52 protein-coding genes and 1 tRNA gene (1 of these 53 running past the window's edge) are annotated in these 57,671 nt (G+C 48.6%); 29 read left to right on the top strand and 24 right to left on the bottom strand.

The annotated features are described in order from the left end of the window. The 6 genes from clpX to tatC form a co-directional block, all read right to left on the bottom strand. Positions 1-694: the 5' portion of an ATP-dependent Clp protease ATP-binding subunit ClpX gene (gene clpX, locus N2K84_RS12955; RefSeq protein WP_282592247.1), read on the bottom strand. Its footprint begins 521 nt before the window's first position; only the first 694 of its 1,215 coding nucleotides appear in the window; its start codon is at positions 692-694; its stop codon lies off the left edge, out of view. A gap of 24 nt (positions 695-718) precedes the next feature. Next, on the bottom strand, positions 719-1,390 hold the full coding sequence (gene clpP / locus N2K84_RS12950) for an ATP-dependent Clp endopeptidase proteolytic subunit ClpP (protein ID WP_282592246.1): 672 nt from the start codon (positions 1,388-1,390) through the stop codon (positions 719-721). Positions 1,391-1,519: 129 nt separating this feature from the next. Beyond that, entirely contained in the window at positions 1,520-2,875 is a 1,356-nt protein-coding gene (gene tig / locus N2K84_RS12945; protein WP_282592245.1) for a trigger factor, read from the bottom strand. Positions 2,876-3,021: 146 nt separating this feature from the next. Continuing rightward, positions 3,022-3,103, bottom strand: a tRNA-Leu gene (locus N2K84_RS12940). A gap of 86 nt (positions 3,104-3,189) precedes the next feature. Beyond that, on the bottom strand, positions 3,190-3,912 hold the full coding sequence (gene lptB / locus N2K84_RS12935; RefSeq protein ID WP_345894138.1) for an LPS export ABC transporter ATP-binding protein: 723 nt from the start codon (positions 3,910-3,912) through the stop codon (positions 3,190-3,192). Positions 3,913-3,923: 11 nt separating this feature from the next. Then, positions 3,924-4,775 carry a twin-arginine translocase subunit TatC gene (gene tatC / locus N2K84_RS12930; protein ID WP_282592244.1) on the bottom strand — a complete coding sequence of 284 codons (852 nt, stop codon included), beginning with the start codon at positions 4,773-4,775 and terminating at the stop codon, positions 3,924-3,926. A gap of 228 nt (positions 4,776-5,003) precedes the next feature. On the opposite strand from tatC, the gene recQ reads away from it, so the two are divergent. Further along, a complete protein-coding gene (gene recQ, locus N2K84_RS12925; protein WP_282592243.1) occupies positions 5,004-7,187 on the top strand; it encodes a DNA helicase RecQ in 2,184 nt (727 codons plus the stop codon). A 54-nt stretch (positions 7,188-7,241) separates the two neighbouring features. On the opposite strand, the gene N2K84_RS12920 is transcribed toward recQ, so the two are convergent. After that, a complete protein-coding gene (locus N2K84_RS12920; RefSeq protein WP_282592242.1) occupies positions 7,242-8,453 on the bottom strand; it encodes a pyridoxal phosphate-dependent aminotransferase in 1,212 nt (403 codons plus the stop codon). A gap of 256 nt (positions 8,454-8,709) precedes the next feature. Between N2K84_RS12920 and ald the strand changes: the two genes are divergently transcribed. Further along, positions 8,710-9,822: an alanine dehydrogenase gene (gene ald / locus N2K84_RS12915; protein WP_282592241.1), complete on the top strand. Its 1,113-nt coding sequence runs from the start codon at positions 8,710-8,712 to the stop codon at positions 9,820-9,822. A gap of 70 nt (positions 9,823-9,892) precedes the next feature. Here ald and N2K84_RS12910 read toward each other — a convergent pair whose 3' ends face one another. From N2K84_RS12910 to N2K84_RS12900, 3 genes are all read right to left on the bottom strand, one after another. Further along, positions 9,893-10,285, bottom strand: a complete 393-nt coding sequence (locus N2K84_RS12910; protein WP_282592240.1) for a HEAT repeat domain-containing protein — start codon at positions 10,283-10,285, stop codon at positions 9,893-9,895. Positions 10,286-10,377: 92 nt separating this feature from the next. After that, the gene (locus N2K84_RS12905; protein WP_282592239.1) at positions 10,378-11,523 is read right to left on the bottom strand and encodes an alpha/beta hydrolase; all 1,146 of its coding nucleotides are present in this window, start codon (positions 11,521-11,523) and stop codon (positions 10,378-10,380) included. A 151-nt stretch (positions 11,524-11,674) separates the two neighbouring features. Next, positions 11,675-12,928: an ABC transporter permease gene (locus tag N2K84_RS12900; RefSeq protein WP_282592238.1), complete on the bottom strand. Its 1,254-nt coding sequence runs from the start codon at positions 12,926-12,928 to the stop codon at positions 11,675-11,677. 220 nt (positions 12,929-13,148) lie between these two features. On the opposite strand from N2K84_RS12900, the gene purH reads away from it, so the two are divergent. From purH to N2K84_RS12865, 7 genes are all read left to right on the top strand, one after another. Further along, complete coding sequence (purH, locus tag N2K84_RS12895) at positions 13,149-14,741, top strand: bifunctional phosphoribosylaminoimidazolecarboxamide formyltransferase/IMP cyclohydrolase (protein ID WP_282592237.1); 1,593 nt, start codon at positions 13,149-13,151, stop codon at positions 14,739-14,741. Between the two features lie 49 nt (positions 14,742-14,790). Further along, on the top strand, positions 14,791-15,813 hold the full coding sequence (locus N2K84_RS12890; protein ID WP_282592236.1) for a rod shape-determining protein: 1,023 nt from the start codon (positions 14,791-14,793) through the stop codon (positions 15,811-15,813). 32 nt (positions 15,814-15,845) lie between these two features. Further along, positions 15,846-16,673, top strand: a complete 828-nt coding sequence (mreC, locus tag N2K84_RS12885; protein ID WP_282592235.1) for a rod shape-determining protein MreC — start codon at positions 15,846-15,848, stop codon at positions 16,671-16,673. Next, entirely contained in the window at positions 16,666-17,172 is a 507-nt protein-coding gene (mreD, locus tag N2K84_RS12880) for a rod shape-determining protein MreD (RefSeq protein WP_282592234.1), read from the top strand. The genes mreC and mreD overlap by 8 nt, the downstream gene beginning before the upstream one ends. 5 nt (positions 17,173-17,177) lie before the next feature. Next, positions 17,178-19,004 carry a penicillin-binding protein 2 gene (gene mrdA, locus N2K84_RS12875; RefSeq protein ID WP_282592233.1) on the top strand — a complete coding sequence of 609 codons (1,827 nt, stop codon included), beginning with the start codon at positions 17,178-17,180 and terminating at the stop codon, positions 19,002-19,004. Position 19,005: 1 nt separating this feature from the next. After that, positions 19,006-20,433, top strand: a complete 1,428-nt coding sequence (gene rodA, locus N2K84_RS12870; protein ID WP_282592232.1) for a rod shape-determining protein RodA — start codon at positions 19,006-19,008, stop codon at positions 20,431-20,433. Positions 20,434-20,526: 93 nt separating this feature from the next. Continuing rightward, a complete protein-coding gene (locus N2K84_RS12865; protein ID WP_282592231.1) occupies positions 20,527-21,933 on the top strand; it encodes a KamA family radical SAM protein in 1,407 nt (468 codons plus the stop codon). Here N2K84_RS12865 and N2K84_RS12860 read toward each other — a convergent pair. Beyond that, the gene (locus tag N2K84_RS12860; protein ID WP_282592230.1) at positions 21,899-22,528 is read right to left on the bottom strand and encodes an acyl carrier protein phosphodiesterase; all 630 of its coding nucleotides are present in this window, start codon (positions 22,526-22,528) and stop codon (positions 21,899-21,901) included. The genes N2K84_RS12865 and N2K84_RS12860 overlap by 35 nt on opposite strands. 89 nt (positions 22,529-22,617) lie before the next feature. Beyond that, on the bottom strand, positions 22,618-23,517 hold the full coding sequence (locus tag N2K84_RS12855; RefSeq protein ID WP_282592229.1) for a DMT family transporter: 900 nt from the start codon (positions 23,515-23,517) through the stop codon (positions 22,618-22,620). Between the two features lie 175 nt (positions 23,518-23,692). On the opposite strand from N2K84_RS12855, the gene N2K84_RS12850 reads away from it, so the two are divergent. The 11 genes from N2K84_RS12850 (at position 23,693) to N2K84_RS12800 (ending at position 33,881) form a co-directional block, all read left to right on the top strand. Beyond that, positions 23,693-24,484, top strand: coding sequence for a transporter (locus N2K84_RS12850; RefSeq protein WP_282592228.1), 792 nt, complete (start codon positions 23,693-23,695; stop codon positions 24,482-24,484). Positions 24,485-24,596: 112 nt separating this feature from the next. After that, on the top strand, positions 24,597-25,394 hold the full coding sequence (gene zupT / locus N2K84_RS12845; RefSeq protein ID WP_282592227.1) for a zinc transporter ZupT: 798 nt from the start codon (positions 24,597-24,599) through the stop codon (positions 25,392-25,394). Positions 25,395-25,639: 245 nt separating this feature from the next. Next, the gene (locus N2K84_RS12840; RefSeq protein WP_282592226.1) at positions 25,640-26,392 is read left to right on the top strand and encodes a peptidase associated/transthyretin-like domain-containing protein; all 753 of its coding nucleotides are present in this window, start codon (positions 25,640-25,642) and stop codon (positions 26,390-26,392) included. 68 nt (positions 26,393-26,460) lie between these two features. Then, positions 26,461-27,282, top strand: a complete 822-nt coding sequence (locus N2K84_RS12835) for a pseudouridine synthase (protein WP_282592225.1) — start codon at positions 26,461-26,463, stop codon at positions 27,280-27,282. Positions 27,283-27,408: 126 nt separating this feature from the next. Next, entirely contained in the window at positions 27,409-27,897 is a 489-nt protein-coding gene (locus tag N2K84_RS12830; RefSeq protein ID WP_282592224.1) for an RNA polymerase sigma factor, read from the top strand. Between the two features lies 1 nt (position 27,898). Next, the gene (locus N2K84_RS12825) at positions 27,899-28,576 is read left to right on the top strand and encodes a hypothetical protein (protein ID WP_282592223.1); all 678 of its coding nucleotides are present in this window, start codon (positions 27,899-27,901) and stop codon (positions 28,574-28,576) included. 316 nt (positions 28,577-28,892) lie between these two features. Next, positions 28,893-29,573 carry a 4Fe-4S dicluster domain-containing protein gene (locus N2K84_RS12820; RefSeq protein ID WP_282592222.1) on the top strand — a complete coding sequence of 227 codons (681 nt, stop codon included), beginning with the start codon at positions 28,893-28,895 and terminating at the stop codon, positions 29,571-29,573. Positions 29,574-29,583: 10 nt separating this feature from the next. Next, complete coding sequence (locus tag N2K84_RS12815) at positions 29,584-30,666, top strand: heterodisulfide reductase-related iron-sulfur binding cluster (RefSeq protein WP_282592221.1); 1,083 nt, start codon at positions 29,584-29,586, stop codon at positions 30,664-30,666. 12 nt (positions 30,667-30,678) lie between these two features. Next, the gene (locus N2K84_RS12810; RefSeq protein WP_282592220.1) at positions 30,679-31,710 is read left to right on the top strand and encodes an FAD-dependent oxidoreductase; all 1,032 of its coding nucleotides are present in this window, start codon (positions 30,679-30,681) and stop codon (positions 31,708-31,710) included. After that, positions 31,707-32,051, top strand: a complete 345-nt coding sequence (locus N2K84_RS12805; RefSeq protein ID WP_282592219.1) for a 4Fe-4S dicluster domain-containing protein — start codon at positions 31,707-31,709, stop codon at positions 32,049-32,051. Before N2K84_RS12810 ends, N2K84_RS12805 begins: the two co-directional genes overlap by 4 nt. Positions 32,052-32,054: 3 nt before the next feature. Continuing rightward, positions 32,055-33,881, top strand: a complete 1,827-nt coding sequence (locus N2K84_RS12800; RefSeq protein ID WP_282592218.1) for a (Fe-S)-binding protein — start codon at positions 32,055-32,057, stop codon at positions 33,879-33,881. Positions 33,882-33,913: 32 nt separating this feature from the next. Here the strand turns inward: N2K84_RS12800 and N2K84_RS12795 are convergent, their stop codons facing one another. Continuing rightward, entirely contained in the window at positions 33,914-34,549 is a 636-nt protein-coding gene (locus N2K84_RS12795) for a YiiX/YebB-like N1pC/P60 family cysteine hydrolase (RefSeq protein WP_282592217.1), read from the bottom strand. Positions 34,550-34,560: 11 nt separating this feature from the next. Continuing rightward, positions 34,561-34,977 carry an alternative ribosome rescue aminoacyl-tRNA hydrolase ArfB gene (gene arfB / locus N2K84_RS12790; RefSeq protein ID WP_282592216.1) on the bottom strand — a complete coding sequence of 139 codons (417 nt, stop codon included), beginning with the start codon at positions 34,975-34,977 and terminating at the stop codon, positions 34,561-34,563. Positions 34,978-35,480: 503 nt separating this feature from the next. Between arfB and N2K84_RS12785 the strand changes: the two genes are divergently transcribed. Continuing rightward, positions 35,481-36,248 carry a TIGR00266 family protein gene (locus N2K84_RS12785; protein ID WP_282592215.1) on the top strand — a complete coding sequence of 256 codons (768 nt, stop codon included), beginning with the start codon at positions 35,481-35,483 and terminating at the stop codon, positions 36,246-36,248. Positions 36,249-36,328: 80 nt separating this feature from the next. Here N2K84_RS12785 and der read toward each other — a convergent pair whose 3' ends face one another. The 3 genes from der to N2K84_RS12770 form a co-directional block, all read right to left on the bottom strand. Continuing rightward, a complete protein-coding gene (gene der, locus N2K84_RS12780) occupies positions 36,329-37,639 on the bottom strand; it encodes a ribosome biogenesis GTPase Der (RefSeq protein ID WP_282592214.1) in 1,311 nt (436 codons plus the stop codon). A 141-nt stretch (positions 37,640-37,780) separates the two neighbouring features. Further along, positions 37,781-38,737, bottom strand: a complete 957-nt coding sequence (gene era / locus N2K84_RS12775; protein WP_282592213.1) for a GTPase Era — start codon at positions 38,735-38,737, stop codon at positions 37,781-37,783. Positions 38,738-38,774: 37 nt separating this feature from the next. Next, positions 38,775-39,530, bottom strand: a complete 756-nt coding sequence (locus N2K84_RS12770; RefSeq protein ID WP_282592212.1) for a LytR/AlgR family response regulator transcription factor — start codon at positions 39,528-39,530, stop codon at positions 38,775-38,777. A 103-nt stretch (positions 39,531-39,633) separates the two neighbouring features. On the opposite strand from N2K84_RS12770, the gene tsaB reads away from it, so the two are divergent. The 3 genes from tsaB (at position 39,634) to efp (ending at position 41,831) form a co-directional block, all read left to right on the top strand. Further along, entirely contained in the window at positions 39,634-40,404 is a 771-nt protein-coding gene (gene tsaB, locus N2K84_RS12765) for a tRNA (adenosine(37)-N6)-threonylcarbamoyltransferase complex dimerization subunit type 1 TsaB (protein WP_282592211.1), read from the top strand. Positions 40,405-40,417: 13 nt separating this feature from the next. Continuing rightward, positions 40,418-41,152, top strand: a complete 735-nt coding sequence (locus N2K84_RS12760) for a DUF3108 domain-containing protein (protein ID WP_282592210.1) — start codon at positions 40,418-40,420, stop codon at positions 41,150-41,152. Between the two features lie 109 nt (positions 41,153-41,261). Further along, positions 41,262-41,831 (top strand): elongation factor P, encoded by a 570-nt coding sequence (gene efp, locus N2K84_RS12755; RefSeq protein ID WP_282592209.1) that lies wholly within the window; start codon positions 41,262-41,264, stop codon positions 41,829-41,831. A 104-nt stretch (positions 41,832-41,935) separates the two neighbouring features. Here the strand turns inward: efp and N2K84_RS12750 are convergent, their stop codons facing one another. From N2K84_RS12750 to N2K84_RS12735, 4 genes are all read right to left on the bottom strand, one after another. After that, entirely contained in the window at positions 41,936-43,390 is a 1,455-nt protein-coding gene (locus N2K84_RS12750; protein ID WP_282592208.1) for an O-antigen ligase family protein, read from the bottom strand. 2 nt (positions 43,391-43,392) lie between these two features. Beyond that, positions 43,393-44,352: a GumC domain-containing protein gene (locus tag N2K84_RS12745; RefSeq protein ID WP_282592207.1), complete on the bottom strand. Its 960-nt coding sequence runs from the start codon at positions 44,350-44,352 to the stop codon at positions 43,393-43,395. Positions 44,353-44,424: 72 nt separating this feature from the next. Next, on the bottom strand, positions 44,425-45,717 hold the full coding sequence (tyrS, locus tag N2K84_RS12740) for a tyrosine--tRNA ligase (protein WP_282592206.1): 1,293 nt from the start codon (positions 45,715-45,717) through the stop codon (positions 44,425-44,427). A gap of 122 nt (positions 45,718-45,839) precedes the next feature. Then, positions 45,840-46,379, bottom strand: a complete 540-nt coding sequence (locus N2K84_RS12735) for a CvpA family protein (RefSeq protein WP_282592205.1) — start codon at positions 46,377-46,379, stop codon at positions 45,840-45,842. Positions 46,380-46,954: 575 nt separating this feature from the next. Between N2K84_RS12735 and N2K84_RS12730 the strand changes: the two genes are divergently transcribed. Both N2K84_RS12730 and N2K84_RS12725 read left to right on the top strand, forming a co-directional pair. Continuing rightward, a complete protein-coding gene (locus N2K84_RS12730; protein WP_282592204.1) occupies positions 46,955-48,472 on the top strand; it encodes a GH3 auxin-responsive promoter family protein in 1,518 nt (505 codons plus the stop codon). 64 nt (positions 48,473-48,536) lie between these two features. Next, the gene (locus N2K84_RS12725; RefSeq protein WP_282592203.1) at positions 48,537-49,151 is read left to right on the top strand and encodes a deoxynucleoside kinase; all 615 of its coding nucleotides are present in this window, start codon (positions 48,537-48,539) and stop codon (positions 49,149-49,151) included. Here the strand turns inward: N2K84_RS12725 and N2K84_RS12720 are convergent. Then, complete coding sequence (locus N2K84_RS12720) at positions 49,148-50,146, bottom strand: adenosine kinase (protein ID WP_282592202.1); 999 nt, start codon at positions 50,144-50,146, stop codon at positions 49,148-49,150. The genes N2K84_RS12725 and N2K84_RS12720 overlap by 4 nt on opposite strands. A 20-nt stretch (positions 50,147-50,166) precedes the next feature. Between N2K84_RS12720 and N2K84_RS12715 the strand changes: the two genes are divergently transcribed. Then, the gene (locus N2K84_RS12715; RefSeq protein ID WP_282592201.1) at positions 50,167-50,421 is read left to right on the top strand and encodes a hypothetical protein; all 255 of its coding nucleotides are present in this window, start codon (positions 50,167-50,169) and stop codon (positions 50,419-50,421) included. A gap of 225 nt (positions 50,422-50,646) precedes the next feature. Here N2K84_RS12715 and N2K84_RS12710 read toward each other — a convergent pair whose 3' ends face one another. Further along, positions 50,647-51,963 carry a TldD/PmbA family protein gene (locus N2K84_RS12710; RefSeq protein ID WP_282592200.1) on the bottom strand — a complete coding sequence of 439 codons (1,317 nt, stop codon included), beginning with the start codon at positions 51,961-51,963 and terminating at the stop codon, positions 50,647-50,649. Positions 51,964-51,992: 29 nt separating this feature from the next. Further along, positions 51,993-53,558 (bottom strand): TldD/PmbA family protein, encoded by a 1,566-nt coding sequence (locus N2K84_RS12705; protein WP_282592199.1) that lies wholly within the window; start codon positions 53,556-53,558, stop codon positions 51,993-51,995. A 421-nt stretch (positions 53,559-53,979) separates the two neighbouring features. Here N2K84_RS12705 and N2K84_RS12700 point away from each other — a divergent pair, with 421 nt between their 5' ends. Next, the gene (locus N2K84_RS12700; protein WP_282592198.1) at positions 53,980-54,990 is read left to right on the top strand and encodes a glutamine synthetase beta-grasp domain-containing protein; all 1,011 of its coding nucleotides are present in this window, start codon (positions 53,980-53,982) and stop codon (positions 54,988-54,990) included. A gap of 222 nt (positions 54,991-55,212) precedes the next feature. Beyond that, positions 55,213-56,331, top strand: coding sequence for a pyridoxal phosphate-dependent aminotransferase (locus N2K84_RS12695; protein WP_282592197.1), 1,119 nt, complete (start codon positions 55,213-55,215; stop codon positions 56,329-56,331). The last annotated feature ends 1,340 nt before the right edge of the window (positions 56,332-57,671 follow it).

Raw genomic sequence — 57,671 nt, 5'->3', positions numbered from 1 at the left:
TCTTGGTATTGACGGCAATCATTTTTTGCTCGGGGTGCTTGCGTCCGCCTTGCGGCGGAACGTTTACAACCGAACCTTCGAGCAACTTGAGTAGCCCTTGCTGCACCCCTTCTCCAGACACGTCGCGTGTAATGGAAGGATTGTCGCCTTTACGGGCTATCTTATCAATCTCGTCGATAAATACAATACCCCGCTCTGCAGCTTCCACGTTATAATCGGCAGCTTGGAGCAGACGTGTCAACAAGCTTTCTACGTCCTCGCCCACGTAACCGGCTTCGGTCAGTACGGTAGCATCCACAATGGTGAACGGAACGTGCAGCATCCGGGCAATGGTTTTGGCCAGCAGGGTTTTCCCCGTACCGGTTTGTCCCACCAGGATGATGTTTGATTTTTCGATCTCAGTTTCATCGGTTTGGACTTTTTGGTTCAACCGTTTATAGTGATTGTAAACAGCCACCGACAGGATTTTTTTTGCCTGTTCCTGGCCGATAACATACTGATCCAAAAACTCTTTTATCTCCCTGGGTTTCATTAGCTTGACCCCGGAAAGGTCAAATTCGGTATCTTTCTTGAATTCTTCTTCTACAATCGCATACGCCTGTTCGATGCAGCGGTCGCAAATGTGTCCTTCCATCCCGGCAATCAGCAGGTTGACATCTTTCTTTTCCCGTCCGCAAAAAGAACATTTATCCATGGTATATCTTTCCTTTGACAATGCTTAACTCCTCACTAAAATTTCATCGATCATTCCATAATCCCTGGCTTCTTCCGAAGTCATCCAGTAGTCGCGATCGGCATCATGCTCTACTTGCTCATACGTTTTTCCGGCATGTTTGGCGATGATGTCGTACAATTCTTTTTTCAATTTTAAAATCTCGCGGGCCGTGATTTCAATATCAGAAGCCTGGCCTTGAGCGCCCCCCATTGGCTGGTGGATCATCACCCGCGAATGTTTCAGGGCCGAACGTTTGCCATGAGCGCCGGCGGTAAGCAAAACAGCTCCCATGGAGGCAGCCATACCGGTACAAATGGTGGCAATATCGGGCGAAATATATTGCATCGTGTCGTAGATGCCTAGTCCGGCATGAACCGATCCGCCCGGTGTATTGAAATAGATCTGAATATCTTTGTTCGGATCAGTTGATTCGAGAAACAACAATTGCGCCTGAATGATATTGGCGATGTAATCGTCGATCGGTGTGCCCAGAAAAATAATCCGGTCCATCATCAATCGCGAAAACACGTCCATCGACGCCACATTCAACTGTCTTTCTTCAATAATGTACGGGGTCAGGCTGTTGGTAAACAACGACTCGTACCGGTGCATGTTTAAACTACTGATTCCGATATGCCTGGTGGCATATTTGTTGAATTCTCTATGATCATTCATATTGTTGTCCTCCGTTAAAAAAAGAAACTTTGTAAAATCCGGTTGAAACCTGCGAATTGCTGAAACAAATTGCGGGACAGTCCGATTTTTACAAAGTTAAAAAAATATGTGTTGCCAGTTGCTTGAAAATTAATTTTCAAGCAATTTGTTAAATTCCTCCTGGCTGATTTCCTTTTCGTCCAGTGTCACTTTTGATTTAATGACTTCCAGAATTTTATCTTCCTGTACTTTAGTAAACAACCTCCGTTTTTCTTCTTCGTTTTGAAGGATATGGCCGGCATAGTTTTCCAGGTGCTCATCGGGTACGTTGAACATGCCGTACTGGCTGAATTGCATGGCTGCCACTTTCTTGGCCAGTTGCTTCACATCCTCATCGTTCACCTCAATTCCGTTATCTTTCACCAGTACTGATTTAATCAACTGCCAGCGAAGGTCTTTCATGAAATTGTCGAAATCGGCTTCGATTTGCTCATCGGTCAGTTCTTCATTGGTAGCTTTCAGCCAGCGCTTAAGGAACTCGACAGGCAGTTCCATGTCAACTTTTTCAACCAGCGAGTCGCGGCTGTCAATGGCAAATTTGTAATCGCTTGAATAATTGAAGTTTTCAGCCAGTTCAGCTTTCAGCTTATTACGGAATTCTTCTTCGGTTTTAATATCAGTGTCTTCGCCAAATGCCTTTTTGAACAATTCTTCATTGATCTCAGCATTTTTAAAATTCATGATTTCAGAAATGGTAAATTTGAATTCGCCATCAATATTTTCAGCTTCTTCGTGAGAAATGTTCAACATGTGGCCAACCTCGTGTTTGCTTTCGTAAACCTTTACCGGGTCAAAAATAACGCTGTCACCGGCCTTTTTGCCGATCATTTCATTTTTAACTGCCTCATCTTTCATCAAGTCAACTGCAATAATTACTTTTTCAGCTTTGATGCCATCTTCCAGTTCGTTTCCATCAACATCAAGCTGAACAAAGTCACCACGCAGGGTTGATTTCTCAGTTGCTTCATCTGCGTTTTCGTTTTCACCAAAACGTCCGGTATAGTTTTCAACTTGCTTGTTGACCATTTCATCATCCACAAGAATATTATAATAAGTGAATTTCTTGCGTTTGTCAAGCTTCACCTCAATTTCCGGAGCAACAGCAATGTCGAAAACGAACTCAAAATCTTCGGTGGTGTCCCAGTCAATTTTAGGTTGTTTTTCCTCGTTTGGAAGCGGTTCGCCCAGCAGATTCAGCTTTTCATCAACAATGTATTTCGACAGGTTGTGAGATAACATCTTGTTTACTTCGTCGGCCAGGATCGCTTTTCCGTACATTTTCTTTACCAGTCCGGCAGGAACTTTACCAGGACGGAAACCCGGCATATTGGCTTTTTTACGATAGTCTTTCAAAACTTCGTTTACCGTGGCTTCGTAATCGTTTTTTTCGATTTTTACGGTAATGATTGCATTTAGCTCGTTGATGTTCTCTTTAGTAATATTCATAAAATCCCACTTAATTTTTTTCAGAAAATGTGCGGATAACCAGCCAGTTACCCTTAATTATCAAATAAAAACCTGACGTTATAAACCAATAAAAACCGCTTGCTTGACGTTTGAGGTTCAAGCATAGCGGTTGAGCTTTCTTTTTGTGCGGACGAAGGGACTCGAACCCCCACGCCGTGTGGCACTAGATCCTAAGTCTAGCGCGTCTACCAATTCCGCCACGTCCGCTAATCGAGGCGCAAATATAAGGCAATTTTTCATTTCTGCAAACCCAAAAAAACAAAGTTACACAGAATATTTAGTGCGGTTGCCGGCTAGCGCAAAATAAAGTTTTGGCCGAGATAGACGCGGCGCACATCTTCGTCATTGGCCAATTCTTCGGCCGTGCCGGCTTTCAGGATGGAGCCTTCGAAAAGCAAGTAGGAACGGTCGGTGATTGACAGGGTTTCGTGTACGTTGTGATCGGTAATCAGCACGCCTATATTTTTCTCAATCAGCTTGCGCACAATTTCCTGAATATCTTCCACCGCAATGGGATCCACGCCGGCAAAAGGCTCGTCGAGCAAGATAAATTTGGGGTCGATGGCCAGGGCCCGGGCAATTTCGGTACGCCGCCGCTCCCCACCTGACAACTGATACCCTTTACTTTTACGGATGTGGGTCAAGCGAAACTCTTCGAGCAGCGACTCCAGCTTTTCTTTCTGATAAGCTTTGGTGTAATCAGTCATTTCGAGTACGGCCCGCAGGTTGTCTTCAATACTCAGCTGGCGAAATACCGATGCTTCCTGCGCCAAATAACCGATTCCCTGTTGTGCCCGTTTATACACCGGCAATTTGGTGATTTCCTCATCGTCCACAAAAATTTTCCCGGAAAGCGGCTGGATCAACCCTACGATCATATAGAACGAGGTAGTTTTTCCGGCACCGTTAGGTCCCAGCAGCCCTACAATTTCACCTTGGTTCACCTCAAACGAAACACCCTTAACGACAGTACGTTTCCGGTATTTCTTGACAATATTTTCTGCTCTTAACTTCATCAGTTTATTATTTAGATGGCATCCAGTTCGGCATCCGCTTTCTTTCTCACACGTTTCGCAATCAAGATACCGACTTCGTAAAGGAGCACCAGAGGCAGGCAAACCATAATCTGGCTAAAAACATCCGGGGGCGTGATCACCGCCGAAAGAATCAACAAGACGACATAGGCATGTCGGCGGTATTTCTTCATCATTTCGGGACCTAAAATGCCAACCTTACTTAAGAAGTAAACAAAAACAGGCAGTTCGAAAATCACACCGCTGGCCAAAGTAATGGACGTTACCGTACTGATATAGGAAAGGATGTTAATTTGATTGGAAACTTCGCCACTGATGGAGTACGAACCCAAGAAGTGAACCGACAGTGGTACGATTAAATAATAGCCAAACATAACCCCCAGAAAAAACAAAACGGACATGTAAAAAACCGCGCCCACCGAATTTTTACGTTCTTTTTCGTACAGAGCAGGTTTGATAAAACGCCAGAATTCGAAAATCACATACGGTGAGGATACAATCAGCCCGGCAATCAGCGAAGTCCAGATATGCGTCATAAACTGCCCGGCCATACTGATGCTGATCAGCTTTAACTCGGTCGTGTTAATACGCAGCGCATCCATTCCCGTCCAGTCTGCCAGACGGGCAAACAATTGATTGGTCCAAAAATCGGGCATCTTGGGGTTTAAAATAATGACGTCGAAAATGAGATCTTTTTTAATGAACGCCAGAATCGAAAATATCACAACGGCCAGAAACGCTCGGATCAAATGCCATCGCAATTCTTCGAGGTGTTCTAGAAACGACATCTCCGCGTTCGGGTCCTTCTTATTTTCCCCCTTTTTAGTTCGTTGTTTGTCGGTCATTTTGGGCTATTTGGTTCAGTAGTTATCAAAAAATTACCTGGTTAAAAAACCGGGACAAATATAGCGACTATTCACCATTTCGATAGGATGTCATTCCTTAAAAATTTTTAAATCAGGATTAAAGTGGGATAATTGAAAAAAAATCATTGCAATTTGAAACAGATTTTAGCTATCTTCGGATTCGCGTAAAAGATTCGTGACTAAGAAGATAATTAATTAATTGGCTTTATGAAGAATGAGCTAACATTAACCGAACAACTCCAGAGACATTTTGGTTTTGATCGGTTCAAAGGTCAGCAGGAAGAAGTAATTACCAGCGTACTGGAGGGGAAGGATACCTTTGTGCTTATGCCTACCGGAGGAGGCAAATCGCTTTGCTACCAATTACCGGCGTTGATCATGGAAGGAACGGCGATCGTTATCTCACCCCTGATCGCCTTGATGAAAAACCAGGTGGATTCGATCCGCAGCTTCGGCACCGAAGACGGCATTGCCCACTTTCTGAACTCATCACTAACCAAACAAGCGATTCAACAGGTAAAAGATGATGTTACCAACGGGAAAACCAAGCTGCTTTATGTAGCCCCCGAATCGCTTACCAAACAGGAAAACGTGGATTTTCTGAAATCAGTAAAAATATCGTTTTATGCCATCGATGAGGCCCACTGCATCTCGGAATGGGGGCACGATTTCCGCCCCGAGTACCGGCGCATCAGGCCCATCATCCAGGAAATCGGCAGCGCCCCCATCATTGCCCTCACGGCAACTGCTACGGCAAAAGTTCAGCACGACATTCAGAAAAACCTGGGCATGCTGGGCGCCAACGTTTTCAAAGCGTCATTTAACCGCCCCAACTTGTATTATGCCCTGAAACCAAAGGTGAAACCGGAAACACAGATCATCCGGTTCATCAAAGAAAATGAAGGCAAATCGGGCATTATTTATTGTCTGAGCCGGAAGAGAGTGGAAGAACTAGCCGAACTACTGAGGGTAAACGGAATCAAGGCATTGCCCTACCATGCCGGAATGGACTCGGCCACACGCTCGGGAAACCAGGATAAATTTTTGATGGAAGAAGTTGATGTTATTGTGGCAACCATCGCCTTTGGAATGGGAATCGACAAACCCGACGTGCGCTTTGTGATCCACTACGACATTCCGAAGAGCCTTGAAGGCTATTACCAGGAAACAGGGCGCGCCGGACGCGATGGCGGCGAAGGCCAGTGTATCGCCTTCTATTCCTATAAAGACATTCAGAAACTGGAAAAATTTATGCAGGGCAAGCCAGTAGCCGAGCAGGAAATCGGTCGCCAACTGCTGCTGGATACTGCTTCGTATGCCGAATCGGCCATCTGCCGCCGCATTATTCTGCTGAATTATTTTGGCGAAACACTGGAAGAACCTTGCGGTAATTGCGACAACTGCCTGAACCCAAAAGAACAGGTGGAAGCCAGCGACGAAGTGCGCCGCGCCCTGCTGGCCATTCAGGAAGTGAAAGAAAAATACAAAGCAGAGCATATCTCCGATATCCTGACCGGGAAAATGACTGCCGCCATTAAATCGTTCCACCACGACGAGCTGGAAGCCTTCGGCAAGGGCGACGACCACAGCGCCCGTTTCTGGAACGCTGTTTTCCGCCAAAGCATGATTGCCGGGCTCATCAGCAAGGATATCGAAAACTATGGATTGCTGAAACTGACCGAGAAAGGGATTGCCTTCATGGCTAAACCGGAGCCTTTCTTGTTGGTACGCAACCACAATTACGACGAGCTGGAGGAAGAATATACATCCCTGAATGCACCGTCGGGAAGTGCGGTGGGCGATCCCGAACTGTTCGAAATGCTGAAGGACCTGCGCAAAAAAGTGGCAAAAAAACACAACCTGCCCCCCTTCGTGATTTTTCAGGATCCATCGCTTTCTGATATGTCCATCCAATACCCGATCTCCATCGACGAACTGAAAAACATCCAGGGAGTGGGCGAAGGAAAGGCCAAACGCTACGGCGCCGAGTTTGTGGCGCTGATTAAATCGTACGTGGAAGATAACGGCATTGAGCGGGCGCAGGACATGGTGGTGAAAACCGTGGCCAACAAATCAAAAATGAAGGTCTCCATCATTCAAAGTATCGACCGCAAACTTTCGCTTGATGACATTGCCGATTCGAAAGGCATTGAAATGGGCGAGCTGATTTCGGAACTGGAAGCAATTGTCAACTCGGGCACCAAAATCAACATTGATTATTATATCGATGATTTGCTGGACGAAGACCACCAGGAAGAAGTCTATGACTATTTCCGGGAAGCCAAAGATGATTCCATTCAGGCAGCTTTGGATGAACTGGGCGAAGACGAATACACCGAAGAAGAACTCCGGCTGATGCGCATCAAGTTTATGTCGGAAATGGGAAATTAATCCATACAAAAAGCGGCTGATCATTTGACCAGCCGCTTATCTTTTTTATCGTATCTATTCGTGATTCCGGTATTTTCTTCCGGGATAAACCTTCAACGCTTCTTCAAGAATCTTCAGGGCCTTGCCCAGCTCCTTTTTCTTCAGCACGTAGGCAATGCGTACTTCATCTTTCCCATAACCTGGCGTGGTGTAAAAACCGGTTGCCGGAGCTAAAAATATGGTTTCGTTTTCATACTGAAACTCTTCGAGCAACCACGCGCAAAACTTGTCCGAATCATCAACCGGAAGCCGGGCCACCGTGTAAAAAGCGCCCATCGGAATAGGCGAGTAAACACCGTCAATGCGGTTGAGCCCGTCAATCAGAAACTTACGCCGTTCCACATACTCGTTGTACGAGTCCATCAAATACGTTTCGGTTTCTTCGAGCGATGCCTCGGCAGCAATTTGCCCGATCAGTGGCGGACTGAGCCTGGCCTGGCAAAACTTCATCACGTTCCGCCTCACTTCCTTGTTTTTTGTAATCAGCGCCCCCACCCGGATACCACATTCGCTGTAACGTTTCGACACCGAATCGATCAGGATGACATTCTGCTCTATCCCCTCCAGGTGAAAAGCAGAAATATACGGAGCGCCGGTGTAGCAGAACTCGCGGTAAACTTCATCGGAGAATAGGTACAGGTCGTACTTTTTAACCAAGTCGCGGATTTCGTTCATTTCCGACTGCGTATATAAATAACCGGTCGGGTTGTTCGGGTTGCAAATCATGAACCCTTTTGTTTTTGGAGTGATCAGTTTCTCAAACTCCTCTATTGACGGAAGGGCAAAACCTTCTTCAATTTTTGCAGGGATCGACTTAATAACCGCGCCTGCCACAATGGCAAATGCTTCGTAGTTGGCGTAAGCCGGCTCGGGAACAATAATTTCATCGCCCGGATCGAGGCACGACATAAACGCGAAGGTTACCGCCTCGCTGCCGCCCGCCGTTACGATGATGTCCTCCACATCAACATCAATTTTGAACTTGTGGTAGTATTTCGCCAGTTTCTGCCGAAACGACAAAACACCTTCACTTGGACTGTATTCCAGAATCTTTCTGTCAATACTCCGGATAGCATCGAGTGCACGCTGTGGAGTTGGCAGGTCGGGCTGACCAATATTTAAATGGTACACTTTACGGCCCATCTCTTTCGCTTTGTTGGCTAGCGGAACGAGTTTCCTGATAGGCGAATCAGGCATTTTATTACCCCGTATCGATGTGCTTGGCATAATTGAAAAAAATTTTTGCTAGGTCGGCAAATATACGATTAACAATTCTAAATAAAAATCAGTGTATCGTCTTAAAATTGAAATATTAATTCACCCGCTGGTTTTAATTTGTTAGCACCAACCAATACAACACATTTAAACCCGGCAAACGCAAGCTAACTATTTGGCGTTGGGGGAATTTCTTGTTGGTTTATCATGTTTTTCACCCAAACGTTCGTCTATTTTTGAAGCAAAAGGAATACTAAAACTTGCAGTTATGATTATTGGAGTACCAAAGGAAATCAAGAATAATGAAAACCGGGTGGCCCTGACGCCGGCCGGTGCTGCCGAGCTGACCAAACGCGGACACGAAGTCTATGTGCAAACAACGGCTGGTAATGGCAGTGGTTTTTCAGATGACGACTACCTGTCCGCCGGGGCCAAAATGCTTCCCACCATCGAAGAAGTGTATGGCATCGCTGAAATGATTATCAAGGTAAAGGAGCCCATCGCCCGCGAATATCCACTGATCAAAAAGGGACAGATCCTTTACACCTATTTCCATTTTGCTTCTTCGGAGGAACTGACCAACGCCATGATTGGAAACGGCTCGGTTTGCCTGGCCTACGAAACCGTTGAGCTGGATGACCGTTCGCTGCCACTGCTGGTTCCCATGTCGGAAGTGGCCGGGCGCATGTCCATCCAGGAAGGCGCCAAATACCTGGAGAAAACGTACGGTGGGTACGGCGTACTACTGGGCGGGGTGCCCGGGGTGCCGCCAGCCAAAGTACTGATCATCGGGGGAGGCATCGTAGGTACCGAAGCAGCTAAAATGTCTGCCGGACTAGGCGCTGACACCACGATCATGGATGTGAACCTGAAACGCCTGCGTTACCTCGACGACATTATGCCGGCCAACGTGAAAACCATGATGAGCAACGAGTACAACATCCGCGAGATGGTGAAAACCCACGACGTTATTGTTGGCGCGGTGCTGATCCCGGGGGCCAAAGCCCCGAAACTGGTTACCCGCGACATGATCCCGACCATGCGCCCGGGAACTGTGCTGGTGGACGTGGCCGTTGACCAGGGGGGCTGTTTCGAAACCACCCAGGCCACCACCCACGAACATCCCACTTTTGTGATCAACGACGTGATCCATTACTGTGTTGCCAACATGCCGGGGGCCGTGCCGCGCACCTCAACCATCGCGTTGACAAACGCAACGTTACCATACGCTATCCAGCTTGCCAACAAGGGGTGGAAGCAAGCCTGCAAAGACAGCCTTCCTTTAAGAAAAGGGTTGAATGTAGTTGACGGGAAAGTCGTTTACGATGGCGTGGCCGAAGCTTTCGGTCTGCCGTACGTTCCCGTTGATTCCGTTTTGTAATTTTTGAGGAGTTATTCTGAAGAGGCCCTGCCCAAAACGGCAGGGTTTTTTCGTTCCCGTATTTTTTGTGCTATCGCTTAAGCCTGGCATGAGACAACAATACCCCATTCTCAATGCTCTCAATGGCTTTGTGAAGCTCATACTGACAAATCACCGAATCATGCCTGCCCTTGCAGGTTTTCCCTTCCGGGTCATCGTGATATAATTCGTGCAAAACCGGCAAAGCCTGTTCCGAACCAATCTGCCCAAGCGTCCACACCGCCAGGTGGGTCCGATCGCGGGCCGGATTACTTTCGTCTCGAACAAAAGCGATCAACGCTTCCTCGGCCGTTCCGCCATATTTTTGTTGGGCAACAGTGATATTTTCTTTGGCACAGCAGTCAATCCAAATATAAGCCACCAACAATGTACAACCAAGCAATACAACAACGCCAATGGCCGAAAACAATATGATGCGTTTCATAACTTGCTTTTTTAACGGTCAATTTTACGAATGTGAAACACAGCAGGTTCGTAATAATATTCAAATCCATACGGACAAATATTACGGGACAATCAGTGTGTATCCATCCAGGCGATCATGGTTTCGAGAGCTAATCCGATATTCCCTATCTGACAATGATTTTGGGCATGTTCCTCCTCAGCAAAAACCCGGCCTGTAACCGACTTCGCATTAACCAAAGCCCGTAATTGCAGGTCATGCATCTTGAACGGAATAAAATGATCATTCCTGCCCGTCAATATCAGTACGTATTGCCTGACAAGCTCCGAATGAATATTGCCTTCGTTCATTTGTACATAAACATCCAGTGCATCCAGTGGCTTGCTTTTCCTGGTAATATATTTCAACTGATCAACCATCCATGCCGCCATGCCGTCCCTTCTCTCAAACTTCAAAGCAGCCATCCGGTTCATAAAAACTGGATAATGATTCATACACCACAGATGAATCTTTCGAAATACGGATGGCATACTTTTCATATAATCAATGGCATGTCCTGTTGCGATCACCCGTTTAATCCGGGGTTCAAATGCCGAAGCTCTCAAACACAACCACCCCCCCATCGAAATTCCAATCAAGGTCACTTCTTCAAGTTGAAAATAATCCAAAATGGTTTTCACCGGTTTCTCCCATTCAAGAGTTAACGGGAGACCAAACTTCCGTAAGGATGCACCTTGTCCCGGCCCTTCAAAGCCGATAACATCGTACCCCTGGCTTGAAAAGCAGGTCATCATCGAGTAAAATTCCTCAATAAACGAATCGAACCCGCCATGAATGACCACGGTGCCTTTGGAGGAAACCGCAGCGGGAATCCTTAACGCAACCAGATATGCCCCTTCATACGGAACGATGTGCTCTTCAATCTCATCCTCCTCAAAAACCGTATAAAACAGGTCGATAAACTTATCATACAAAACACTTTTATCCGGATCGTCCGATTTCGTGTAAAATTCGGCAGCTCTGAAATAAAATGCGGCATTCAGCAAACGACCTTCCGAAACTGCTTTTTCAGCCTGTCCCAGCATTTCTCTTTTCCAATCGCTAAACGAACTTATTTTCCGGCCTGCTTCTCTCATATCTTGCAACCGGGCATAGCCAAAAGCATATGGTCGATTAAGTTGAAAATTGAAAAGTTGTTTGTTGTGAAACTTTTCGTATCCAACCGGAAATTCAAATTTATGTTTTCCAGGTGCCCCCATTAGCCATATATTATTCTATCTATACAAATGAAATCTGTTTTTACATTCGAAAACGATGTAGTTGAACGATCGAAGGAATCCCAGCTCTATCCGTCGTTTTCTCATTAAAAACGCCGACTAAAACTAATTGCCCCAACATTGCCCCCGGAATTCATACCGCGTTCATCGCATTTACCGGATCGAGGCGGGCAGCCGTGAGGGCTGGCATAAAACCGGAAATCAACCCGATAACGCCCGACACCAGCAGGCCCAGCACCACATTGCCCATGCTGAGGGCCAAGGTTAGGTCACTCGCCGCCCGAACAATTCCCGTGCCCGCAAAAACCAGCATCAGCCCAACAACCCCTCCCAGCAACGACAAGATAACCGCTTCAAAAATAAACTCCAGCAAGATAAAATAGCGCTTGGCGCCCAGCGATTTCTGGATGCCAATAATGTGGGTGCGCTCTTTCACCGACACAAACATAATATTGGCAATGCCAAAACCACCCACCAGGATGCTAAAACTGCCTATGACGGTGCCGGCCAGATTGAATACTTTAAAGAAGGCGTCGAAGCGGGTCGAAATCACGCTCACTTCGTTCAGGGCAAAATCGTTTTCTTCCATGGGTTTAAGTCGATGAAGTGTACGCATAATACCTTCCAGCTCTGCCATAAACTGGTCACTGTCCACATTGGGGCGCGCCTTTACGTTGATGGTCTGCCCCATGTCGCGGTTACGGAAATCAACCATGTTGGCAGCGTACCCCACCGGAATCTGAATCATCTGATCCATGCTGGTACCAAACATATCGGCGCCCTTCCGTTTATAGCTGCCAATCACATAAAACCGGTGTCCCTGTATTTTGATCTCTTTTCCCACCGGGTTGCGCCCTTCAAACAGGCGGTCAACCAGTTCGCTGCCCACCACGGTCAAAGCCATGCCCGAGCGCATTTCCGATTCGGTATAATAACGCCCGTGCTCAATATCCACGCTCCAGGTGTCCATCAAATCGTACGTGGTAGCCAGCACGGGGATGTCATCGGCCTTGGCGTTACCGTATTGAATGGTACTGCTGAGGCCAACAAAGAAAACCACATGCTGCGACAAGGCTGATTGCCTGGCGATCACCTCGGCATCTTCCACCGTTGGCACCGGCCGGTTCAGGTATTTCCACCAGGGATATTCGTTTTCGCCCTCTGGTGGGGTCCAGGGCCATTTCTGAATAAATACCATGTTGTTGCCCAGGGTATTCAGGTTTTCACGAATGTAGTTTTCCAGAGAGTCGATAACGGTAAACACCGAAATGATGGCAAAAATACCAATCGTAATCCCCAAAAGCGACAAAAACGTGCGGAGCTTGTTGCCGCGCAGCGAGTTGCCCGCAAAAGATAAACTTTCAAATATCAACCGAAATAACAGCATGCCCCCTGAATTTACCGTTAAAGTTAAACGATTTCGGGATGGTTTGTTGCGTTTTCGATCGGATAAAATTGCCTTCGCCTAACCCTCCGAATAGCTGCCAGCCTTTGCCACCTGAAAATGCTGCTTTTTTTCTCAGAAGAAATTTCTGAAATGACGATGGGAGAAACAAAAAAACCAACCGATTTTATTATCTTTGCGCATCAATCTCAAAAGACTATAAATGAAGGATTTAAAAAAGATTAAGTCAGCACTGATTTCCGTTTATCATAAGGACAAGTTAGACATTATCGTAAAGAAACTGGATGAGCTGGGCGTTCAACTTTATTCTACAGGAGGAACGCAGTCTTTTATTGAAAGTTTAGGAGTAGCTGTGACCGCCGTTGAAGACCTCACCGGGTATCCGTCCATCTTGGGCGGACGCGTAAAAACCCTTCACCCCAAAGTATTTGGCGGCATTTTAAACCGTCGCGAAAACACAGGCGACCAGCAGCAAATTGCCCAATACGAAATCCCCGAAATCGACCTGGTAATTGTCGATCTGTACCCGTTTGAAGAAACAGTGGCTTCGGGAGCTTCAGAAGACGACATTATTGAAAAAATCGATATTGGCGGTATTGCCCTGATCCGCGGGGCAGCCAAAAACTTCAACGACGTGATCATCCTCTCGTCGCGCGATCAGTACGAAGAGTTCATCGCACTACTGAATGAAAAGAACGGCGAAAGCTCATTGGAAGACCGGAAAGCCTTTGCCCGCAAAGCGTTTGCAACCTCATCTCATTACGACTCTGCCATCTTCAACTACTTTAACGGTGGCGGCATGACCGACAAAAACCGCATCAGCCTGAACGACGGACAAGTGTTGCGCTACGGCGAGAACCCGCATCAATCGGCCACCTTCTATAAATTCAGCAATGCCCAATCGGATGTGACCCTGGCCAATGCGCAGGTATTGCAAGGCAAGGAACTTTCGTACAACAACCTGCTGGATGCCGATGCTGCCTGGAAATCGGCCAGCGATGCTTACCATGCCGTTACGCATATCGAAAACAAAGTGGCCGTTTCGGTCATCAAGCACCTCAATCCATGCGGATTGGCGGTAACCGACAACATCCTGAAGTCGCTCGACCTGGCTTGGGAAGGCGACCCAATCAGCGCGTTTGGCAGCATTATTTGCTTCACTGGCACGGTTACCAAAGAAGTAGCCGAATGGTTTGGCAAAAAGTTCGTTGAGATCATCATCGCCCCGGAGTTCACGCCCGAGGCGCTCGAAATATTCGAAAAGAAGAAAAACCTGCGCTTGTTGGTTAGCCCGGTGAAAGCCGAAACCACTGGCGAAAAACTGTTCCGCTCCATCAGTGGCGGCATGTTGGTGCAGGATGAAGACGAAGGTATGGATGCCGAATTTAAAAATGTCACCAAAATACAGTTCGACAACAATAAAATGAACTTGGCCAAGTTTGGTATTACAGCGTGCAAACACCTCAAGAGTAATGCCATCGCGTTGGTAACCCAAAACAGCGACGGTTCGTTCTGGCTGACCGGCGCCGGCATGGGGCAACCCAACCGGTTGGACAGCCTCCGTCAGTTGACCATTCCCCGTTTCAACATGAAAGAAGGGATTAACATTGAAGAAGCCGTACTGATTTCAGATGCTTTCTTCCCCTTCCGCGACAGCATTGAAGCGGCCAACGAATTTGGTGTGAAATACGTGGTGGAACCCGGCGGCAGCATCCGCGATGAAGAAGTAATCCAGGCTTGTGACGAATTTGGCATTGCCATGCTGTTTACCGGCCGCCGTCACTTTAAACATTAAAAAAAAGGAAAGTCTGTAAAAGGACCCGGAAATAGAAGGAGAATTAAACATGGGATTGTTTTCGTTTTTAACCCAGGAAATTGCTATTGACCTTGGAACGGCCAACACAATCATCATTCAGAATGATAAAATTGTGCTGGACGAACCCTCGGTGGTAACCATTGACCTGAAGACGGAGAAGTTGGTGGCCATTGGCGAGAAAGCTCGCCAGATGCAGGGTAAAACACATGCCAACCTGAAAACCATCAGGCCCCTGCGCGATGGTGTAATTGCCGACTTCAACGCCGCCGAACAGATGATCCGGGGCATGATTAAAATGATCAACCCCAAATCACGATGGTTCTCGCCCTCGCTGAAAATGGTGGTGTGCATCCCATCGGGGTCAACCGAAGTTGAGATACGTGCGGTACGCGACTCGTCCGAACATGCCGGCGGACGCGAAGTATATATGATTTACGAACCCATGGCCGCCGCCATTGGCATTGGCCTGGACGTGGAAGCACCCGAAGGCAACATGATTGTGGACATTGGCGGGGGAACAACCGAAATCGCTGTGATTTCGCTGGGCGGAATCGTCACCAACAAATCGATCCGCATTGCCGGCGACGACCTGACCGCAGACATCATGGAGTATATGCGCCACCAGCACAACATCAAAATTGGTGAACGCACCGCCGAAGAAATCAAGATCAACGTGGGTTCGGCGCTTTCGCAACTCGAAAATCCGCCCAACGACTATATCGTGCAAGGGCCCAACCAGATGACAGCATTGCCTATCGAGGTGCCTGTTTCGTACCAGGAGATTTCACATTGTCTGGAGAAATCCATTTCGAAAATTGAAACGGCCGTGTTGAGCGCCCTGGAACAAACGCCGCCCGAACTTTATTCGGACATTGTTACCAAGGGGATTTACCTGGCTGGCGGTGGCGCCCTGTTGCGTGGTCTCGACAAGCGTTTATCCGAAAAAATCAACATTCCTTTCCGTGTGGCTGAAGACCCTTTACGGGCAGTGGCACGCGGTACCGGAATTGCCCTTAAAAATGTTGACAAATTCTCCTTCCTGATCAGGTAAACCTGAACAGGAGGGGGCAAACCTTCCTGTAAATGAGAAGTTTGTTTCGATTTCTGTCCCAGAATTATTTTTTTCTGCTTTTTCTGGTACTTGAATCCATATCACTGGTACTGATTGTGAATTACAACAATTTTCAAAAAGTGCAGTTTCTTAATTCGAGCAACCGGGTGACGGCCAGCATTTACGAATCGTTCAATTCCGTTTACAGCTTTTTCAACCTGAAACAGACCAACGCCGAGCTGGCAGCCGAAAATGCCAGGCTGAGAAACCAGCTTCAGACATTTATTGGAGAGATGGTCCCCCTGCAAGCGGACAGCATCCCGACCGACAGTGTGCAATACGAATTCATTCCGGCACGAGTAATCAACAGCTCGTTCAACAAACAATACAATTACATCACGCTCAACAAAGGAAGAAAGGATGGTGTGGAACCCGACATGGGCATTATTGGTCCAACCGGGGTGGTGGGCATCATCACCCAGGTAAGCGATCATTACGCCACCGGCCCTACCATTTTGAACAAACGCTGGCGGGTTTCGGCAAAAATAAAATCGAGCAACTATTTTGGCTCATTGGCTTGGGACGGCCTCAACTATCAAAAAGCATCGCTTAACGAAATCCCGTTCCATGTAGAGATGACAATCGGCGACACAATTGTTACCAGCGGCTATTCATCCGTTTTTCCCGAAGGGATTCCCATTGGCCAGATTGATGACTTTACCTATCAAAGCGGAGACAATTTTTACGATATCAGTGTAACACTGACCACCAACTTCGCCAATCTGAGCCACGTGGAAGTCATTAAAAACAAACATCGAAACGAGTTGAACAACATGCAACAGCAATACCGGAATGAGTAAAGCGATCGGAAAATATGTGATTATGTGGGTTGTGCTGGTCCTGTTACAGGTGCTACTGCTCAACCACATCCAGATCAGCGGGTATATCAATCCGTATCTGTACATCTTGTTCATCCTGCTGCTGCCCTTTGACACTCCAAAATATTTGTTGCTGATTTTAGGATTTTTATTGGGACTGAATGTAGATATCTTCAGCAATACCCCGGGTATCCACGCTTCAGCAACGACTTTTCTGGCATTTATCCGCCCCGCGGTCATTCGTCTTATTTCGTCGCGCGACGTGCTCGAATTGAACACGCCCCCCCGTTTGGGTTCTTTGGGTTTTCACTGGTTTTTCAAGTATTCCCTGATTCTGGTGCTGGCTCATCATTTCTTCCTGTTTTATGTTGAAGTTTTTACCCTGAAAGGATTTATCTTTACCTTTTTCCGTAGTGTATTGAGCTCGGCATTCACCCTAGTGTTAATCATCATCAGCCAATATCTGATTTATAAGGAGTAGTTGAAGTGGACAAATTTGCCAGACGAAAATATATTCTGGGGGCTATCTTTGTTGTTATTGTCCTGATCTTTATCATTAGACTATTCACCCTTCAGGTGCTGGACAGTTCGTACAAGCAATACGCCACACAAAACGTGCTCCGGCGCGTAATCAACTACCCCGCCCGCGGACTGATTTACGACCGCAATGGTAAGCTACTGGTTTACAACAAAGCGGCTTATGACTTATTGGTCACCCCGCGCGAAATGGCTCCTTTCGACACGACGCAATTTTGCGAAATCCTAAAAATTGAAAAGGCCGAATTGATAGACGGACTCAATAAAGCAAAGAAATATTCCCGCTACAAACCCTCGGTAGTCATTAAGCAATTATCGCCCGAGGGCTACGCTGTGCTGCAGGAAAAGCTTTTTAAATTTCCGGGCTTCTTTGTCCAATCGCGAACCCTGCGCGAATACCCCCAAAAAATTGCGGCACACATGCTTGGCTATGTAGGTGAGGTTGACCGCTCTGCTATCCAAAAAGATAAGTATTATTCGCAAGGCGACTACATTGGTGTGACAGGACTGGAGCGTGCTTACGAAAAAGAACTACGCGGACGGAAAGGTGTGAATTTTTTCCTGGTAGATGTGCACAACCGGCTGAAAGGAGCCTATCTGGAAGGACTCAGTGATACCGTAGCGGTGCTTGGACAAAACCTGGTTTCGACGATCGACAGTGAGCTGCAACGCTACGCAGAACAATTAATGCAAAACAAACGGGGAGCCGTGGTGGCCATTGAACCCAAAACCGGCGAAATCCTTAGTTTTTACAGCGGGCCTAGCTACGACCCAAATCTATTAGTGGGCCGGGAACGCAGCGCCAATTATCAGATATTGCTGCGGGACACCCTGAAACCGCTCACCAACCGGGCCATTTCAGCAGCCTATTCGCCGGGATCAACCTTCAAAACCTTAAACGCGCTGATTGCCTTACAAGAAGGTGTGATTAGCGAATATACTGCTGTTACCTGTAACGGAACGGCCTCCAGCCCAATTCGCTGCACCCACTTTCACGAATCGCCGATCGCGTTGAAAGGGGCTATCCGCGAATCATGCAACCCCTACTTCTGGAATACTTTTAGGGCCACCATCCAAAAATACCGAAAAGCGGAGGATGGGTACAATGCCTGGCGCTCACATGTATTGAGCTTTGGCCTTGGGGAGCCCTTAGGTAAAGAATTTTTGGGACAGTCATCCGGTAATATTCCGGCATCTTCGTACTACGACCGGTATTTTGGCAAAAACCGCTGGAATGCACTTACCGTCCGCTCCCTCTCTATCGGGCAAGGTGAAATCATTCTGACGCCATTACAAATGGCCAACCTGGCTGCTACCATCGCCAACAGAGGTTATTACATCGAGCCCCACCTGATCCGTTCGGTATCCGAAAAAGAAGGAGAAACGCACCGGCTGGCATTCCAACGGAAAAACACCACAGTGGCGCCCGAACATTTCGAATCCGTCATAGAGGGAATGCAACAAGTGGTCGATCAGACCAATACGCGCTATACAGCACATGTTGAAGGCATCGAAATTTGCGGAAAAACCGGCACAATTCAGAACCCGCATGGATCCGACCACTCGGCCTTCATTGCCTTTGCCCCGAAAGATAATCCTCAAATTGCCATCGCTGTTTTTGTGGAATTTGGGGTATGGGGGGCACGCCACGCTGCTCCCATTGCCAGTTTGTTGATCGAAAAATACCTGAACGACTCGATCGGCTCACCTTCCCGAAAGCTGCTGGAGCAACGCATGTTCGACTCCAATTTGTTAAACCCAAATCAACCCAAATAGAGTGGCAAGCAGAAATAATATATGGGCAAATCTGGACTGGCTGACCATCAGCTTGTACGTGCTGTTGGTATTCATGGGATGGATCAATATTTATGCAGCCGTGTACAACGAAGAGCACAGCAGCATTCTCGACATGAGCCAGCGCTACGGAAAACAGTTGCTGTGGATAACGGCGGCATTTGTCCTCGCCGCCACCCTGCTGATCTTCGACAGTAAATTTTACGTATCGTTTGCCTATGTTTTTTACGGGGCCACCATTTTACTGTTGGTAGGCATCCTGTTTTTCGGCTCGGAAGTTAAGGGAGCCAGGGCTTGGTTCCAGATTGGCGGTTTTGCCATCCAGCCGGCTGAATTTGCCAAGTTCACCACAGCCCTGGCGCTGGCCAGGTTTACCAGTTCATACACCTTCAAGATGGAGAATTTCAAGTCGCTGGCTGGTATCGGGGGCATCCTGCTCTTGCCGGTTGCACTTATTTTCCTTCAGAATGATACCGGTTCAGCCCTAGTGTTTGGCGTTTTCGTGCTGGTTCTTTACCGCGAAGGAATGTCGGGAGTGGTGCTGTTTCTGGGCTTGTTGATAGCCATTGTGTTTATCATGACCCTTGTGCTCGATCCGGTAACAACCATCCTGGTACTGACTCTGGCGGCTTTTGTTGCCTACTACTTATTTCAACGATCGTTGGCCGAAAGCATCAAAGGACTCTCCATATACACTGCCTTTTTTGGTCTCATTTGGTTGGGAAATTACTTATTGAAGTTGGGATATGAAAACACAGATTTATTGCTTGTTTCCTCCGTCCTCTCTACAGCCATATTCACCCTGTTTGCATACCGCAAAATGCTGAAACAAACGCTGGTCATCCCCGGACTTTATATCCTGCTTGTTTTCATGACCTTTTCTGTAGATTATGTATTCAATGAAGTACTGGAGCCCCATCAACAAGCCCGAATCAACGAACTGTTAGGTATTCAGTCCGACCCGCTGGGCGTAGGATATAACGTCAACCAATCTAAAATTGCCATTGGGTCAGGCGGTTTCTCCGGCAAGGGTTTTCTGAATGGCACTCAAACCAAGTTTGACTTTGTGCCCGAGCAAAGTACCGATTTCATTTTCTGCACAGTGGGTGAAGAATGGGGATTTTTGGGTACAACTACCATTCTGCTGCTGTTTCTGGCCTTATTGCTCCGGCTGGTTGTACTGGCCGAACGGCAACGCTCCGTATTCAGCCGGGTGTATGGCTACAGCGTAGCCAGCATCCTGTTTTTCCACATTGCCATAAACGTAGGAATGACGATAGGCCTGGTACCGGTTATTGGTATTCCGCTTCCGTTTTTTAGCTATGGTGGCTCATCACTCTGGTCATTCACCATTTTACTTTTCATCTTTTTACGACTGGATGCCAGCCGGATGGAAAAATTGAGCCATTGACATGCCTCTACGACACCCCGCAAAATTTCCCCATCCGGCTTATTTTTCGTATCTTTAAGCTGCTTTTACGAATTGTGGGGAAAAAGCAAACAGATGTCATGTTTTTTAGGTGGCGCGCTTAAGACCAACCCCAGTTTTTACATGATCATCTACCAGGTGGAATGTTACGCAAAAACTAAAGTTATGCATAAATATCGTTCTTATACACTCAGCAATTTCCGGGAAATCCCGCAAATTGACAAACTCAGTGAGGAACAAAAGTTTGTCATTGAAGTTGTTGGGACCGTTTTACCCTTCAAAGTCAGCAATTACATCATTGATCAGTTGATCGATTGGGACGATTTTGAAGACGACCCGTTTTTTATTCTGAACTTTCCGCAGCGCGGAATGCTCTCGGAAGACCGGTTTCAACGTATTGCACATCTTCTGAAATCCAATGCCGACAAAGCCAAACTGAAAAAAGCCATTGATGAAATCAGGCTGCAATTGAACCCGAACCCGGCCGGGCAGGAAAGTAATGTACCCATCATGGACGGCATCCGACTGAACGGCATTCAGCACAAGTACCGCGAAACCATGCTGTTCTTCCCCTCGCAGGGACAAACTTGCCATGCGTACTGCACGTTCTGTTTCCGTTGGCCCCAGTTTGCTTTGAACAGCTTTAAGTTTGCCATGAAAGAAGCTGACCTGTTGGTCAGATATCTGAAACAGCACCCCGAAATTACCGACGTACTTATGACCGGCGGAGATCCGGCCGTGATGTCCACCCGCATTTTTGAGCATTATTTTGATGCCATCCTGGATGCTGGCTTGGATCATATTAAAACCATCCGCATTGGGACCAAAGCGCTAACCTATTGGCCCTATCGTTTTACCGAAGACAAGGATGCCGGCGAGTTGCTCCGTCTTTTCGAGAAAATGAAAAAGCGCGGCATCAACATCGCCTTGATGGCTCATTTTAACCATCCCCGTGCGTTGGAAACCAAAGCCGTCCGTAAAGCCATCGGCAATTTACGGGCAGCCGGAGTCCAAATCCGGGCCCAATCCCCTTTACTAAAACACATCAACGCCGATCCGGATATTTGGGCAAAACTGTGGCGTGAGGAAGTGAATCAGGGCATCATCCCCTACTACATGTTTGTGGCACGCAACACCGGCGCACAAGACTACTTTGCCGTAACGTTGGAAGAAGCCTGGCAGATTTATCAAAAAGCCATTCAACAGGTAAGTGGCATTTGCCGTACGGTGCGCGGCCCGTCCATGTCGTGCGCCCCCGGAAAAATACAGATTGTTGGTACGCAGAAAGTGAAAGGTGAGAAAGTTTTCGTACTGAACTTTTTACAGGGCCGCAACCCCGACTGGGTCTCACGCCCGTTCTTTGCCCGGTACAATCCCGATGCCATCTGGCTGGATGATCTGGAACCTGCTTTTGGCGAAGAGCAATTTTTCTTTGAAAAAGCCGACCTTAAAGTACATTATCAGCCCAAAGCCCGTGTGTAACGGGCTTTTTTATTTCCACCCCGAAGGTATTCTCCGAAAAATAAACAAGCTCGGAGAAGAATGCTTCAAACTCTTCCCGGATCAAACCAAACTCATCGGTGAGCACCTGCATGGCAAAATCGGTTTGCTCGGGCAAACTGGTGCGCCTCCCCATAATCTCAAGCGACTGCCGAATTCCCTCAGCATGGGCATACGATTCCAATCGCCGGTGCTGAATAAAAAAGGGCAAAAAGCCTTTCACGCGGCTCGGTAATTGAATGAAGTTGGACAACAAAACAGCATGGACGTGTTTCGAAAACTGGCGTAGGGTATAAACCGAATAAGCACTCCAGTATTTTGCCAGGAAATGGTCGAAAACCACATCGGTGACAATACCGGCATATCGCCCGTACGAAGGTTGAAAACGCCTGGCGCACTGCCTTACCAGCTGATGATTATCGGTAAACGAATCGATGCGGCGATGAAGCAAAATACCCCGTTGCACATCTTCTCTGTAATTCAGATATTGCTGCCCCTTCACATAATCGCCGATAAAATTCCCGAGAATTAGTTCGTCCGACTCGCCCGATAAGTATAAATGTGCCAGAAAGTTCATCCTGCAAAATAAACAATTTTGGAACCGACATCGTTCATCCAGTTAAAAAACCATCGCCCACAACACGGATTATGCGGCTTCAAAAAGAACTACTTCCGGGCAAACAACCGGGTTTTGGCCACCGAAATAAAGAACACGCCGATAACCGTGAGAAAACCTCCGGCAAGCTGGTGCTCCAGCGGCAGGGTTTTGAAGTACAGGTAGCTTCCCGCCAGCACGAAAATACCTTTCAGGCTTTGCACAATGCTGGATTTGGAAACCTCGATGTACCGGAACGAGTAGTAAATGGTGAGAATGCCGATAAAATCGCCCAGCGTGGCCCCCAATGCAATATTCAGCAAGGCCGGTCCAGGTATTTCAAGCGGTTGTCCGCTTACCAGGATCGCAATAAGCGCATACACAAATAGCCATAGCGAACGGTTGGTATTCATCAGTTCAGGCGACATGTTGCGAACGTTCACTTTCACCACCAGCGAAGCCACCGACGCAAAAATGGCGTTGATCAATACCACTCCGGTTCCCGGAATAAACAGATCAGCCAGGCTGGTGCCCCCCTGGTAACTGATGATAAATGCTCCCGCCAACGCGAATAACCCACCCATACCTTCGAGCCACGAGAACCGTTCATTCAGAAAAAGAATACCCATTCCCGTTAAAATGACCGGGTAAAAATTGCCCAAAAATGAAGTAACGGCTGGGTCAGGAATGATCTTTATGGAAAGGAAAAAAGATGTTGTGGTCAGTATCTCGAGGATGCCCAGGATTAGCAATATCCGGTATTGCTTGCCCGAAAGGCTGAACAGTTGTTTCCCATGACCGCTTTTCAGCAACCAGGCGCCATTGAGCAACAGGGCAATGAAAAACCAGTACAACCCGAACTGGACCAGATGAACCTCGTTCAGTGCTGCTTTGCTGAAAATATAGATATTGGAAAAAGTTACCGTAGCTATTACGGCAAAAAGATATCCTTTAATCCGGTCCTTGTTCATGCCTTAAAAGTAATTATTTTTGAATGTTCTGAAGTTAATGACAGAAAGTAAGGAATAAGTTATTTCCAAATTCGACGGCATTCCGGTAAAGGATAAAAACCTGATTATCCAGGCAAGATTCTAAAACGGAAAACATTTCAGGATGCCAAACGTTTGATAGGAACGAAAAAAACACATGAAACAAATTGTACTGCTAATATTTCTGTTGCCAACTTTCATGCTGAAAGCACAGGAAGCGCCACCCGAACTGGTTACCGACCGGCCCGACCAAACCGAATCTTCCTCGGTAGTGCCGCTCAAGAGCTTACAGGTTGAAACCGGTTTTCTGCTGGAGAAGGATGAAACTAATCTGGCTAATCTGAAATCAAGAACCTGGAACAGCACTTTGCTCCGCTATGGTTTTTTACCCAACCTGGAACTCCGGCTCGGACTCGAACTCCTTCAGCAGAATGTCTCGCTAAAAAATCCTCCGGATAATCTAAAATACAAAGGCTTTGGGCCGCTTTACGCGGGATTTAAGGTGAAACTGGCCGACGAACAAGGCTGGCGTCCCGAAATGGCTTTCCTGGGCGGATTGGTGTTCCCGTTTACTGCCAGCGACGATTTCAAACCAACCTACACGGCTGCCGACATGCGATTCGCATTTTCACACAGCCTGTCTCCTCTGTTTTCCCTGGGATACAACCTGGGCGTTGAATGGGACGGCGAATCGGCCATTCCTGGGTATTTTTATTCGTTGGCGCTGGGTATTGGCGTTACTGAAAAGCTATCGGCTTTTGCCGAAAGTTATGGTCTGATTCCGGAGGCAGGCAGCAGCGAACATTTGCTGGATGCAGGCATTACCTATTTACTTCAACCGAACCTGCAGCTCGACTTCTCTGCCGGCTTTGGATTAAATGGGGCGGCAACCGATCATTTCGTCAGTTTGGGGCTCAGTTACCGCCTTCCTCCTTTTAGCAACCAGTAAACTCAAACAAAAAGTCTTTCCCGAAATAAAGCCAGCAGAAAATGTATCAGAAATCAACTTCGAAAAGGACTTTTACTAATTTTACCCAACGAACAATGTAGCAACCCCGAAAATGGAAACTAACAATATTTTATTTGCATTTGGCCTTACCGTCTTCGCTGGTTTAGCAACCGGGATCGGCAGTATCATGTCCTTACTCTCCAAGAAATTCAATCCAAAATTCCTGGCTGCTTCTTTGGGTTTTTCTGCCGGTGTGATGATCTATGTATCGTTAATTGAGATTTTCATGAAGGCCAAAGATTCCCTGACCGCTTCGATGGGTGATAAACAAGGTTACTGGTTGACGGTGATTTCTTTTTTTGGGGGCATCGCGTTGATTGGTATCATTGATAAAATGATCCCTTCATTTGAAAACCCCCACGAAATCAGCAATATTAGCCATCCCGATCAACAGAATCCAAAGTTACTGCGAATGGGGCTTTTTTCAGCCTTGGCCATTGGTATCCACAACTTCCCGGAAGGCCTGGCCACCTTCATGAGTGCCATGAACGACCCTGCCTTGGGGATCAGCATTGCCGTGGCTATTGCCATCCACAATATCCCGGAGGGGATTGCCGTGTCGGTGCCGGTGTATTACGCAACAAAAAGTCGAAAAAAGGCCTTTTGGCTATCGTTTCTTTCCGGCATATCTGAACCGGTTGGCGCGATAATCGGCTACTTTATTCTGATGCATGTTTTTAATGATGCCACGTTCGGGGTCATCTTTGCCGGCGTTGCTGGCATTATGGTGTATATTTCGCTGGATGAACTGTTGCCCACTGCCGAGGAATATGGCGAACACCACGTGGCAATAGGCGGTTTGATTGCTGGTATGTTTGTCATGGCCATCAGCTTGTTGTTGTTTGTCTAATTCGGGAAAGTGCTAAAGCCTAAATCAGTTTGTCGCCTCCTTTAGCAGCAACGCTTTTTGATTATTTTCCTTCCTGCTCCAATCGGCAATCGTTAATCGCGAATCAAAATTCTCCGGGCTGGCAATTGTGAGCATGGGAAAACTCATCCACAATCATCCGAATTTTTATTAAACATTGTTAAAAGCCTGCAAACCGAGGTTCCTCCCCAACCGATATCCGTGCTATTTGTCTATTTTTGGGATCCATGAAACAGCTGATTTTCATATTTACCGTTCTTTTTCTTGTCAGCCTGCAATCTGCACAGGCGCAGGACGATGACTTGATTGACCCGGTTTTGCTGCATTTGAAAGGGAAACTGGTTAGCAAAGACGACGGACTTCCGGTGTCTTTCGCCCATATCGTGAACATGCGCACCCATGGCGGGACTACCACCGATGCCCTGGGCCGGTTCTCGATGGAAGTGCTGAATGTGGACAGCCTGGGCATTTCGGCCATGGGGTATGTAAAAGAATACGTACGCATCCCGCATTTTCACAACGAAGACAGTGTGCTGGTCATTCAGGCGCGCCCCATCCGGTATGCTATTGGCGAGGTAAAGGTTACCGGCGAGGCCAACAAAGTAAACATGGACGGCATTTCTACCGGCAAACCCGTCAACATTTCCCCCGAGCTGCGGGGCGACTCCTACAACTCGAAACCGCCTTGGTACGCTGCCATCTTTTCACCGGCCTCCTTCCTGCAATATCATATCAGCCGGCGCGAGAAAGAAAAAAGAGAGGTCCGCGCCGCCATGATCAGCGACCAGCAATGGGAATACCTGTCGCAGTTTTACAATAAGGATATGGTCCGGTCGCTCACGGGATTAAATGATCAGGAAGCGGATAAGTTTATGATTTATTTCAATTCAAAATCGGTTCTAACAGCCCGTTCCACCGAATACGATGTCCGCGAAGCTATTCTGAAACAATTTGAACTGTACAAACTGGAACAGGAGTAAGTTTCAGTTTCCATTTATCGGTATTATTGCCGGATTTTTACGACCTTTGCCCCGATTGTAATGAAATTATGAAGCAGAAAAAATATTCAACCGGAGGAAAAGATTTCCGGCAAAAGTCGCAGGAAAAGGAGAAACACGTTCATCCTGAAAAACGAAAAATAACGGTCATGAAAAAAGGCGACGAACAAATCCGCCTGAACCGTTTTATTGCCAATGCCGGAATCTGTTCGCGCCGTGAGGCCGACAAACTTATTGCCGAAGGGGAAATCACCGTTAACGGACAGGTAGTGACCGAGCTGGGCGCCAAGGTAAGCAAAAGCGACCGGGTAGAGTACAAAGGTAAACCGCTCGATACGGAGAAAAAAGTGTACCTGTTGCTGAACAAACCACGCGGCTACGTGACCACCCTGGACGACCCACATGCCGAACATACCGTGATGGAACTGGTTGAAAATGCCTGCGAGGAGCGCATCTACCCCGTTGGCCGCCTCGACAAGGAAACCTCGGGCGTATTGCTGTTTACCAACGACGGCGAACTGGCTACCAAACTCACCCACCCCAGTTTCGAACGAAAGAAAATTTACCATGTTTTCCTGAATGAACCGTTCCTGGAAGAACACCTGGAACAGGTGAAGAAAGGGATTGAGCTGGAAGATGGAATGATTGCCGCCGATACCATCAGTTATGTCGATGAAAACGATAAAACCCAAGTAGGCATTGAAATCCACTCCGGGAAAAACCGCATTGTACGCCGTATTTTTGCCCACTTTGGCTATAAAGTAGCCCGGCTCGACCGCGTCTTCTTTGCCGGCCTGACCAAGAAAAACCTTCCCCGCGGAAGATGGCGCTTCCTCACGCCAAAAGAAATCGGTTTCCTGAAAATGACTTAGTGTAATGATTCTGCTTTTGTCAGACTAAGTTTTATAAATAATCGTTAGCGTCTTCTGCCTTCCACCAAGCTATTAGAGAAGATATGACGAAAACAGCAAAATGGTCCGAGATCTTAATGTCCCGCTTTGGAGAAGGAGTTTGTTAAAATAATCAGCGAAAACCAGGGAATCATCCACAAGGTGTGTTCCATCTACTGCGATTCGGAAGAAGACCGGCGGGACCTTTTTCAGGAAATTCTTGCCCAGCTGTGGAAGTCGTACCCTTCGTTTCGGAACGAGTCCAAGTTCACCACCTGGATGTACCGGGTAGCGCTTAATACCGCCATTACCAGCTTCAAAAAAAATAAACGTCAGCCCGGCCAAAACGGACTGGAAATCGAATCGGTGCAGTTGGCACACGAAGAGTACGATCCCGAGATGGAAGAACAAATGCGCCTGCTGAATAAGGCCGTTGCCCAGCTCACCGGCATCGAAAAGTCAATCATCCTGCTGTTTCTTGAAAACAAGAAATACGAAGAAATTGCCGAGATTACCGGCATCACCCAGAATTACGTACGTGTGAAGATGAACCGCATCAAGCACAAGTTGAAGAAATACATGAACGTGGAAGAATAACATGGAACTGAAAGATTTAAAATCGGCATGGAGCAAATACGCATCGACCGAGGCCAGCAGGCACCGGCTGAACGAGGCGGACTTGCACGACCTGCTGAAAAAGCGCACCAAAGGCCTGATTGAGCGAATCGACCGCAACATCAAGATTGGCTTTGCCTTCTTGTTGCTGCTCACCTTGTTTTTTGTTACCGACGATTTTGTACTGACCCCGCTTTTGTCAGACGGACTGAAAGTGCCAGGCTGGATTTTGCTGATCGACGGGCTCAACACGCTTTTTATTTTGGGGACGTTCGCTTATTTCAGCCTGAGTTACTATGCTGTAAAACGAAATTATTCGCAGGGAAATGACTTACGCCAGGTACTGAAATCGATCATCCATATTCTGAACACTTACCGAAAACTGTTTTACCTGGCCCTGGGCATTTTGTTGCTGGTATTCAGTGTTGGCTTTATTACCGGCATGTTTTTCGGCGTTGAAATTGCCGCCCACCGCCAAGGCGTGGCCGTTGAAGACCTCAACCAGGCACAAATGACCCGCCAAATGGTTTTCGGTTTGCTGATCCTGCTGTCCATCATCACAGGTTTGTTCTTCCTCTTTCGCATGGGCTTCCGCAAACTGTACGGCAAGTACATTTTACAATTGGAAGAAACGTTGAATGAGTTGGAGGAAATGGCTTAGTTCTCTTACTCTTCAATCCTTAATAAAATGAAGCTGTGCCTTTTTTTCCCAGCTTCTTGCAGTACCTTTCACAACCGACAGTTGTGCCCTTTTGCTACATCCTGCTTGTTGAGTCACATCACCTAAAAACATTCGTCCAGGCTTTCCACACTGCGGGAAATGCATCTGTTGTTTTTGTAATCGAATCAATACAAAGTCCTTACACTATTCAAGCACACAGGACATACGTTAAAACACGTAGCTGAAAATATGGCTTTGTGCTGTTTCAATCCTCTTTTCGCGGCGGTAGCTTTACCCTACCAAAAATCAATATAAAATGACTCTGTACGAGATGTTGCAGCGGGACGTCCGTTTTGTTGAAGGACTGAAAGCCTGCATGAATTGCGGCGTTTGCACCGCCATTTGCCCGGCTGCCGAATTTTTCGACTACGATCCGCGCATGTTGGCCGTGGAAGTCCAGTCACGCGATGATTCAAAAATTGAAAAACTGTTGCGCAGCGAAACAATTTGGTATTGCGGGCAGTGCATGTCGTGCAAAACCCGTTGCCCCCGGGGAAATTGTCCGGGACTGATCATCAATGCCCTGCGGAAGTTGTCGCAGGAACTTGGCTATTTCACCGAAAGCCGCCGGGGCCGACAGCAATATGCCCTCAAAAAGACACTTATCGAAAATATCCTCCAACGAGGCTACTGCATCCATCCTGACAGTCTGACACCCGAACTTCATCCCGAACAAGGGCCTGTTTGGGAATGGTTTTTCAACCATCGCGAAGAACTGTACGATCGTCTTGGAGCAAACCTCGACAAAGAAGGAGCAGGTACCCTGCGCAAAATATCACCGGACGTGCTGGCGGAGCTCAAAGCTATTTTCGACGAGTCAGGTGCGACAGCTTTTCACGAAAAAATTGAACGTTACAGCCTAAAGAAAGCCAAAGAAATAGGAATAGAAGAACACGAAATGGAAGACTATTTCATGCTCGTTTTCACAAATAATTAAACCGAAACGAATGAAACATCAGGCAAAATCAATCATCTGGAGCGACTACCAGAAAACCATTCCGGCGGATGGCTTTTATTATCTGCGCAGTTGCATCCGGCAAAACTTTTTCCCGGGATCGGAACGGGCTTTTTTGCAAATCATGCAAAACGATTTGGGAAAAGATGTGTTCGACGATCCCAAACACACCACCTGTACCGGCATTGCTTACCACTCCGACCTGTTGCCGTTTGAAACCCTGCAAACCGTTGTTGCCCGCCAGTTTGCCCTGATGTCCGAAGCCGGATACCGCAACCTGGCTGTCTCGTGTGTTACCTCGTTTGGCATTTATTCCGAAGTGCTGGAAACCTGGAAAGAGTTCCCGGACGAAATGGAAAAGGCCCGTACTTATTTGCGAAAAGCAACTGGGCGCGAACTGGCCATCCCTGAAAATGTGGCCCACTGCAGCGACATTTTCTATCATTTCAGAAACGAGATTGCCGCCCGGTTACAATACCCGCTAATCAACGGCGAAACAGGCCAACCCTTAAAAATTGTGGAGCACATTGGTTGCCACTATGCCAAAATGTTTCCGGGGAAAGGCGTTGGTGGCGCCGAATTTTCGTGCGTGCTGAGCGGAATGATCGAAGCATGGGGCGGCGAGGTGGTTGACTACCCCGAACGGCGCCATTGCTGCGGATTCGGATTCCGGCAGTACCTGATCATGGCCAATCGCGGGTACTCCGTTTCCAATTCGAAAAAGAAATTTGAGTCGATGGAGCCCTACCGGCCCGATGCCATTATCTGCAATTGCCCGGGTTGCACCATGTTTCTGGATAAGTGGCAATACACCATTGGCGAGCTCGAAGGAAAAACGTATGGCGGTGAAGGCCGGGGGATCCCGGTGCTGACTTACGAGGAACTGGCCGGCCTGGCGCTGGGGTACGATCCGTGGGATTTGGGACTGCAAATGCACCAAGTGGATTGCGAACCTCTACTGCAAAAAATGGGCATCAAATACAACCCGGGCCTGAAATACCGGGGCTTGAAAGGGGAAGACCTGGGAAAACCTGTCATACCCAATTGCTTTAACCGCGCAGTCCATTCATTTTAACCCGAAAAGAAAATGAGCAAACCAAAGAAAGTAATCACGATTGGCGGGGGAGTTGCCGGAACCGAAGTTTCATCCCTGCTGGCCGAGCTGGGATATGATGTTACCCTGATAGAAAAGAATTCCCAAACAGGTGGAAAACTGAACGGCTGGAGCCATCTTTTCCCAACAGGAAGGCCAGCTGCCCAGGTAGCAGAATTCCTTCAACACAAGGTTCAACGAAACTCGTTTAAGACGATTTGCCAAACCGATGTATCACAGGTAGTTTTCGGGAACGGGTCGTTTCTGGTAAAAACATCAGGAGATGAAAGATTGCCAGCCGATGCCGTGGTCATCAGCACTGGTTTTGATATTTTTGACGCCACCCGAAAAGAAGAGTACGGCTATTCGGTTTATGAAAACGTGATTACGTCGGTTGACCTGGAAAACCGCTTGAAAGCCGGAGCTCCGATCACCACTGCTGCCGGGAACAAACCATGCCGGATAGCCTTTATCCACTGTGTTGGTTCGCGCGATGAGAAATGCGGCAACCACCACTGTTCCAAAGTATGCTGCGTTACCGGTGTAAAACAGGCTACCGAGCTGGCAAAACAACTGCCGCAAGCCGAGATTTTCTGCTTCTACATGGACTTGCGGATGTTTGGCCTGCCCTATGAATCGATGTATCGCGAAGCTCAGGAAAAATACAACATTCAGTTTATCAGAGGAAGGCTGTCCGAAGCCGCGGAAAATGCCGATGGAACTTTGCAGATAAAAGCGGAGGACACCCTTTCGGGCCGTCCGCTGAAAATGCAGGTTGACCTGGTGGTGCTGCTAGTGGGAATGGTCCCCGGGAAAAACACTGCACACATGGCCGACCTGTTTGAACTGCAACGCGAACCGAACGGCTTTCTGCAAACCGAAGACCCGCACCTGTTCAAAAACCGGTCGTCTCGCAAGGGCGTTTTCCTAGCCGGTACTTGCACCGGTCCGATGACGGTTGACGAAACGCTCGATCATGCCCGCTCGGCCGCGCTCGATATTCACCATTATCTTCAAAACAAATGAACGCCTTTGGATTTAAATTGATAGAACCGCGCAGCATCGACTTTGACCAGTTTGATGGCCGCTTGCTGAACGAGATACTCGAAAAAGAGCCCTCCTTCAAGATTTGTCTGTCGTGTGGCGGATGCACGGCCACCTGCAATGCCGGTACGCTGATCGACTTTAACATCCGGAAAATGAACTTACTGTTGCGGCGCGGAGAAATTACAGGCCTGGCACGCGAAATCGACAAATGCATGCTATGCGGAAAGTGTATGCTGGTGTGCCCCCGGGGCATCAATATCCGAAATGTGATTATGCTCCTGAAAAAGGGATTGGTACAGTACCGAAACGAAAACATTTGACCTATGGAAACGCCCTTGTTTACGTATCCGTTCTCGATCGGCCTGATGTTTATTGTCAGTTTTTTGCTGGTTGTAACCTGTATTTGGCTGGCGGCCCTCTCCAAATCCGACAGAAAGCTCATCCTTAAAAAAATACCAGGCCCGGCATCGTTGAAAGCGATTGGCGAAACCTTTATGGAAGCCCTGCTGCACCGAAAAATCTTCCGCAAAAACCCGGTTTTGGGCTACATGCACACCAGTCTCGCTTTTGGCTGGTTCCTGCTGATCGTGGTCGGGCATCTGGAAGCGGCAGTCCATTACCACACCTTTAGCTTTCCGCTCTGGAAGTCCATATTTTTTCGCTATGCCGAACCGGCCCCTGCAACCGGGTTTGCCGGCCACTTCTTCGCGACATCCATGGATTTTTTATTATTGCTGATCCTTTCCGGTGTGGGTTTGGCTTATTACAAACGTTTCAACAGCCGGGCGTTTGGGATGAAAAAAACGACCCAACTAAAAGTTGGCGACCGGATTGCTTTAACGGCGCTCTGGCTGATTTTTCCTCTTCGTTTGATCGCCGAGGGCGTTAGCGCCGGACTGCACCGCAATGGAAGTTTCCTCACCCAACCCACAGGGAATTTGTTGGCTGCTATTTTACCGCTTCCATTGCTGGAAAAGCCTGTTTGGTGGGCTTACTCGTGTGCGCTGGGAGTCTTTTTTGTTGCCATGCCCGTGTCGCGCTACATGCATATTCCGGTTGAAGTGCTGCTAATCTTTTTGAGACGATACGGGGTGCGTTCGCAAAAACATGTAAACGGCTACACCAGGGTGCAGGTATTTTCGTGTTCGCGCTGCGGCATCTGCCTGGACAGCTGCCAAATGAACCATGCTAATATCCGGAATACCCAGTCGGTATATGTGCTGAAACAGATCCGCGGGAGACGGTTGAGCGACGAGCAGCTTTTCAACTGTCTGCTGTGCGGGCGTTGCCAGAAAGACTGCCCGGTAGGGATCGACCTGAACGACATCCGCATCACCCAACGGATTGAATCAACTGCCGAATACAACTCCACTTACGATTACCTGAAAAACGGGCCAAGTCCGCAAGCTGATGTGGTTTATTTTGCCGGTTGTATGACCCACCTGACGCCATCGATCAAAAAGAGCATGCAAAAACTGCTCAATTATGCACAGGTCAATTATTGGTTTATGGATGAGCACAAAGCGCCATGTTGCGGCCGGCCACTCATACAGGCTGGACAACTGGAGGCTGCCCAAAAACTGATTGCCAACAACCGGGACAAAATCATGCAGTCGGGGGCACGCACGCTGGTGGTTTCGTGCCCCATCTGTTACAAGGTTTTCTCCGAGGATTACAAACTGCCCAATGTTAGGGTGATGCACCACGCTGAATATCTGCTCGAATTGGTAAACCAGGGACTGTTGCCTGTTCATAATTCACCGAAACGCGTGGTTTACCACGATCCGTGCGAACTTGGCCGTGGAAGCGGCATTTACGACCAACCGCGTCAGTTGCTGGGCCAGTATGTTGAATTGATAACGATGAAACATGAGAAAGAAGATGCGTTTTGCTGTGGCGGAAGTTTGTCGAATATTAAGATTTCCATGCAGGAACGCGACCGGATCCGCGACCATGTGCTGGAGGAATTTCAGCAATACAGACCCGATCAGGTGGTAACGGCCTGCCCGTTGTGCAAAAAAACATTCACCAAGGGAACCGAAGTGGAAGTACGCGACTTGGCGGAAATTGTCTGGGAAAGCGTATCGCAACAAATCATAGCTGCACAGCCGCCTGTCAAGCAGCTTGAACCGGAAGAAGTACCTTCTTGAATTATACGAACTGGAAACTGGAAACCCATTCCCTACTGCACTTGACCCAGCCGTTCCAGCTTGTCCGAGGCGGCCATCCCATTGGGGTTGCATCCGGACAATCCTTCCGGGATATCCAGCTCAAGCTTCTGGTAATAATCTACCCATGTCGGGAAAAAATCGCCGGTTTCGGGATCTTTAAAGGTCATCGGATTGAGCTGAAAAACCGAATCGGCAACAAAGGCCCGATGGACAAATTCCGAGCAGTAGTGGGCCGTGTCCGATAAAATGTAGCTGAAATTGTAAGGTTTGCCCAGCATATCCCGGGCACGCCCCAAAGCTTCCGGAATTGCGTTTTGCCATTCAGCCTTCAGCCGGTAGGCAACTACCTCAACCGAATCCTTTTCCGGTTGAAGAAACTCCTGCAACAGCACCCGACAGGTTCCGCCTTTCGGGTCGGCATGAAGCACGAAAACGCTTCCGTCAACATGTTCAACCAAACCAACATGCGAAAAGTGTGTTTCAGTTTCGGTTTGGGTCACTTTATCAATGGCTTCCGACAAATTGCCCGTTGCAGCTCCCCGAAAAAGCAAATCGCCGGGCTGCAGCCTCACTTCCGGTTGTTGGGCAGGGCAGGCCGTACCGCCGATAACTAAAAACAGCATGATGATTATTTTCAGTTTTTGCATCTTTCGGTTTGTTAAAAATCAATCTTTCCGCGCCTCGATTTCTTCTCCCCCAACTGCTTTTTCGATTGTATCCTTCGTTCAACCGAAGCCCGGGTGGGACGAGTGGCCCTTCGCCTTTTCAACGGCTTGAGCGCACGCCGGAGCAATTCGTAAAACTTTTCCGTTGCCAGTTCTTTATTCCTGAGTTGCGACCGGTCTTCCTGGCTCACCACCAACAACGCACCTTCGGAAGTCAGTTTCGAAGCGAGCTTTTTCAGCAGCATTTCCTTTTGTCCATCCGTCAGCAAAGCCGAGTTGGGAATGTCGAAACGCAGCTCCACACGCGAATTTACCTTGTTCACGTTCTGTCCGCCGGGGCCGCTGCTCCGTGAAGTTTGAAACACAAACTCGCTGCTCAGATCGGGAATATGTATTAGCCAGGGTTCCATTTGCGACAAAGGTAACAGAAAAACAGATATCCATTTTTCAAATGGAAAGAATGAAATGCACAGAGAAATCGCCTTTAAAAAATAGTTCACCCGTTCAATGCGCACATACCTGAAAAACTCCAAATGTCTGATGCATTTCCGGCAGATACTGGATAGCTAATATAGGCTTTCTACGGGGCTATGTCATGTTGGTCAGACATGTCGTGACCATACTTGGCTTTCCCGTCTTGGGACGTTTCTGATTTTATCCGGCGCGTAAGGATACGGTATGCCGTGGCCGGACGGATGGTGACGACCTTAAAAGGACAGTCTAACATCTTCTAGCAGAAAAAATAGCATTTTAATTCCTAAAAGCAATTTCCCCAATAAAATACAGATCGCCAGATTTCTACCCGCAACAGCCCATTTACCTGTCCCTATCGGCTGTTTATCGAAATAGAACGCTAACCAACAAAGGTTTTTGTAAATTCGTGGCAACTGAAAATTCTAAACATCAATAAACAATGCAATCACACGAAATTGACTACAAAATTATCGGGCACGATGTTCAACTGGTAGAGGTGGAACTGGATCCGGGCGAAACGGTCATTGCCGAGGCCGGCGCCATGTTGTACATGGAAGACGGCATCAGCTTCGAAGCTAAATTAGGCGATGGCTCCAACCCGCGCGCCGGATTTTTCGATAAACTGCTCACGGCCGGTTCGCGGTTGATTACCGGCGAATCGTTGTTTCTCACGCACTTTGCCAACCAAGGCTGGGGCAAAAAGCATGTGGCCTTTGCAGCGCCTTACCCTGGCACCATCATTCCGATGGACTTGGCCAAAATGGGCGGGCGGATTATCGTTCAAAAAGATGCGTTCTTGTGTGCCGCGCTTGGCACCAAAATCTCCATCACCTTCAACAAACGGCTGGGGGCCGGTTTCCTGGGAGGCGAAGGGTTCATCATGCAACAGTTACAGGGCGACGGGAAAGCCTTTATCCATGCCGGCGGCACCGTGATAGAACGCTACCTGAACAACGAAGTTCTGCGCGTGGATACCGGTTGCATCGTTGCCTACGAGCCGGGAATCGATTTTAACATTGAACAGTCGGGTGGCTTGCGCTCGATGATGTTTGGCGGCGAAGGCATTTTTCTGGCTACCCTGCGCGGTACCGGAAAAGTGTGGCTGCAATCGATGCCCATCCGCAAACTGATCCGCGAACTAAGCCCGGCAGGCGGAAACCAGCGCAAAGAATCGGGCGGCTTCCTCAACCAGTTTTTGCAGGATTAAACGAACGGATCTTCATAGATATTCAAAAGCTCCGGTCCGGGAAAAGGGCAGGAGCTTTTGCTGTGATAAGGTTCAAATCTTTATTTCTTCCGGAAGAAAACCTGGATAGGCACACCCGAAAAATTGAAGTGTTCCCGGATCTGGTTTTCAATATACCGGCGGTAAGGTTCCTTTACGTATTGCGGCAGGTTGGCAAACAGCGCGAACGAAGGCGTCGGGCTGGGCAACTGCGTAACATACTTGATTTTAATGTACTTCCCTTTCAGGGCTGGTGGCGGATATTTCTCAATTGATGCCAGCAGCACATCGTTCAGCTCTGACGTTTTAACTTTTTTCTGACGGTTTTGGTAAACTTCAACCGCTGTTTCCAAGGCCTTGAAAATACGCTGTTTGGTGAGCGCCGACATGAAAATGATGGGCACGTCCACAAAAGGGGCAATACGCTCATGGATCATCTTGGTGAACTCAATAACCGAATGATTGTCTTTTTCGAGCAAATCCCATTTGTTCACCAAAATCACCACGCCTTTTTTATTCCGCAGGATCAGGTTGAAAATGCTCACATCCTGGGCTTCCACCCCACGGGTGGCATCAATCAGCAGCAAACAAACATCGGCATCTTCGATGGTGCGCACCGAACGGAGTACCGAGTAAAACTCCACATCTTCCTTCACCTTGGCTTTTTTGCGCAAACCGGCCGTATCAACCAGGTAAAAATCGTGCCCATATTTATTGTAGCGGGTATTGATGGAGTCGCGGGTAGTACCGGCAATGTCGGTCACAATGTTGCGGTCAACGCCAATCAGTGCGTTAATGAAGGATGATTTCCCCACATTGGGACGGCCAACGACGGCAAAATGCGGGATCCCCTCTTCTACCTCTTCTTTTTCCTTTTTCGGGAAACTGGCCACCACAGCATCCAGCAAATCGCCGGTGCCACTGCCGTTCATCCCCGAAATACAAAACAGGTTATCACCCAGTCCCAGCCCGTAGAATTCCTGCGCATCCATGATGCGTTGGTTGTTATCCACTTTGTTGACGGCCAGAAACACCGGTTTGGTAACACGGCGTAAAATGTGTGCTACCGCCTGGTCCAGATCCGTTATCCCGTTTTCCACATCCACGGCAAACAAAATGACATCCGCTTCTTCGATCGCCAGGTGTACCTGCTTGCGAATTTCTTCTTCAAAAACATCGTCCGAGTTAATGACATACCCCCCGGTGTCGATCACCGAAAACTCCACACCGTTCCATTGCGACTTGCCGTAATTACGGTCGCGGGTGACGCCGGCCATCTCATCCACAATTGCCTTGCGGCTTTCAACCAAGCGGTTAAACAAGGTTGATTTTCCGACATTCGGCCTTCCTACTATTGCTACTATATTGCTCATTGTTTTCTATGTTTCTATGTTCCGGGGTTGGTTAATCCCTTCCCCTCCTCTAAATTTAAGTTTTGGCTTTTGAGTCACGAGTCGTGAGTGTATTGATTTGGAACCAACGGCCATTTCTCGCTACTCACTACTCAGGACTAATTACTGAAAGTCATATCCAAAATTCCCCAGCGCGCGGTCTTTGTCGCGCCAGTCCTTGGTTACTTTCACGTATAGTTCCATGAATATTTTTTTCTGAAAAAACTCTTCCAGGTCCAGTCGGGCTTCGGTAGCCACTTTTTTAAGCGCCTTACCCTGGTGACCAATAATGATCCCCTTTTGGCTGTCGCGGGCCACGTGAATCACGCAACGCAGGTTCAGCAACTTCGCTTCTTCTTTAAATTCTTCCACTTCCACCTCTACCGAATAAGGCACTTCCTTTTGATAGTGCAACAAAATTTTCTCGCGAATGATTTCGGTAACAAAAAAGCGCTCGTTCCGGTCGGTCAGTTCGTCTTTGGGAAAGTAAGGCGGTCCTTCAGGCAACAGCTCGATGATCCGGTCGAAAATGGGGGCAATATTAAACTTTTCGGTAGCTGAAATGGCAAACACGTCAGCCGCCGGAAGCAGGTTTTTCCAGTAATCGTACAATTCAATCACCTTTCCCTGATTCGACAGGTCAATTTTGTTGATAAGCACCATCACCGGAGCATTCGATTTGCGGATCTTTTCCAGGTATTCGCTGTTTTTATCGGGCTGCTCCACCACATCGGTCACATACAAAATCACATCAGCATCAATCAATGCCGTGTGCACATAGCTCATCATCGACTCCTGCAGCTTATAGTTGGGTTTCAGAATGCCGGGCGTATCAGAATATACAATCTGAAAATCTTCGCCGCTCACAATCCCTTTGATACGGTGCCGGGTGGTTTGCATCTTTTTGGTAATGATGGACAAACGCTCGCCCACCAGGGCATTCATGATAGTTGATTTCCCCACGTTGGGGTTTCCAATGATATTTACAAAACCGGATTTGTGCGCCATTTGATTATAAATGAAGGTTTTAAAACCGGCGCAAAGATAATCAATTAATTGGAAACTTCGAGGAGGCCACAAAACTCCCTGAAAATGAAAGCTGAATTAAACCTGCTGATCAAAGCCGGTTTTGCAACAACCTGTCCAGCAGCTCATCCTTATATTTGGGCGAAACTTTCAGCATACTCCTGTCGATTGTTTCTACCAAACCACCATCTGTTTTAATGTAACGCACCACACAATCAAGGTTCACCAGGTGTGAGCGGTGAATCCGGCAAAAACCATGTGGCATCAACAGCTGAACAAACTCCAGCAAGGTGCGGCTGATCAATACCGACGTTCCATCTTTGTAAAACACACGCGTATAGTTGCGTTCCCCTTCGCAGCGCAGGATATCTTTTACTTTGATGATGGCAAAACCATTCATCTCGGGCAGGGCAATAATCGGATTTACCGGGTCATACGGCTTCCCAATCTGGTTGCGCAGGGCAAATATTTCCTGCTTGCTCTGCAAGGGTGGAATTTCCCGGATGCGGTCGATAGCCGACTTCACATTTTCGGGCAGCACCGGTTTCAGGATATAATCGAAAGCTGAATACTTAAAGGCCGTGATGGCGTAATCGCTGTAAGAGGTGGTAAAGATCAACCGGAAATTTACTTCCTGAAGACGATCAATCAGGTCGAAACCGGTACCATCGGGCAATTCAATGTCCAGAAAAACCAAATCGGGGTTGACTTCCTCAATCAGCTCCACCCCTTTTTCGACGGAGTCGGCTTCACCAATAATTTCAAAGTCATTGTAAGATTGACTGACAATCCGCGCCAACACGCGCCTGGCGAGTTGGTCGTCGTCGATTATAATTGTTTTGTACATACCACCTTTCTATTTCCGGCATCTAAACTAATAAAATTTTAACAGTCGTGGCATGGTGTTAATAAATTCCTGAACAAGAGTTCCTTTCTTAACCTATCAACCTATGGCCAAAAATCGGGCGAATATCGCTATTTTTGCCATCAAAATAACCACGATGGCATTAATTTTAAATCTGGAATCGTCCACCGAAATTTGTAGTGTAGCCTTATCGCGCGATGGGGAACCCGTTGATTTCCTTGAAAGTGACGAAGGGCAAAACCACGCCCGTTTGCTGAGTGTTTTTGCTCAGGAACTGATGCAACGCAACCAACTTAAGTTCGACCAACTGGACGCAGTAGCGGTAAGCAGCGGCCCCGGCTCATACACCGGCTTACGGATTGGCGTTTCGCTGGCCAAGGGCATTTGCTATGCCAACCAGATCCCGCTGATTGCTATCAGTCCGTTGCAGGCGATGAGCGCCCACGTACTGGCGCAACGCCAGGCGCTGGGCCTCCCGGATAGCCACGAACTGATCCTGTGCCCCATGATCGATGCACGCCGCATGGAAGTTTATACCGCCCGGTTCAACGAACGGTTGGAGGAGCTGCACCCCGTATCAGCAGAAATAATTGACGAGAATATCTTCAGCGAACTTGAACACCAAATACCTGTGGTATATTTTGGGAACGGAGCTGCCAAATGCCAACCGGTAGTGAACCGCCCGAATACCTGGTTTGTTGATGACATACGAACTTCGGCACAGTTTATGTGTAGCTTGTCGCACAAAGCTTTTGAAAACAAGGTTTTTGAAGACCTGGCCTATTATGAGCCTTTCTACCTGAAAGATTTCATTGCCGGTATTTCGCAGAAAAACCTGTTGAAGCCATCACATTAAACACATACATCAGATGAAGAGAATTTTCATACTCCTACTTGCCTTTGTTGCCGTGGGGGCCACGGCGCAACCCATTGAGAAGCTGGAATACACCCTTCGTTACAGTTTTATCCGCGGAGGCAAAGCCGTGCTGCAAGCCAACGAAACCACGTACGATGATCAAAAAGCCATTCACTACCACCTGGAAGGGAACACAGTAGGGCTGGCCGACAAGCTCTTTAGCGTACACGACATCTATGAAAGTTTCATTAATCCGGATACGTTTCTTCCCTACAAGGCCGTCCGGAACGTGAAAGAAAGGCGCTATCGCTATTATAACGAGGTTTTCTTCTTTAACGACAATGATTCCATTTTCAGCCAGCGTTCGGGCGGACGGAAAGTGCCCCATAACCTGGTCGATTTCCTCGGGGCCTTCTTTTACCTGAGGCATAACCACTACCTGGACCGGCTCGACTTTGGCGAAGAATTTACCATCCCGGTCTTTCATGCCGACAAGCATTTTATGATGACGGCCAAGTACCTGGGCACCGAAAAAATAAAATCGGAAATGGGTGAAAAGGAATGTCACGTGCTAGCTCCCCGTGTGGATAAAGGAAAACTGCTGAAACGCTCGGACGGTCTTAAATTCTACATCACCAAAGATGCCGACCGGATCCCCCTGCTGTTGGAATTCGACATGAACGTGGGCGCACTGAAATGCGAACTTCACAGCTACGAGAAACGAGGTGTTCAGCAAATAAAGAAATAGCAACACCCTGAAAGATAGCTGCTTGAATTTTAAATATTACTGCTTTCGAATTGCCGTAATTTTTCTATTTTTGCACAAAATTTTGAAATACTAAAAACATAGTCCCAATATGGCAACTACAGCAGATTTTAAAAACGGAATGACGATAGAGTACAACGATCAACTCTATACGATTATCCAGTTTCAGCACGTAAAACCCGGTAAAGGCGCCGCTTTTGTGCGCACTAAACTGAAAAATGTAAAAACCGGCAAGGTGATCGAAAACACCTTCAACTCCGGAGTAAAAGTAAACACGGTACGTGTGGAACGTCGTCCATATCAATACTTGTACAAAGACGACATGGGCTTCAACTTCATGCACACCGAAACATTCGAGCAGGTTTCCATCCCGGAAGGCCTGATTGAGAATGCCGACCTGATGAAAGAAGGTCAAGTCATTGAAATTAACTTTCATGCCGAGCTTGAAACGCCGCTGACCGCCGAGTTGCCCCCCTTTGTTGAACTGGAAGTGACCGAAACAATCCAGGGAGAAAAAGGAAACACAGCCAGCTCAACTGCCCTCAAACCGGCTACGCTCGAAACCGGCGCTGAAATCATGGTTCCGATGTTTATCCAGGCTGGTGAAGTTTTAAAAATCGACACCCGCGACCGCAGCTACAGCGAACGCGTAAAGAAATAAGGCTGATCAACTATACAGCTGGAAAAGGCTCCCATTCGGGGGCTTTTTTTGTTTCCGGCTGTTGGGGTTTTTGCCTCCCAACAGGCAACCGGACAGCTTTGGTTTCAGCTTGTTGGTTCCTGTTGCCTCGCCCCCTCCCTTCGGAGGCGCAGGTCAATCATCACCACCAGGGCCATGAAGCCCCAAACCGGAACAGCCGCCTTGTCCGTATCCAAAAAGTTGTTCAGGAAACCGTGCGTAAAGTACGTGACCAATCCCAAGATCACCGATAGCAGCAGCAGCCGTTCTTCGAGCGATTTCGTCCGGGTATAAGCTCGCAGGGCAACTGTAAACACTACGCCCAGCAACACCAGGATACTAATTAACCCCAATAAACCCGACTCGGCCAGCGGACCCAGATATTCACTATGGGCGTTGCCCGCATCTGCCGAGTTGGTACTGATGATGGTTCGCTGTTTGGTCAACTGGAAGGGTGCATACTGAAACATGTACGTCCCCGGCCCCCAGCCAAATACCGGCTTTTCGGCAAACATGCGCACGGCACAGCTCCAGCGGTTGATGCGCTCCAGGTTCGACGCATCGGTCGTCACGTTCGTCATCGATGACACATGGGCTGCCAGGTCGGCGGATGAATCCTGATTGTTGCGCTCGAGCAATTGCAGAATCTGTCCTTGAAAGACAAACACCGCTCCGATAAGAAGAACAAAAGAAATGAACAGGCGCCGAAAGCGGATCTTCATCCGGATGATCAACCAAACGCCAAAAGCCGCCAGCAGGCTCAACCAGGCTGCCCGGGTATAAGACAACACCAGCGCCAACGAGAACAATACCAGCGCCACACCAGCCAACGAACGGTGGCGCAAGCGAAAGTTCCGGTGAAACACGACGAGAATCAGTAACGGAACAAAAAAAGCCAGCATCGCGCCATAGGACGTGTGGTCGGTGTAAAACGGGTTCATCACATAATGGCCAGCCTCACGGTTACCCAAACCATACCCGACATGCCGGTACCAGGCATAAAAAATCACGACCACCAAAGCTGAAATATACAGACCGGCAAAGCGGTAAAATTGCTTTTCACCCCGGAAAAGTACGATGGCCAAAAAATAACAGGAGGCGATGAACCAAAGTTTGGCCAGCCAAAACTTAAAGGAAACCAAGGGCATGGTGCTGGTGAAACAGGTTACTAGTAGCCATCCCAGGTAAGCGTACAGAGCCAGGCTCACCGGGTGCTTCAGGATGGCAGGGTCGAAGCCTCGGTGGTAGGCCAGTTTCAATGCAAACAAGATGAACATCGCGAATAGGAGCGGCTCGGTGGGCAGGTTCAGGTCGAACGGCAGACCGGGCGCCAGCTCGTGCAGCGGCACCGAAAGAGGCGTAAAAAAAGCGACAGCCAGCAACAACCAATCCAGACGGGCAACCGCCAACCAGACAAAAACAAAAACAACAGGCAGCAGGGCAGCCAGCAGCGTTTCTTTTGTTGTCAGAAAGTAAAAATTGACCAGCAGAAACAGGGCGGACACACTGTAAAACCAGATTATGTGGGAACGTTCGGGCACTGTCAGGCCGGTTTTTGATGGTTCCTGGCCCCTTCCAATAACAAGATGGTAAACATCGCCAGGAATTCCGCGGCCATAAAACTAATCAGGACAATCAGCCAACGAACGGGCCAGGCTTTTTTGTCGGCCGGGAATGGTTCCTCCGCCACCATAGTATAGCTTTCTGTCAAATTTGCCAGCCTCAGGGTTTTGTCAAGCAGGCTGCTAATGGTGTCGCGCCGGGATTCCAGCGCCCGCATCTCGCCTTCATAGCGGTAAAATTCGCCCCCTTTTTCGGCCAGGTTATCCAGTTTTTGTTGAATATCACTTATTGCTCGCTGGGAGGCGCCTCGTGCCAACGCTTCAGTATAGCCCAGTGTAAGCTGTTGAGTTTGGCTTTCATAGTTCAATAAGCCGTAAGTTTTACGCAGGGTTTCCATTTGGGCCGACAGCGAGTCGATGGCAGCACGTTTTCGCTCCAAATCGCGCGCATAGGAGTTGGCCTGCTCCACATATTTCTGCCGGTTCTGTGCCAACATTTTCCGGTTATAAAAAGCGATCAACGAATCCACCATATGGCAAGCTATTTGCGGATCAGCATCCAGCACGGTCAGTTCAACGGTTTCGTATTCCGTTTTTTTACACGAAACATGCTCATCATACTCCCGCAATACCTTCGTTTGGAAATGTGGTTTTTCCGGATCTACCTGATACCGGACAGCCAGATCAAACGCGCTGATCATCTGCCGCTTGATGTCGTTCGAATGAATGATTTCCAGCAGCTGTTCACTGCGCGATTCTTCTGAAAACGAGCGTGTATTGATGGGGTACAAGCGTGCTGTCGATCGGTATAGCGGCGTGAGAAAATAAGGCGATGAAAACAATGCAGCCAGCAACACGGCAAGCAGCCCAATAATGGCCAGGTGAACTTTCCACTTCCACACGACTGCGGCCAGCGATTGGTTGTTAAACAGATTTTGCATATGGCAGGCTTCAGGTTTGGACGGTTAGCAACAACAAGCCCCAGTCGGGAACCGGGACTTGCCGTCAGACATTTATTCGGCAATCAGCAGAAAATAATTTTTCTTGCCTTTTTGTACCAGCAGGTATTTTCCGCCAATCAAATAATCAGCAGTCACCACCAGTTCCTGGTCGCCAATCTTTTCTTTATTGATGCTCAAGCCATTTCCTTTGATGGTACGGCGCAATTCGCCTTTCGACGGGAAAACCGCCGTATGGTCGGCCAACAGATCAACCACATTTACACCGGCTTCGAGGGCTGTTTTGGCCACTGTAAATTGAGGAACACCCTCAAAAACGGACAGGAAAGTGGCTTCATCCAACTTACGGAGTGTTTCGGCAGTGCCACTGCCAAACAGGATTTGCGAGGCTTCCACAGCCATCTCATAATCGGCGCGCGAATGCACCATCACCGTCACCTCTTCGGCCAGTTTCTTCTGCAACTCGCGCAGGTGGGGCGCTTCCTGATGCTTGGCCACCAGCTGTTCCACTTCCTCCTGGCCCAGCAAAGTAAATATTTTGATGTACCGCTCGGCATCCTCATCCGAAGTGTTCAGCCAAAACTGGTAAAATTTGTAGGGCGAGGTGAGCTTGGCATCCAGCCACACGTTGCCCGACTCGGTTTTACCGAATTTAGTGCCATCGGCTTTGGTAATCAGCGGACAAGTAAGTGCAAAAGCTTCCCCACCCTCTTTGCGGCGGATCAGTTCGGTGCCGGTGGTGATGTTTCCCCATTGGTCGGAACCACCCATTTGCAGCTTGCAGCCTTTGGTACGGTACAGGTGCAGGAAGTCGGTTCCTTGTACCAGCTGGTACGAAAACTCGGTGAACGACATCCCTGTTTTTGCCTCTTCGCCCAGGCGCTTCTTCACGCTGTCCTTCGACATCATGTAATTTACCGTGATGTGCTTCCCGATGTCGCGGATAAAATCCAGGAAACTGTATTCATTCATCCAGTCGTAATTATTCACCAGCTCAGCAGCGTTAGGGGCATCCGACTCAAAGTCGAGGAAGCGGGCCAGTTGCCCTTTCAAGCAGGCCTCGTTATGGCGAAGGGTAGCCTCGTCGAGCAGGTTGCGTTCCTGCGATTTTCCCGAGGGATCGCCAATCATACCGGTAGCGCCACCTACCAGCGCGATGGGTTTGTGCCCGGCCAACTGAAAATGCTTCAACATCATCACGCCCACCAGGTGGCCAATATGCAGTGAGTCCGCAGTCGGGTCAATCCCGACATAGGCTGTAGTTATTTCTTTATCCAATTGTTCTTTTGTTCCCGGCATGATGTCATGGATCATGCCCCTCCAGCCAAGTTCGTCAACAAAATTCATGTGTTTCTATTTGAGTTAATTCAGATCCGGTTCCGGTTAAAATGGCCTTCTTCCCGCTGAAAAGCTTGAGCAGCAGGCCACCGCTTCCGGTAAGTTGCGGCAAAGATATAAATTACTTATTTCTAAGCCACCTTTTCCGTTTCATCGGAGCGGTTTTCCTTAAGCGGCAGACCGGCTTCATCCCAAAAATTTAAGAACGGCAGCAAGGTGGGCACCAGGCTTTTCAGCGGCTCATACACCCGCGAAGCTTCTTTGTCTTCCTGCGGGATCAAGTGCGAACGTTCGTCAACCCGGTCAAAAATAACCAGCAGAATACTTAGAATGACAGCTGTTTTCACAATCCCGAACAAGAGCCCGGCCAGGTGATTGATAAACCCCAGGGCCAGGGCCTGAGCAAGGTGGTCGAGTGCGTTGCCCAGAATATGAACAACCACAACAATCAGGATGAAGGTGATGAAAAACGCGATCAATCCCAAATGTTCCGGCTGATAATCAAACGTTTCGCGGATATACCCCGCTGTAAAGTGAGAAAAATGGATGGCACCCCACACCCCGAGTACCAGGGCAGCCAGCGATGCCAGCTCAACAATAAAACCCTTGCTAAAGCCGCGAAAGGCCGCGATAACGAGCAGGACGCCCAGAATAATGTCAATGTAATTCATATGTATGCAGCAACTTAAAATGTCTTTTCAAGATCCGGTACAGCCGGTTTTCAATCCTGCCCATCCTCGTGCTCCCCCGACCGCAAAAAGCCCGACTGAAATCGCTGTCCGGCTTACAACGAGTAAAAGTAAAAAATATTTCCCTCATCCATCGCCGGAACAGGGAAATCGCATTTAGGAATTAAATGCCATTCTTTCTATTAGAAGATATTAAACGGCTCTTTTTAGGTTGTCACCATCCCTCCGGCCACGCCATACCGTGGCCTTACACGCCGGATAAAATCCGAAACGCCCCAAGACGGGAAAGCCAGGTACGGTCACGACACGTCGTGACCAACATGCCATAGCCCGTGGATAGCCCATATTAACTTATCCTGCACCTACCGGAAATGCCTCATGCATTGGAAGCTTTTGAGGCACATGTGCATGGAAAGGGTGAACTATATTTTAAAAACGATTTCCCTGATCGCCGGAAGCAATTCTGCTTGCCATTTTGTGAAAATTTCAAAAATAGAAGCTGCCGTTTGTCCGAAAACATTAATTTCGTTGAATCTGAAAAAAAACAAAACACCGCCATGCCGATTATCAACTCGATCATTAACTGGGTAAATTTTAAGCGGATTTACGAAATCGACCTGTTCAAAAAACACCCTATTGACGCCCAGCGGGAAGTTCTTTTTGATCTCTTGAATGAAGCAAAAAATACAGAATGGGGAAAGAAATATGATTTTAAATCGATTACCCGCGAAGTAGAATTTAGGAACCGGCTCCCGGTACAGCGCTACGAAGATTTTGCCCCGGATATTGAACGGATGATGAAAGGCGAACGCAACCTGCTCTGGCCCGGCGAAATCAAGTGGTTTGCCAAATCATCGGGCACCACCAACGACAAAAGTAAATTCATTCCCGTCAGCAAGCAGTCGCTCGAAGATGTTCATTTCCGCGGCATCCGCGACGTGTTTGCCATTTACCTGAAGAACAATCCTGAATCGGGCGTATTGTTCGGTAAAACCCTCACGCTGGGCGGGAGCCACCAGGTGAGCAACTTCAACAACAACTCCTACTTTGGCGACCTGTCGGCCATCCTCATCGAGAACACCCCCTTCTGGTCGGAGTTTTACCGGACCCCGCCCGCCGAGGTGGCTCTGATTGGCGAATTTGAGGAAAAGGTGGAGAAAATTATTGCCCAGGCACGCAACGAGAATGTAACCTCACTGGCCGGTGTGCCTTCGTGGTACCTGGTCTTGTTGCGCCGGGTGCTCGAAGCCACCGGCAAGAACAACATTCTGGAGGTGTGGCCCAACCTGGAAGTGTTCATCCACGGGGGCATCAAGTTTGACCCTTACAAAGAGCAATATCAGAAACTGATCCCCTCGGAGCAGATGAACTACATGGAAACCTACAATGCTTCGGAAGGTTTTTTTGCCATTCAGGATAACCCCGACAGCGACGACATGTTACTAATGCTGGATTACGGCATCTATTACGAGTTTATCCCGATGGACCATTTTCACGAAGAAAACCCGCCGTGCCTGTCGCTCGACGAGGTGGAAACCGGCAAAAACTACGCGCTGGTAATCAGCACCAACGGAGGATTGTGGCGCTACCTGATTGGCGACACGGTACGCTTCACGTCGAAAAGGCCCTTCAAGCTAAAAATTACCGGGCGCACCAAACATTACATCAATGCCTTTGGCGAGGAACTGATTGTGGACAATGCCGAGGAGGCGCTGAACGTGGCCTGTCACCGCACCCATGCCACCATTCGCGATTACACAGCCGGCCCGGTGTTTATGGGCGAGAACCAAAAAGGCGCCCATCAGTGGATCATCGAATTTGACCAGGAACCGGATGATTTGGATCATTTTGTATCGGTACTGGACGGCACCCTGAAAACACTCAACTCGGATTATGAGGCCAAGCGCCACAAAAGCATCACCCTCGACCGGCCGGAGGTGATTGTTGCCCGCAAAGGGTTGTTTTATACCTGGATGAAACATCGCGGCAAGCTGGGCGGACAAAATAAAATCCCGCGTTTATCGAACGACCGGAAATACCTGGACGAATTGCTCGATCTTCAAAAAAGAATGTAAAGCATGGAGCCGGGGACACCGCAATCATTAAATTTGTACGTTAATTCAAACTAAAATATCAGACATGCACATAGCTGTTGCAGGAAACATTGGCGCCGGAAAGACCACCCTGACCGGACTTCTGGCCAAACATTACGGGTGGAAACCCCATTACGAAGACGTGGACGAAAACCCGTACCTGAATGATTTTTATGAAGATATGCAGCGCTGGTCGTTCAACCTGCAAATTTACTTTCTGAACAGTCGTTTTAACCAGGTGCTCAACATTCAGCGTTCGGGCGAAACAGTCATCCAGGACCGGACCATTTATGAAGATGCCGAGATTTTTGCGCCCAACCTGCACGCCATGGGGTTGATGTCAACACGCGATTTTCAGAATTACTCCAGCCTCTTCCAGCTGATGAGCAAGCTGGTAAAGGCTCCCGACCTGATGATTTACCTGCGGGCCAGCGTACCAACCCTGGTTAACCAAATCCAGCAGCGTGGCCGCGAATACGAAAATTCCATTCGCCTCGATTACCTGAAACAACTTAATGAACGCTACGAAGCCTGGATCAGTCGCTACAAGGCAGGCAAGCTACTGATCGTCAATGTCGATAAAATCGACATCACCAACAACCCCGAAGACCTGAGTAGTGTGATCGATAAAATTGACGCGCAGCTACACGGCCTGTTTTAGCCGCGCATTCGCTGTACTTCACCCAGCAATTGGGGCCAATCCGCATCCGGTATTTTGGCCCCGATTGTTTGAATGACCTTGCTGGCCAACAGCGAACCCAGCTTTCCGCAACTTGCCAGGTCGAAATTATTGGCCAGGCCATACAAAAAGCCCGAGGCGTAAACATCGCCAGCCCCGGTGGTGTCAATGCTGGTCACCTGAGGTGTTTCCACCCGGACAAACTCACTGCCCGAGCGTACCAACGAACCTTCCCGGCCAATTTTCACCACGGCAATTTCACATTCGCCGGCCAGTTGCGCCAAGGCCGCTGCCGGTTCCAGACCGGTGTATGCGCGGGCTTCCTCTTCATTGGCAAATACAATATCGACATAATCGGCGATCAGTTTTTTCAGAAAATCCAGGTTGGCCTCCACCACATTGAAGCTGGCCAGATCGAGCGATATCTTCAGCCCATGTTTTTTGGCCAGTTTTAGCAAGCCTTCAATCAGCTGGTGGTTAAAAACCAGGTAGCCTTCCACATGCAGATAATCGTAGGGCGCGAAAACAGTTTCCGGAAGATCGCCCACGGTCAACTCACTGGCGGCGCCCAGGTAGGTGCCAAAGGTGCGTTCCGAATCGGGGCTGATCAGGGTTGCCGCTTTTCCGGTTGGGATGGCGCTGTAAAACAAGTGTGGCGTGATGTGCAGTTTTTCGAATTCCGCCTTGAAAAAACGCCCCATCTCATCATCACTGATCTTTCCTACAAATCCGGTCAAACCGCCCAGTTGGGCAATGCCACGGATGGTGTTGGCCGCCGAGCCACCGGTTTCAAAACTACGGTCCAAACGGGCTGTCGAATTCAGGATCTGCTGCGACAGGGCAGCGTCCACCAGGGTCATGCTGCCTTTTGGCAGGTTAAATGAATCGAGCAACTGGTCGTTTTCCAGCTGAACCAACACATCCACCAGGGCGCTTCCAACGCCGACTATCTTTTTTTGATTGATTTCGTTGTTCATCCAATTTCCTTTTCGGGTGCATGCACTGCACGTTGTATCATTATTCCGGACAGACACTGGTACGTTTCATCGTAGCACTCATCGCTTTCCGGTTTCCGGCTGTAAAAATAATGAAATGTGGAACAGGAAGCAGTGCAACGCAGAGAATTCGTTTGCAAGTTAACCCACCTTCCCGCTACCATCCGCCTGACCACGGCATACCGTGGCCCTACGCACCGGATAAAACCCGAAATGCCGCAAACGGGAAAGCCAGCTACGGTCACGACATGTCGTGACTATCATGCCATCCCCCGGCTGACAGCCCAAATTAATCCATCCGGCATATCTGCCCATTGCCTAACTTGGGAAATCAGGGGTTACTTTCTTGTTCTACCGATATTACGTCCACAAAAGAACTGTCCGACATATTTTTCTCATAATAAAAAAACACCAAACCCCGGGCAAGCTTCCTTTCGAACTTTCACCCGGGGTTCGTTTTATAAACCGACAATACCCGCCAGTTAAATACCGCTAAAATCGATCTTATTGAACAGCAGCGAAGGTGTTTGCCAGCTCGACAGCAGATACGGGTCGTTTCCCACCTCGGCCAGGGCCATCCACAATTCCTTCATATTTCCACTGATGTTCATCTCCGAAACAGGCTGAACGACTTCGCCGTTTTCGACCAGGAAGCCATCTATCCCGTACGAAAAATCACCGGTCGAACCGTTCGTATTCCCGCCATTAAAGCCGGTCACCAGGATCCCGTTGTTCATAGCTTTGATCAGCCCCTCCAGATTGGTGCTCCCGGTTTCGAACACCAGGTTTGTGGTTTCACCCGAAGTGGGTGCCATGTTCAGCTTTTTACCATAGTAGGTATCGATGAAATAAGTACTCAGCACGCCCTTGTCAAAAACAACCCTTTTTTGGGCGGCCAGCCCTTCGTTGTCGAACAGCCGCGAGCCATGCCCGCCAACAATAAAAGGATCATCGGTCAGCATCAGCTTTTCGGAAGCCACCCGCTCACCAATCTTATCGATCAGGAAGGAGTTTTTCTGCTGAATACTGTAGCCATTCAAGGCATTGATCAGCGGGCTGAACAAGCGGCCCACCGCCCGGTTCTCCACAATCATGTTGTACTTGCCGGAACCGATCTTTGTCTGTCCGATCTTCTTCAGTGCACGGTCCAGGGCCGTGGCGCCAATCCCCGATTTCACCAGCTTATCAAATAAAATAGCCCGTTCCGACCAGCCTTCACTGGGACGGGCATCGCCGCCGTTCACCGACACCGATGCCGAAAGGCCAAAGGTGCTGCGTTCGCTGTCGCCACTGAAACCATTGCTGGTCACCATCACCACATTGTTGGTATAGTCCGAATAGCCGGCAGTCACCGAAATGATGCGGTCGTCCTTCTTCCAAACTTCATTTTCCACCTGAAAGGCCAGTTCCACCTTGGTGGCCGGGTCAAGCTGGTCGTATCCGCGATCCACTGTTTTCAGATCGGCCCCGTCGCCCTTATAGTACAAAGACGGCTCGGGCAGCGAGCGAAACGGGTCAGCCGACAAGTACCGGGTACCGGCAATCGCCTGCTCAATAAAGCGGGCCAACTCCGTCTGATCGAGCCGGTTGGTGCTGTGTGCCGAGTATTTGCCTTCGACATACAAGCGGATGGTCAGTCCGCTTTGGATGGCTTCCTTCAGCGTGTCGATTTTCTGCTCGCGTACATCCACCTGACTGCTTTTACTTTGCGCAATGGATATGGCCACCTGGTCGGCGCCGTGATCCAGGGCATGCTGTATGGCCCAGTTGGCCAGACTATATTTTTCTTCTTTTGTCATTTTGTTTCAATTTTCAAATCAATCATGAATTAGGCGCTCAGGCCGCCAACCGTTAACTTTTTCACCAACACGGTAGGTAAGCCGCAAGTTACCGGAACCGATTGGCCCGATTTACCGCAAGTCCAGGTGCCGTTGTCAATCAGGTAGTCGGTGGCACACATGGTGATGTCGGCCAGCGCCTGAGGCCCGTTGCCAATAATGTTGATATCCTTGATTGGCCGGGTCAGCTGTCCGTTTTCGATCAGGTAGCCCGACTTGACAAAGAAGGTGAAGTCGCCGGCGCCGATTTTCACTTCGCCGTTACTGAAATTATCAACATAAATACCGTTTTTCACGCTGGCAATGATATCGTCTTTGGTGTGAGGCCCGATTTCCATGTAGGTGGAACGCATGCGCGGCAGGGGCATGTGGCGGAACGACTGTCGGCGTCCGTTCCCGGTGGGAGCCACCTGGTAATAGTTGGCACTGATGCGGTCGTGGATATAGCTGTTCAGCACACCATCCTTCACCAGGTATGTTTTTTCGGAGGCAACCCCCTCGTCGTCCATATTCAAGGAGCCGCGGTTTCCCGGCAAGGTGCCGTCGTCCACAATGTTGACAAAACTTTCGGCCACCTTTTTACCCAGTTTATCCGCAAAAATGGACGTTCCCTTCCGGTTGAAGTCGGCCTCAAAGGTATGGCCGATCGCTTCGTGCAGCAGGATTCCCGAGCCGCCAGCCCCCATCACCACAGGCATTTCGCCCGCTTTAGGCTTGGTAGCCTCAAACAGAATGGCCGTCCGCTCAACAGCTTCCCTAGCCAACAGGTCAACCACCTCGTCGTTCAGAAACTCGAAGCCCATGCGGAACGAGCGGGAGGCATAGCCGTTTTCAATCTGCCCTTCTTTTTCCATGATACAAAAAGCGCCCATGCTGACCATCGGACGGTAATCAAAAGTGATGGTGCCCTCCGAGTTATAAAAAAGGATATACGACGTTTCATCGGTCAACGAGGCATTCACCTTGCTTACCCGTTCGTCCATCGCGAAGATTTTGTCATTTAATTGCTGGATGAAGGGAATTTTGTCGGGCACGCCCACCTCTTCCCAGTTTTTCTGAATGGCGTAATAATCCGGGCGGCTGGCCTCCGTCAAATCCGCAGCGCTGATATTTTTGGCGCCGCTGGCAATGTTGGCTGCCGTGTTGGCCGCCTTCAGCATGGCCTCGGGCGTAACGGTTTCCGAATAGGCAAAGCCCGTTTGGTCGCCTTTCAGCACACGGATACCCACCCCATAGTCGATATTGGAATAAGCCCGGTTTACCTGGCCGTCCTCCAAAGCCAGACTATTCTGAACCTTGTGCTCGAAGAACAGATCAGCATAGTCGCCTCCTTTGCTGAGTGCCGTAGCAATCACCCGTTGAAGGATTTGCGCGTTTACTTCAAAATGATCGAGGTAGGCTTGCAAGCCTGCCGACAGCGGGCTACCCTGACACGACTGGATAAAAGCCGGAAGGAGCATACTCCCGGCCACAGCAGTCCCGCTGGTTTTTAGAAAAACTCTTCGGTTAACGTTCATGTGTTCCTGATTAAGGGTTTCATTTGTATTTTCCTGCATTGGTTCCATTTTAACCCTTAAAATTACGGTTTACTGACGAAAATTTCAGCCATTTTTTTTGAAAGAACCGAAAAAAGAAATGGGTCCCGGGTTAGTACTCCCCCACGATAAGAAGTCACAAGCAGTTAAAGCTTCAGCGCCTAAAGGCACCTTGCCAAAAAAAGGGGCAGGATTCCGAAAAACAATATTATTTTTGAAAGACATTATTCCAACCCTACGGCCCGTCGAAATTATTTTTATACTTTTGAATCCATCACCCCCGTAATTACGTAGGCTTATCACGAAAAAACCGGATTCTATGTAAATTTTTTATTAACTTTTTACAGAATGATCGGTTTTTCTTTATATTTTCGCCAATCCAACCTATTTTTGCCATCAAATATTAAAAAATACACGTCATTAACTTATAATTTGTAACAACATGAAATCAAAACTCGAGTACATTTGGCTGGATGGCTCAGAGCCAACACAAGGGCTGAGAAGCAAAACAAAGATTGTAAAAGATTTTAGCGGAAACCTGGAAGACTGCCCCATGTGGTCGTTCGATGGTTCTTCAACAAATCAGGCCAAGGGTGGTTCTTCGGACTGTCTGTTGAAACCGGTTGCTATTTTTCCGGATCCTGACCGCACCAATGGCTATCTGGTGATGACCGAGGTTTTGAATGCCAACCATACTCCCCATTCATCCAACGCCCGCGCCACCATCGACGACGAAGACGAAGACTTCTGGTTCGGCTTCGAGCAGGAATATTTCATCTACGATCCGGAAACCAACATGCCGGTAGGCTTTCCTAAAAATGGCTATCCGAAACCACAAGGACCTTACTATTGCGGTGTAGGCGGTGACAAAGTTTACGGACGCGACATCGTGGAAGAACACCTGGATCTTTGCCTGGAAGCTGGCTTGAACATTGAAGGCATCAACGTGGAAGTAGCTTGCGGACAGTGGGAATACCAGATCTTCGCCAAAGGCGCACACAATGCCGGCGACCAAATTTGGGTAGCCCGTTACCTGCTGGAAAGAACAGCTGAAAAATATGGCTACATCATTGAGCTGCACCCAAAACCCCTGGGCCAGGATGTTGACTGGAACGGTTCGGGCATGCACGCCAACTTCTCCAACTCGGTACTGAGAACCTGCGGTTCAAAAGAAACGTACGAGAAAATTTGCGAAGCTTTCCGTCCGGTTGTGAAAGAACACATCGCCGTTTATGGTGCCTACAACGATCAACGTTTGACCGGCAAACACGAAACAGCCTCGATCCACGACTTCAGCTACGGCGTATCCGACCGCGGCGCCTCCATCCGTATCCCGGTTGCTACTGTTGAAAGTGGCTGGAAAGGCTGGCTGGAAGACCGTCGTCCGGCTTCAAACGCTGACCCATACAAAGTGGCTGCCCGTATCATCAAAACGGTTCACGGCGTCAAATAAGCATTCCATTGCACAACATAGAAAAAGCTGTCCGAAAGGACGGCTTTTTTACTTTCTGCCAAACCGGGAACCACAGATTCGTCCTATCCGGGAAAGCATCCTCCTGTTAATTTGCTATTTTTGCAGGCTGCAGCCGAAGACTTAATGACCGCCACGGATATCCTTCAACAGAACGGAATCCGGGAACGGCTGGTTGTTCGAAGAACCTATGAATCATTCTGCATGAAAAAGATAAAAATAAACCGGTCGCTGTTTGCCGAGACGTCGCACTCACCCGCACTGGCAGATATGGTGGGCGAAGATCAGCTCGACCAGGTGATTGATTTTTGCTTTATCGCCAACCCCTACTACCCCACCCGGGCCATGGTGCGCGAACTGGCCCGAAAAATGCCGGAGGCCATCAAAGCCTACCCGTCGAGCAACCCGCGCCTGGCCCAACAGGAATTGGCTGCCGTGCTAAAGGTTAACCCCGACCACCTGATTCTTGGCAACGGCGCCACCGAACTGATCACCCTGGTAGAGCAGGAGCTGATCGATCAGATCGCCATTCCCGTCCCTACCTTCAGCGAATACCTGGAGAAATTACGGGATTCGGGCGCAGCACACCTGTACCAGCTGCCGACGGAAACGGACTATCGCCTGGACTTAATGCATTTTGGCGATTGGATCGACCAGCGCAACCTGACTGCCGCCCTGGTCATCAATCCGGGAAACCCCACGGGGCAGTTCATCCCGCGCCACGACATGCTGGCCTTCCTGAAACGAATGGGGCACCTGCAACTAATCGTGGTGGACGAGTCGTTCATCGACTTCGCCGGGGAAGAACAAGCCAGCCTGATGCCCTTCGTCGCCGACTTCCCCAACCTGCTTATCGTTCGCAGCATGAGCAAACATTGCGGCGTGCCGGGCTTACGGCTCGGCTACTGCTGCACGGCCAATACCGGCTACTTAACCCGCATCCGCCGCCTGCTGCCGGTGTGGAACATCAACACCCTGGCCGAGCTTTTTCTTTCGATGCTGAAAAAAACCGACGAAGCTTATCAAAAATCCGTGCGGCGCATTGTCCGCGATATCCGGTATTTATACCGAAATCTCAAAAACATTCCCGGGTACAAGGTTTATCCCACCGGGAGCAATTTTATTTTATTGAAGATCGAGAACGGCCTGACTGCTCAGGAACTGCAATACCGCTTGCTGGAAGGCTACGGTGTATATGTGCGCGACTGCTCCAACAAGGTTGGGCTGGACCAGTTTCACATCCGGGTAGCCTCGCAGGGCCGAAAAAATGACCAGCGCCTGATTGACGCGCTGAACAGCTGCCGCGGACATTTGGAAGGATGAATGATGAATGTCGAAGGATGAATGGGGCGCGTTGCACCGAAAAATGGGACGCAGATGACGCGGACATTTGGAAGGATGAATGTTGAATGTCGAATGATGAATGAGGAGCTTCAAGCTGGCGTCATTGCGAATGAAGCGCAGCGGAATGAAGCAATCTGCAATGACCAATGAAATTAGACGCGGATGATGCGGATTTATTTTGATCGTTATGATTTAAAACTAGCCGCTGGAAACTGGCAACTGGCTGCTGAAAACTGATAACTGAAAACTGGCAACTGAAAACTCCCATTGAAGCCGGGTCACGAAGGGATCGAACCATTCATCACCCCCAATCGAATTGGGGGGACGGCGCAAAATAATAGCGCTCCCACAACCCCGAAGCGGGTTGAACCATCCGGAAACGATTGAACTCCTTCAGAGTTCCGGGAAAAAACGTTCTCGTCTGCCGCCAGTACCACTGGCGGTGATGAACTTGTAACTCCTTCGGAGTAGGGTTCACACCACAAAACTCCCCCGGATTTCTATAGGCCGCACCGCAAAAAAATGCGACACCAAAGCAACAGATTCCAATGCCGGGTCCTACTGCTAAGGCTCCGGATCGAAGCGAGTGCGGGGGCCGTCAAAACGCCCGGCCGAGGGTTCGTTTTGACAAGATTTTTGCTTCCTTTTCATCGACTGGAAAAGGAAGGGCCCGTCCGGCCAGAGGACAAAAGAAATGGGACACAGACCTTTGGAATGATGAATGATGAATGGGGTGCTTCAAACCGGCGTCATTGCGAATGAAGCGTAGCGGAATGAAGCAATCTGCAATGACGAATGAAATTAGACACAGACATTTGGAAGGATGAATGATGAATGTCGAATGATGAATGGGGTGCTTCAAGCAGGCGTCATTGCGAATGAAGCGCAGCGGAATGAAGCAATCTGCAATGACGAATGAAATTAGACGCAGACCTTTGGAAGGATGAATGATGAATGTCGAAGGATGAATGTCGAATGATGAATGGGGCACTTCAAGCAGGCGTCATTGCAACTGGCGGCTGAAAACTGAAAACCGAAAACTGGCAACTGAAAACTCCCATTGAAGCCGGATCACGAAGGGGATCGAACCATTCATCACCCCCAATCGAATTGGGGGGACGGCGCAAAATAAAAGCGCTCCCACAACCCCGAAGCGGGTTGAACTGATCGGGAATCGTTAATCAATAATCGAAAATATTTCAGCCGGAAACATACGATGGGGCCTTGCCCCAAACCCCAATCCCTTTTTTGTCTTGACACCAAAAAGGAATCAAAAAAAGTCAAGGCTCATTTTTATCTTCACTCCTCCATCTTCCTGA

It is taken from the genome of Gaoshiqia sediminis (assembly GCF_025907915.1).
Taxonomy (GTDB): domain Bacteria; phylum Bacteroidota; class Bacteroidia; order Bacteroidales; family Prolixibacteraceae; genus Gaoshiqia; species Gaoshiqia sediminis.
Note: the sequence above shows the minus strand (reverse complement) of the source record. Positions and strands in the feature narration are given on the sequence as shown.

Coding starts and splice junctions, on each gene's coding strand:
- N2K84_RS12805 (WP_282592219.1), top strand. CDS start 31,707: ATGAACGCCTTTGGATTTAAATTGATAGAACCGCGCAGCATCGACTTT.
- der (WP_282592214.1), bottom strand. CDS start 37,639: ATGAGCAATATAGTAGCAATAGTAGGAAGGCCGAATGTCGGAAAATCA.
- N2K84_RS12835 (WP_282592225.1), top strand. CDS start 26,461: ATGAAGCAGAAAAAATATTCAACCGGAGGAAAAGATTTCCGGCAAAAG.
- arfB (WP_282592216.1), bottom strand. CDS start 34,977: ATGGAACCCTGGCTAATACATATTCCCGATCTGAGCAGCGAGTTTGTG.
- N2K84_RS12850 (WP_282592228.1), top strand. CDS start 23,693: ATGAAACAAATTGTACTGCTAATATTTCTGTTGCCAACTTTCATGCTG.
- N2K84_RS12715 (WP_282592201.1), top strand. CDS start 50,167: ATGCACTGCACGTTGTATCATTATTCCGGACAGACACTGGTACGTTTC.
- N2K84_RS12890 (WP_282592236.1), top strand. CDS start 14,791: ATGGGATTGTTTTCGTTTTTAACCCAGGAAATTGCTATTGACCTTGGA.
- N2K84_RS12825 (WP_282592223.1), top strand. CDS start 27,899: ATGGAACTGAAAGATTTAAAATCGGCATGGAGCAAATACGCATCGACC.
- N2K84_RS12840 (WP_282592226.1), top strand. CDS start 25,640: ATGAAACAGCTGATTTTCATATTTACCGTTCTTTTTCTTGTCAGCCTG.
- N2K84_RS12785 (WP_282592215.1), top strand. CDS start 35,481: ATGCAATCACACGAAATTGACTACAAAATTATCGGGCACGATGTTCAA.
- N2K84_RS12705 (WP_282592199.1), bottom strand. CDS start 53,558: ATGCAGGAAAATACAAATGAAACCCTTAATCAGGAACACATGAACGTT.
- N2K84_RS12860 (WP_282592230.1), bottom strand. CDS start 22,528: ATGAACTTTCTGGCACATTTATACTTATCGGGCGAGTCGGACGAACTA.
- N2K84_RS12720 (WP_282592202.1), bottom strand. CDS start 50,146: ATGAACAACGAAATCAATCAAAAAAAGATAGTCGGCGTTGGAAGCGCC.
- N2K84_RS12695 (WP_282592197.1), top strand. CDS start 55,213: ATGAAAAAGATAAAAATAAACCGGTCGCTGTTTGCCGAGACGTCGCAC.
- N2K84_RS12700 (WP_282592198.1), top strand. CDS start 53,980: ATGAAATCAAAACTCGAGTACATTTGGCTGGATGGCTCAGAGCCAACA.
- lptB (WP_345894138.1), bottom strand. CDS start 3,912: ATGAAGTTAAGAGCAGAAAATATTGTCAAGAAATACCGGAAACGTACT.
- tatC (WP_282592244.1), bottom strand. CDS start 4,775: ATGACCGACAAACAACGAACTAAAAAGGGGGAAAATAAGAAGGACCCG.
- efp (WP_282592209.1), top strand. CDS start 41,262: ATGGCAACTACAGCAGATTTTAAAAACGGAATGACGATAGAGTACAAC.
- clpP (WP_282592246.1), bottom strand. CDS start 1,390: ATGAATGATCATAGAGAATTCAACAAATATGCCACCAGGCATATCGGA.
- N2K84_RS12820 (WP_282592222.1), top strand. CDS start 28,893: ATGACTCTGTACGAGATGTTGCAGCGGGACGTCCGTTTTGTTGAAGGA.
- mreD (WP_282592234.1), top strand. CDS start 16,666: ATGAGTAAAGCGATCGGAAAATATGTGATTATGTGGGTTGTGCTGGTC.
- N2K84_RS12865 (WP_282592231.1), top strand. CDS start 20,527: ATGTCATGTTTTTTAGGTGGCGCGCTTAAGACCAACCCCAGTTTTTAC.
- mreC (WP_282592235.1), top strand. CDS start 15,846: ATGAGAAGTTTGTTTCGATTTCTGTCCCAGAATTATTTTTTTCTGCTT.
- N2K84_RS12900 (WP_282592238.1), bottom strand. CDS start 12,928: ATGCTGTTATTTCGGTTGATATTTGAAAGTTTATCTTTTGCGGGCAAC.
- N2K84_RS12730 (WP_282592204.1), top strand. CDS start 46,955: ATGCCGATTATCAACTCGATCATTAACTGGGTAAATTTTAAGCGGATT.
- N2K84_RS12815 (WP_282592221.1), top strand. CDS start 29,584: ATGAAACATCAGGCAAAATCAATCATCTGGAGCGACTACCAGAAAACC.
- N2K84_RS12770 (WP_282592212.1), bottom strand. CDS start 39,530: ATGTACAAAACAATTATAATCGACGACGACCAACTCGCCAGGCGCGTG.
- N2K84_RS12810 (WP_282592220.1), top strand. CDS start 30,679: ATGAGCAAACCAAAGAAAGTAATCACGATTGGCGGGGGAGTTGCCGGA.
- ald (WP_282592241.1), top strand. CDS start 8,710: ATGATTATTGGAGTACCAAAGGAAATCAAGAATAATGAAAACCGGGTG.
- tig (WP_282592245.1), bottom strand. CDS start 2,875: ATGAATATTACTAAAGAGAACATCAACGAGCTAAATGCAATCATTACC.
- tyrS (WP_282592206.1), bottom strand. CDS start 45,717: ATGAATTTTGTTGACGAACTTGGCTGGAGGGGCATGATCCATGACATC.
- N2K84_RS12795 (WP_282592217.1), bottom strand. CDS start 34,549: ATGCAAAAACTGAAAATAATCATCATGCTGTTTTTAGTTATCGGCGGT.
- N2K84_RS12905 (WP_282592239.1), bottom strand. CDS start 11,523: ATGGGGGCACCTGGAAAACATAAATTTGAATTTCCGGTTGGATACGAA.
- purH (WP_282592237.1), top strand. CDS start 13,149: ATGAAGGATTTAAAAAAGATTAAGTCAGCACTGATTTCCGTTTATCAT.
- N2K84_RS12760 (WP_282592210.1), top strand. CDS start 40,418: ATGAAGAGAATTTTCATACTCCTACTTGCCTTTGTTGCCGTGGGGGCC.
- N2K84_RS12920 (WP_282592242.1), bottom strand. CDS start 8,453: ATGCCAAGCACATCGATACGGGGTAATAAAATGCCTGATTCGCCTATC.
- N2K84_RS12745 (WP_282592207.1), bottom strand. CDS start 44,352: ATGCAAAATCTGTTTAACAACCAATCGCTGGCCGCAGTCGTGTGGAAG.
- zupT (WP_282592227.1), top strand. CDS start 24,597: ATGGAAACTAACAATATTTTATTTGCATTTGGCCTTACCGTCTTCGCT.
- N2K84_RS12800 (WP_282592218.1), top strand. CDS start 32,055: ATGGAAACGCCCTTGTTTACGTATCCGTTCTCGATCGGCCTGATGTTT.
- N2K84_RS12735 (WP_282592205.1), bottom strand. CDS start 46,379: ATGAATTACATTGACATTATTCTGGGCGTCCTGCTCGTTATCGCGGCC.
- N2K84_RS12725 (WP_282592203.1), top strand. CDS start 48,537: ATGCACATAGCTGTTGCAGGAAACATTGGCGCCGGAAAGACCACCCTG.
- tsaB (WP_282592211.1), top strand. CDS start 39,634: ATGGCCAAAAATCGGGCGAATATCGCTATTTTTGCCATCAAAATAACC.
- N2K84_RS12855 (WP_282592229.1), bottom strand. CDS start 23,517: ATGAACAAGGACCGGATTAAAGGATATCTTTTTGCCGTAATAGCTACG.
- N2K84_RS12710 (WP_282592200.1), bottom strand. CDS start 51,963: ATGACAAAAGAAGAAAAATATAGTCTGGCCAACTGGGCCATACAGCAT.
- N2K84_RS12910 (WP_282592240.1), bottom strand. CDS start 10,285: ATGAAACGCATCATATTGTTTTCGGCCATTGGCGTTGTTGTATTGCTT.
- recQ (WP_282592243.1), top strand. CDS start 5,004: ATGAAGAATGAGCTAACATTAACCGAACAACTCCAGAGACATTTTGGT.